Raw genomic sequence first — 56,212 nt, 5'->3', positions numbered from 1 at the left:
GAGCCCCACCAGCACGCGCACGCGCTCGGAGCGCACGTCGTGCCCGTAGACCAGGGCCACGGCTGCGGCAAGTCTCGCCTGGTAGGCGAAGGAGGCGTAAGCGCCCAGCGGGATGGCCACCGGAAGCGTTGCCAGGCCGCCCACGTTGCTCACGGCCGAGAGGAAGGCGTTCTTGGCCGATTCGCGGCGGATCAACGCCTCCACGCGGGCGTGGTTGTCCGCGAAGCTCTGGTCGGACAGGTAGCGCACGGCAAGCTCCCACGAGGACACCAGGGGCGGCAGCCCATGGATGCCCCGGTCCACCACGGAGTCGAAGGCCTGGCGAGCTTGTCCGGAAGGGGGACTCATGACTCCATTCTAACCGCTTGGTCCGCGAATGCAACCGTCAGGACGCTTTTTGCCGCTCTCCTCCGGGTCAGCGCAGCCCAGGAGTATGTCCCTTCGGCGCATGAACCCGCGCCGCCCGAACCAGAGGCCCACGGCGAACAGGGCCAGCAGGACAAGGGCCGCCTCCTCCCAGCGCCGGGCATCCTCCAGGATCAGGTTCAGGGCGTGCCCGAACACGTAGCCCGCCCCGGACACGAGCAGCGCCCAGACGGCCGCTCCCAGCAGGTTGAAAGCCGCGAACGTGCCCAACGGCGTGTCGCCCATGCCCAGGGCCACCGGGCCGGCCACGCGCAGGCCGTAGAGGAAGCGCACCATCACGATCACCCCGGCGCGGTAGCGCGCCACGAGGCGGTCCACCGTGGCGGCGTGGACCTTGAGCCTGGGAAACCGATCCAGCATGGCCTGCCCGTAGCGTCTGCCCAGAAGAAAGAAGGCCTGATCGCCCAGGGAGCCGCCCAGGCAGGCCAGGGCGGCCACGGCCCAGAAGTCCAGGTAGCCCTGGTGCGCGGCGAAGCCTGCCAGCAGGAGGATGGATTCGCCTTCCACGACGCTGCCCAGGAACACCGCCAGGTAGCCGTATTGCGCAAGCAGTTGCGAGGGGGAAAGGCTCAAGGGGGCTCCTTCGGCGGGCTTTCCGAGTCCATACGTCGTGCGGGGGGTTTCGCGCAAGGGCCAGCCTCCCGGCGGACGCCCCTGGCGGGACGGGACAAGCGCGGAGAATGCTGATAGCCTTTTGCGCCGGTTCGCACCGTATCGTGAGCGGACCGCACTCCGGACCGCTACGAGGCGTACATGAGCGAGCGATTCACCGGCTTCCCCCCCGAGGGACTGGCTTTTCTGGCAGAACTGGCCCGGCTGCAGGGCGAGCACGATTTCGCCGGGGCGCGCGAACTCTACCAGCGCGACAAGGCACTCTACGAACGCTCCCTGCGCGCCCCCCTTGGCGCGCTGGCCGGAGCCGTCTCCGCCCGCGTCCGGGAGTTGGGCCTGCCCCTGCAGGGCGACGCACGCACCGCGCTCTTCCGCATCAACCGCGACGTGCGCTTCTCCCCGGACAAAAGCCCCTACAAGACCCACGCCGGGGCCGTGATCACGCGCTCCGGCTCCCGCAAGGAGCAGGGGCTCTTCTACATCCACATCGCCCCGGACGGCTGTTTTGCCGCCGCCGGATTCTACCAGCCCGCTCCCGCCCAGCTGGCCGCCCTGCGCGAGGCCATGCGCTCGAAAACAGCGGGATTCCCCGGCGTGCTGGCCGCCCTGGCCGCCCACGGCCTGCACCTGGACGAGCGCGAGAGCCTCAAGCGCCTGCCGCGGGGTTTCGAGGACGTCGCGGACCCGGAGCTGGCCCGCGCCGTGAAGCTCAAGCACCTCACCGTGTCCTGGCCCCTGGATTTCGCCCTGACGCGCTCTCCGGAGCTTCCGGAGCTGCTGGCGGACTACGCCCTCCAGGCGGCCCCCCTGCTCCGCTTCGGCTGGGCGGCCCTGGACGCCATGGAAGCCGCCGAGATTCCCCGATGACCGGCCGGAGCGCGTTGCTCCCGACGCTGCTGCTCCTGTGGCTGCTGGCGTGCGGCACGGCCCGGGCGCACGGCGTGGGGTTGCGCATCCTGAGCTGCCCGGCTACCGACGGCCAGCCCATGCAGGCGGCGGTGTTCTACCTGGCGCAGGCCCCTGCCGACGGCTTCACCTCCTTCGGCCCAGTGCGGGCGGCGGCCGTGCGCGAGGCCCCGCCCCTGCCGGGACGCAGGCCCCTTGTCGGCCTTTCCCACGGCAACGCCGGGAGCATGCTCTCCCACCACGACACGGCCTCTGCCCTTGCCCGGGCGGGCTTTCTGGTGGTGTGCCCCATGCACCCGGGCGACAACTTCCGCGACCAGTCCCGCCTGGGCAGCCCGGCGCTTTTCCTGAACCGGCCCGGCGAGGTCTCGGCCGCCCTGGACGCCGTGATGCGCGATCCGCTTTTCGCGTCCCTGGCGGACCCGGAGCGCCTGGGCGCGGCGGGCTTCTCCATGGGCGGCTACGACGTGCTCGTGCTGGCCGGGGCCAGGCCAGACTTCCAACTGGCGGACGCCTACTGCGAGCGACCCGGGGCCCTGGGCTTCTGCGCCAACCGCCGGGCCATCGCGGCCACGGAGCTGCCTCCGGGAGGACTGGCGGATCCGCGACTCCGCGCCGTGGCGGCCATGGCCCCCATGGACGCCTTCTTCTCCGGCCGCTCCCTGTCCACGCTGGGCTGCCCGGTGCTGCTCTTCGCCGCCGAAAGGGACGAGGCCGTGCGTCCCGCCGGGGAGTTGGAACGGCTGCTGCCTTCGTTCCCCCCGGGCACGCGGCTGCACGCCGTGGCCGGGGCCGGGCACTTCGTCTTCCTGGCCCCCTGCGGCCCCGAGCAGGCCAAGGCCGTTCCCCGTCTCTGCCAGGACCCCGAGGGAGTGGACCGCCAGGCCGTGCACGAGGCCCTCCACGCGGAACTCATCGATTTCTTCACCCGCCACCTGGGCGCGCCCGAGCCGACGCCCTAGTGTCGCGATTTTGAAGAACATGAAGATGTTTTCAAAACTTAACTCAATGGTTTTGCTTACTTGCTTTAACAATCCGCATGGGCGGATTATTGAAGACGCAACGCGAGTGACGCTGCCGCGAGCAACCGCGACGACGCCCTCTCCTTCGACCGGCCTGAAGTGTCGGCTTCCTCGGCAAACAGCAGGCCCTGGTCTTCGAGGAGGTGACGCAAGCGCGGGAGCATGACGCCGCCTCCAGGGCCGTCCGTTCCGACAGCCCGGACGCCCCGGGCGGCGGCGTCATGGAGTCACGCGGGCCCGGTGCCTCGATCCGCCAGGACCAGCAGCCGCGCGACGGCGTTCGGTCGGTCCGGCGTCCTCGTTTCATGACCCGTGCCTCGGGCATGCTTCACGCAAACGTTCCAGGCGGGCTCCAAAAAGAACGGCGGGCGCGCCCCATGGCATGCCCGCCGTCGAAAAGCCTCAATGGTCGGCGGCAATCTTTAAAGGAAGTCCGGGTCGATGCCCGCGCGGCCGTTGGCGGTCATGATTTTCAGGAAGCGCACGAGCTTTTCGTCCGCGGGCACCACGGGGAAACGCTGGTGGCAGGCGTCGCATTGGGCCATGGTGGGCTTGGTGGGCGCGATGAGCGGCACCTCGCGCACGCAGAAAGGGCAGGGATAGAGATAGACCAGCTCCAGGCCGCTGGGCTTCACGGGGGTGACGGGCTTCTTCCTCTCGGACATGCGGGCTAGCCTCTCAGAAGCGACGTGCCGGTCATGGCGGCGGGTTTGGGGAGCCCGGCCATTTCCAGGATGGTGGGGGCCACGTCGGCCAGGCGGCCGTCGGCCAGCTTGGCTCCTGGACGGGACGGATCCACCAGGATCACCGGGACCTCGTTGAGGGTGTGGGCTGTCATGGGGCCGCCCGAGGCGTCGATCATCTCCTCGGCGTTGCCGTGGTCCGCCGTGACCAGGGCGCGGCCTCCGCGCGCCAGCACGGCCGCCAGGATGCGCTCCACGCAGCCGTCCACCGTGCGACAGGCCTCCACGGCCGCCTCCAACACCCCGGTGTGGCCCACCATGTCCAGGTTGGCCAGGTTGCACACCACCAGCCCGTAGCCCTTGTCCAGGGCGGCGACGAGGGCGTCGGTCACCTCCGGGGCGCTCATGCGGGGCTTGAGGTCGTAGGTGGCCACCTCGCGGGGCGAGGGCACGAGGAGGCGCTCTTCGCCGGGGAAGGGCTCCTCGCGGCCTCCGTTGAGGAAGTAGGTGACGTGGGCGTATTTTTCGGTCTCGGCGATGCGCAACTGCTTCATGCCCGCCTCGGAGAAGACCTGACCCAGGGTCTGGGTGATCTCCTCGGGGCCGAAGGCGCAGGGCAGGCCGAAGGAGGCGTCGTATTCGGTCATGGTGGCGAACCCGGCCAGCTGAGGAACCTTGGCGCGGGGGAAGGCGTCGAAGGCCGGGTCGGTGAAGGCCCGGGTGATCTCCCGGGCGCGGTCGGCCCGGAAGTTGAAAAAGAACACCGCGTCGCCGTCGCCGATCAGCCCCTGGGGCCTGCCGTCAGGACCGGCCATGAGCCGGGGTTTGACGAACTCATCGGTCTGGCCCTCGGCGTAGGCCTGGCGCACGGCCTCCACGGGGTCGGCGGCCAGGATGCCCTGCCCGGAGGTGAGCGCGGCGTAGGCCTCGGCCACACGTTCCCAGCGCTTGTCGCGGTCCATGGCGTAGAAGCGCCCGGTCACGGAGGCCACGGCCCCGCAGCCGATACGCTCCATGGCTTTGGTCAGCGCCTGCACGTAGCCCGCCCCGGAACTGGGCGGCGTATCGCGTCCGTCCAGGAAGCAGTGCACGTAAACCTTTGAAACACCTAGAGCTTGAAACGTTTCTAGTAACGCTTCAAGATGCTTCAGGTGGCTGTGCACGCCCCCGTCCGAGACCAGCCCCATCAGCTGCAGGCTCCCGCCTGAGGCCTTCACGGCCGAGGCCAGATCCTTGAGCACGGGGTTGGCGCGCAGGGCGCCCTCCTCGATGGCCACGTCGATGCGGGTCATGTCCTGATACACCACGCGGCCCGCGCCGATGTTCATGTGCCCCACCTCGGAGTTGCCCATGAAGCCGTCGGGCAGGCCCACGGAGCGGCCCGAGCACTTCAGGCGCGCCGTGGGGCGGCTGGCGGCGAGGCCCTCCAGACAGGCGGGGTGGGCCAGGGTCACGGCGTTGCCTGGCCCGGCTGGGGCCAGGCCCCAGCCGTCCAGGATGAGCAACAGGGTGGGGCCGGGATTCATAGCGGCGTTCCGGCGGGGACCTTGGCGGCATCGGGCAACGCGATGGGCGCGCCCTCGGCCCAGAGGCCTTCGATGTTGTAGAACTGGCGAGCGTCTTCCTGGAAGATGTGCACAAGCACGTCGTTCAGATCAACGAGGATCCACTGGCCGGTCTTGAAGCCGTCCATGCCCAGGAAGGGGACCTGCTCCTCGCCGCAGCGGGCGAGGACGTGGTCGGCCAGGGCCTGGGCCTGGCGGACGTTGGCGGCGGTGGCCACGATCATGGCCTCGGTGACGGTGCACAGCCTGGAGACGTCGAAGGCCACGAGGTCGGCGGCCTTTTTTTCCAGGAGCCATTCGGCCACGAGGCGGACCTTGTCGACAGTAGGGATGCCGGGGGCTTTTTTCTTGATGGTCATGTCCTTTTTTCCGTGGCCCCTTCGTACAGACTTTGCCCCCGGGCCGCAACGCAATCCGCCCAGGTTATTGACTGGCGAGCGCGGAATCGGGCAGGAATCGTTGGACGCGCATTCAACGGAGGTGACGCCCCCATGATCTACGACGTGGACCTGGAAACCCTGCCCAGGGAAGACCTTGAAGCCCTGCAACTTTCCCGCCTGAAGTCCCTGGTGGGACGAGTCCACGCCAACGTGGGCTTTTACCGCCAGAAGTTCGACGAGATGGGGGTGAAACCCTCGGACATCCGCTCCCTGAGCGACCTGAAGCTCCTGCCTTTCACCGAGAAGCAGGACCTGCGCAATCATTATCCCTTCGGGCTCTTCGCCGTGCCCAAGGAGAACGTGGTGCGCATCCACGCCTCTTCGGGCACCACGGGCAAGTCCACGGTGGTGGGCTATACCCACCGCGACGTGCGCAACTGGGCCAGGCTCATGGCGCGCTGCTTCGTGGCCTCGGGCGCCTCGGCCCTGGACATCATCCACAACGCCTACGGCTACGGCCTGTTCACGGGCGGCCTGGGCGCGCACTACGGTGCCGAAGAACTGGGGGCCATCATCGTGCCCGTCTCGGGTGGAGGCACCAAGCGCCAGGTGATGCTCCTCAAGGATTTCGGCCCCACGGTGATCTGCTCCACGCCCTCCTACGCCCTGGTGCTCCACGAGGCCGCCCTGGAGGCGGGCGTGCGCATCAAGGACCTGCCGCTGCGCATCGGCATCTTCGGGGCCGAGCCCTGGACCGAGGAGATGCGCCGCGACATCGAGGAGAAGATGGGCATCACCGCCATCGACATCTACGGCCTCTCGGAGATCATGGGGCCGGGCGTTGGCATCGAATGCTGCGTGGCCCAGAAGGGCCTGCACATCATGGAAGACCATTTCCTGGTGGAGATCATCGATCCCGACACCCTGGAAGTGCTCCCCCCGGGCGAGGTGGGCGAGCTGGTGATCACCACGCTCACCAAGGAGGCCCAGCCCCTCATCCGCTACCGCACCCGCGACATCACCAAGCTCGACATCACCCCCTGCCGTTGCGGACGCACCTTCGCCCGCGTGCACCGCATGATGGGCCGCTCCGACGACATGCTCATCATCCGCGGGGTGAACGTGTTCCCCAGCCAGATCGAGTCCATCCTCCTGGAGACCGAGGGCGTGGCCCCCCACTACCTTCTGGTGGTCAAGCGCGAGGGCAACCTGGACACCCTGGAGGTGCAGGTTGAAGTGGACGAGAAGCTCTTCTCGGACGAGATCAAGAACCTTCAGCGCACCGAACTGAAGATCGTCAAGAACATCAAGGACTACCTGGGCGTGACGGCCCAGGTGAAGCTCGTGGAGCCCAGGAGCATCCAGCGCTCCGAGGGCAAGGCCAAGCGCATCCTCGACCTGCGCAAGCAGGCCTAGGCCGGAGCCGGATCGCACGACGCCGCCGCGTCCCCGGGACGCGGCGCGCAAACCATTCGCCCGCGCGGGCGGGGGGCCGCAAGGCCCCGGCCCGCGCGACACCGGGGGAAGTCCATGAAAGTCGAGCAGATCTCCATCTTCCTGGAAAACCGGGCCGGACGCCTGGAGGAAGTTACCCGCATTCTGGCCGAGACCGGCGTGAGCATCCGCGCCCTTTCCCTGGCCGACACCTCCGACTTCGGCATCCTGCGCCTCATCGTCTCCGACCACGAGAAGGCCAAGAAAGCCCTCAAGGAGCACGGCTTCACCGTGGGCCGCACCTCCGTGGTGGCCGTGGAGGTGGACGACAGGCCCGGCGGGCTCAACGCCATCCTGCAGGTGCTCTCGGCCGGGGGCGTCAACGTGGAATACATGTACGCCTTCGTGCAGCAGAGCTCCAAGACGGCCATCATCGTCTTCCGCTTCGACAAGACCGACCAGGCCATCGAACTGCTGGGCCAGAAGGGAATCCGGGTGATTCCCGGCGACGTGCTCTACAACCTCTAGCCCCGGCGAGCCCTCACGCCCCGGCCGAGCCGGGCGCGACATCGCGGCGGCGGTCCGTCCCGGAAGGGGCGGGCCGCCGTCTTTGCGTGGAGGCTCAGGAGGGTTTCTGATCCTCACGCAGCCTGGCGATTTCCTCGCGGATGCGTTCGATGCGCTTGTCGTCGGTGGGGTGGGTGGAGAGGAAGGCGAACACCCGCGAGGCCTGGGGGTTCTTCTTCATGTTCTCCCAGAAGGCCAGCGCGGCGTTCATGTCGTAACCCGCCTGCCGCATGAGCCGAAGCCCGATGGCGTCGGCCTCCAGCTCCTGCTTGCGGCTGTAGGGGAGCATCATGCCCAGGCTGGCCCCGTAGCCCCAGACCTTGCTGGCAAGCTGGCCCAGGCGCGGGTCCTCCTCGCTCAGGAACATGTCCAGGAGCATGGCCCCGAACTGGGTGGCCATCTCCAGGGTCGCGCGCTCCGCGCCGTGGCGCGCCAGGGCGTGGGCCACCTCGTGGGCCATCACCGTGGCCAGCTGGTCCTCGTTCTGTACGTATTTGAACAGGCCCGTGTAGACGAAAATGGCCCCGCCGGGCAGGCAGAAGGCGTTGGGCACGGTGTCGTTTTCCAGCACGTGGAAGGCCCAGTCCAGGTCCGGCCGCCCGCTTACGGCGGCGATGCGCTTGCCCGCGCGGGTCACGGCGTCGACGAGCTTGGGGTTGCGGCTCTGGCGCTCGGTCTGGAGGATGTCGCGCGCGGCGCGCGCCCCCATGGCCCGCTCCTGGTTCTCGGGGATGACGATGAGCTGCCTGCGCTCCGTGTAGGGCGCGGAGTCGCAGCCCGCCAGGGGCGAGAAGGCCGCCAGGGACAAAAGCAGGATCGGAATCAGCCAGGGAAGGCGCACGAAAGCCTCCTCAGGCGGGGGCCTTGCGCTCGAAACGCAGGCGCAGGGCGTCGCCCACGGTCTCCTCGGACAAGGCCCACTGCCCGAACGTGGCCGCCAGCTCCCGGAAGACGGAAGCCTGCGACGGATTGGCCCACACGTCAACCACGCGGGCCTGGACGAACCGGAGGTGCCACCCGACCTCCGCGCCCACCCCTCAACACTTGCCGCGAACGTCCAGGACGATCTGTTCAGCTTGCACGGGCTCTCTCCTTGACGGCCGGGGGATCGCTCCACCAGGCCGGGGTTGTCCATTTGCCGGGCTCCGCCCGCACGGAGGCCGCGCGCCGGACCAGGGCCGTGAAATCGCGCCGGGGAATCTCCACGGCGCCGAAGCGCATCACGTGGGGCGTGGCCTGCTGGCAGTCCATGAACAGGAAGCCCAGGTCCGCCAGATGCCAGACCAGGTGCGCGAAGGCCACCTTGGAGGCGTGGGAGCACGTGTGGAACATGGACTCCCCGAAAAAGGCGCGCCCCACGGCCACGCCGTATATCCCCCCCGCGAGGCGTCCGTCCAGACGGCATTCCACGCAGTGGGCGTGCCCGGCGTGGTGCAGGCGCGCGTAGGCGCGGATCATGTCCGCGGTGAGCCACGTCCCGGCCTGGCCGGGGCGCTCGGCCACGGCGCAGGCGCTGATCACGGCCTGGAAGTCCCGGTCGGCCTCCACCTGGAAGGGGTGCGAGCCCAGATACCGGCGGAGGCGGCGGGCCAGGCGCAGCCTGCGCGGCAGGAGCACGGGCCGGGGATCGGGCGACCACCAGAGAATGGGGTGCTCGTCGTTGTACCAGGGAAAGATGCCCTCGGAATAGGCCTTGAGCAGGCGCGGGACGCCCAGGTCCCCGCCCACGGCAAGCAGTCCGTCGGGGCCGGCCGATTCGGGGTCGGGAAAGGCGATCTCGGGCGTGAGCAGGGTGATCACGGCCAGGGATGCGCGAGGCGCGGCGGCACGGGGAGCGCCTGCCTAGTAGATGTTCGCCATGTCTTCGGAATGGTAGAAGAATTCCACACGGCGGTTGATGCTCCGGTTCTGGTCGGAGGTGTTTGGAGCGATGGGCATGCTGTCGGCGTAGGCAGCGGCCTTGACGCGCGTGGCCGCGATGCCCCCTTTTTCGATGATGTAGCGCACGCAGGTGGCGGCGCGCAGGGCCGAGAGCTCGAACTTGGAGACGTTGCTGTTCTTTCCGGCCTCGATGTCGTCGGTGTGGCCGCGCACCACGAGGTTGACCTTTATCTTTTTCAGCGTGCCCACCACGTCGTCCAGGAGCTTCATGGCCTCGGGCTTGAGGGCGGGTGAGCCGGGCTGAAACATAACGGAGGAGTTCACGTGCAGGAGCACGCCCACCTTCTGGGAACTGACGCCGGAGTTCTTCTGGAGGTTGGGGTTGTTCTCCATGAGTTGCTTGATCATCAGGGCCACTTCGTACTTGAACTGCTCTTCCTGGGAGAGCTTGAACTGCGGGGTGCCCTGCTGAGCGTCCTTGGCGATGTAGGTGGGCATCACCACGGTTTCCTCGGGCTTCTCACGTTTGGGCAGTTCCTGGTCCTGGAAAAAGGCCGAGAGCTGCACCTTCTGCTGGGGCTTGAGCGCCATGGTGAGCCACAAGAGCAGGAAAAGGGCCATCATGGCCGTGACGAAGTCCGCGTAGGCAACCTTCCAGCTGCCGCCGTGGTGTCCGCCGTGGCCGCCCTCTTCCTTCTTGACGATGATAGGCGCGGGTTTGTTCTTGGACATGACCGAAGCCTCGCGGGCGCCGGGAAAGCGCCCCCTCTCGCCGCCTGACGGCCTTTTGCACGTTGGGGGAAACGGATGGACTCAGCCTGGAAACTGTGGACAGAATGACCCTAATGAAAAAAAATGGCAAGAATTGGTTGATGCGCCGGAGCGCACCACCCTTCCGCCGCGCCGTTCCCGCAGACCTTGCCCCCCTGCCGGGCCTGCATTTTTGCCGGGCTCGACACCCGGACCTGGCTGGGCGCCCTACCCCTTCTTGCCGACCTTGCCGCCTTTTCCCGCTGCGCCGGTGCTGCCGGGCTCGACAATCCGGCCCGGATTGCCGGACTTTTCGACCTCCCCCGCCTCGCCGACAGGGGCAGGTTTGCGGGCCTTGGCCGCCCTGCCCGTCTTGCCCGTCGCGACGCCCTTTGCGGTATCGGCGCGCGCGAGGGTTTCGCCCGCACTGGCGTCCTTGCCGTGCCCTTCCGCCTCTCCGGTCCCGGACCTGGGATGGGCCTTGTCGTAGGCGCGGGTGATCTGGTCCAGGTTCAGGTGGGTGTAGCGCTGGGTGGTGGAGAGCCGCGAATGGCCCAGCAACTCCTGCACTGCGCGCATGTCCGCCCCGGACTGGAGCATGTGGCTGGCGAAACTGTGACGCAGGGCGTGGGGGTTCACGCTCACGGGCAGCCCGGCCTGAAGGCTCAGGCCCTCCAGGATACGGTTGGCCTGTCTGCGCTGCAAGGGCTTGCCCTTGAGCCCGAGGAATAGCGACTGCTCCGAGGGCAGGGGCGAGAAGGCGTGGCGCAGGGCCATGTAGGCCGCAAGGGCCTGGCGGCAGGTGTCCGAGAGGGGGGCCAGGCGCTCCTTGGAGCCCTTGCCGGTTACCCGTGCCAGCCCGCCGTTCGCGTCCACGTCGTTCAGCTTGAGGCCCAGGGCCTCGGAGACGCGCAGCCCCGAGCCGTAGAGCAGTTCTGCCAGGGCCTTGTCCCGGGCCTGCACGGGGTCGCCGCCCTGGGGAGCCGAGTCCAGCAGGGCGAAGGCCTGGTCCACGTTGAGGCTCTTGGGGTTGGTGCGGGGCAGCTTGGGGTTGGCCAGGCCGTCCAGGGGGCTTTTGGCCAGCGCGCCCCGGCGGATGAGGTGCTTGAAGAATCCGCGCAGGCAGGAGAGCCTGCGCCCCATGCTGGAGCGGGCCTGACGCAGCCGGTGCTGCTCGGCCAGAAAGCCCTGCATCTCGCGCCGTCCGATGGCCTTGGGCTCGGCCGTGCTCAGCCCCCGCCCGGCCAGAAAGCGCTCGAAGGCCACAAGGTCGTCGCGGTAGGCCTCCAGGGTGGCGTTGGCGTAGCCTTTCTCCACGGCCAACCAGGCCAGGAACCCCTCGGCGTTCTCGGGCAGTTGCGGCGTCTCGTCAGGCCTGGCGTTTGTCGAGCACATAGTTGCTCTTGGGATTTTCCTTGGCCTTCTTCTTGAGGGTCATGGCGATCTGGGAGGCCTCGCCATAGTGCTTGAGGCGGCCCCCGATGTTGAAGACCACGGCGATGGAGATGGCCATGAGCGGGAAGGTGCGCATGTTGCCCTCGCGGTCCGTGGACTGGATGTAGCCCTTGGCGCGGTCGTCCTCGTCGTAGAAATGCGGGACGATGGAGTCGAAGTTCTCCACGATGCGCTGGCAGGCCAATTCCACCTTGTCGGGCGGCAGGATGAACACGAAGTCGTCGCCGCCCACGTGGCCCACGAAGGAGCGCACGCCCGTGAAGCCCCGGATGGTGTTGACGATGATGCGCGCGCTCATCATGAGCACCTCGTCGCCGCGCGAGAAGCCGTATTTGTCGTTGAAGCTTTTGAAGTAGTCCAGGTCGGCGTAGGCCAGGGCGAAATCCTCCCGGCGGTCGATCATCTCCTGGATGCGCTGGATGATGGAGGTGTTGCCGGGCAGTTTGGAAAGGGGGTTGGCGTCGAAGGCGCGCGATGCCCGGGCGATGGTCAGGTAGACGCGGGCCTTGAGCCGAGCCGGGGTGGAGGGCCAGACGATGAGGTCGTCCACCTCGGCGGAGCACCAGTCCGCGCCGGTGAGCAGGCTCTCCTCGCGGATCACAAGGATCACGGGGAGCTGGCGGTAGACGTTCTCGCTTTTGACGAGGTTCACCAGATCCAGGCCCGGCATGTCTGGGAGATCGTGATCCACGATGAGCAGGTCGGGCAGCTCGTTGAAGAGCACCTCGATGGCCCCCCTGCCCCGCTCGAAGCAGGTGAGGCGCAACTGGCCGTCATCCCAGAGCCCAGTCAGGATGTTCTTGAGTTCCTGATCCGCCGAGAGCAGGTAGACGTTCTGAGGGCGGGGGAGGCGGCAGGCGTCCTGGGCGCTCATGCTCAGACGAAGGAGAGGTCGGCGATTTCCAGGAACTGTTCGGCCAGCAGGTCCAGGATCTTTTCCAGGTCCGCGGGCTTGAGCTTGAGCTTCTTGAGCACGTCGGGTTCCAGGTAGAGAACGCTGTCGTCGCCGCCGGAGCCGTACTCGAAGAGGCGCACCATGAAGTCGCCAAGGTGCACGCAGCAGGCGACATCGGGGTAGAGCCGCGCCAGCTGGGGCTTGTGGTGGTAGCTGATGCCTTCCTTGATGGCCGGGGGCAGCTTCCAGTGGTCGGCGATCCAGGCGTTGACGCGGTCGTGCCCGAAGCCCATCACGGCCTTCTCGGCGTCGATGTAGGTCACATCCTGGGCCTTGACCATGGCCTCGATGCTCGTCTTCATCTCGGGCAGCTGCACGGCGCAGACCACCTTGCCCAGGTCGTGCAGGAGCCCGGCCACGGACACGTCCTCCACGTCCTTGAGGCCCACGTGGCGGGCCACGGTGGCGCTGGCCAGGGCGCAGCCCACGGAGTGCTCCCACAGGCCCACCATGTTCTGGAGCATGATGTCCATCACCGACGTGGACACAATCACCCCCCGCAGCACGTTGAACCCCAGGAGCACCAGGGCGTGGTGGATGGAGCTGATGCGCCCGGGGAAGCCGTAGATGGGCGAGTTGACCATCTTGAGCACCTTGGCCGAGAGCACCTGATCCATGGCGATGAGCTTGGCGATCTGCTCGGTGGAGGAATCCGGGTCCCGGACCAGCCGCGAGACCTCGTCCAGGACCTTGGGCAGGGTGGGCAGGTCCTTGACCGCAAGGATTTGGTTCTTGCGTTCGAGCTTGAGGTCTTCGGCCATGGATTCCCCCGCTAACCGGCCTTGGAGGCGATTTTCAGCTTGAAGTAGTGGGTGACGAGGGACTTCACTTGGTTCATCCAGGGGTCCTGCGCGTGATGACGGAAAAGATGGTCCAGGCGTTTGAGGCGTTCGTCGTAGTTGGTGCCGGAGGCCACGCCTTCGGTCTGCACGGGTTCGCCCTCCACCACCACGTGTTCCACGCCCATCATGTCGAACTTGTCCAGCAGGGAGTCGGTGAGCTCCGCCCCCTGGGGGGCCACCACCATGCCGTCGGCCCGGGCAACGGGCTTGGCCAGCACGTAGCCCGCCTTGGCGAGGTTCAGGGGGATCTTCTGCATGCCGGCTGTCGCTCCTTTCCTGGTTCAGGCCGTGAGATAGTACCCGCCGGGCAGCCTGCGCACAACCCCTTTCAGCTCCAGAACCACCAGGGTGCGGCTTAAATCCTTCGCGTCCCTGCCGAAGATGCGGCAGAGGGCGTCGATGTGCGTGGCCCCGGCGGCGGCCAGGTGCCCGGCAAGGTTCGCCTCCAGGCCGCCGTCGGCCCCGGCGTCCAGGACGGGATCGTGCGCGGGGGGCACGCCCGGCGCATCAGGCCTGGCGATGGCGAAAGCGGCGGCGGCCCCCCGGCTGGACGCCCTCCGGCCCTGGCGAGGAGCGCGCTGGCCTGGCGCGCCGCGCCCGGCAGGCGCGGCGACGCCCGGTCCGGAAGCGCCCGGGCCTGAACGCATGGCGTCGGGCTGGCCGCTGGCGATCGGGCCGCCCGCGAAGGCCTTGTCCGGGCCGGAAGGCTCCGCCCCCTTGCGCGCCGCGCCGCGCCCCGTGCGGACGGGCGGCGCGGGAGCGGCCTGGGGCAGGAGGCTCCCACGGACGGCCGCGCAGCGGGGACGCGGCGGTCTGGCCGGGACGCCCTTTTCCGTAAGGTAGGCCTCCAACTGGGGCTTGAGCTCCTCCAGGATGTCCTGGGCGCAGTGCACGAGCCTGGCTCCACGGTTGATGATCTCGTGGCAGCCCCTGTAGCTGGGCAGCGACACCGGCCCCGGCACGGCGAAGACATCCCTGCCCTGCTCCATGGCCAACCGCGCCGTGATGAGCGATCCCGAGCGCGTGCTGGCCTCCACCACCAGCACTCCGAGCGAGAGCCCGCTGATGATGCGGTTGCGCAGGGGGAAATTGCCCGCCAGGGGCTTGGTCCCGGGCGGAAACTCCGAGAGAATGAGCCCCCCTTCGGCCAGGGACCGCCAAACGTCGCGGTTGGCCGAGGGATAGATGAGGTCCGGCCCGGTGCCCATCACGGCCACGGAGCCGCCAGGTCCTTCCAGGCCGCCCAGGTGGGCTTCCCGGTCGATGCCCTGGGCCAGGCCCGAGACCACCGTGACTCCCTGCCCGGACAATTCCCGGGCGATGCGCCGGGCCAGGTCCACGCCGTAGCGCGAGCAGTCGCGAGAGCCCACCACGGCCACGGCCGGGGCGTCCAGCAGTTCCACGTTGCCCGACCAGTAGAGGAACAGGGGCGGATCGGGGATCTCGCGCAGACGCCGGGGATAACGCGCATCGGCCCAGCCAAGGACCTGGAGTGCCTTGCCCTCGGCCGCGCGCAGCTCCTTTTCGGCGTCCTCCCGCCAGGATTCCAGTGTGAAGGCCTGGCACTGCTGGGCCGTGGCGAGCCCGGCGTCGTACCAGGCCCGGGCCTGGTCCACGGCCCGTGCGGCGCAGCCGAAATGCTCCAGAATGCGCCGGGCCGTACGCGGCCCAAGCCCCGGCGAATGCCGCAGGCACAGGCTGGCCCAGAACTCCTGGCACTCCTGGTCGGTCACGTCGCTACTGGCCCAGTTGTTTGAGCTTCTGCCTGGCCTTTCCTGCCACGTCCGAGTTGGGGTGCTCGTCCACGATGAGCTTGAGGTTGAAGGCGGCGTTGGCCTTGTCGCCCAGCCGCTCATAGGCTTCCGCCGTGCGGTAGACGGCCTCGACGGCCTTGGGGTCGCCGGGGAAGCGCGCGGAGACGTCCTTGAAGGAGAGAATGGCCTGGTTGTAGCTCTTGTCGCCCATGTAGCTCTCGCCGATCCAGAAGAGCACCTCGGGATTCTTGGCGGAACTGGGGAACTTGGCCTGGAATTCGTTGAAGCGCTTGCGGGCCTCGTCGTTGCGGTTGGCGGAGACGGCGCGCAGGGCCTCGGTGTAGAGGCGCTGCTCCTCCACGCTCACCTGGGGGCCGGGGGCCGGGGCGGGCACTGCCGGAGCGGGCGGAGCAGGCACTGCGGGAACGGGCGGAGCAGGCACGGCGGGCGGCGTGGGCTGGGTCTGCACCGCCGGAGCCGGAAGCGGAGCGGGAGCGGCCACGGGCTGAGGCTCGCGGGTTTTGGAGCGCTTGCCGCGTGGCGCTTCGGCCGGAGCGGGCTGACGCTGCTCGTAGGCGGCTGGTGCGGGCATGAGCGCGGGAATGGGTGCGGGTGCGGCAGCCGGATCCGGCCCAGCCAGGGAGGCATAAGGAATCACCTGCCCTGCCACGATGCGCCGCCCCCCCGAGGCCGGGGCCTGGGCGTGGCGGGCCGGGGCTGCCTCCCTGACGGCCTTCTTGCCGGGGGCCTTGCCCCCCGCCAGGGCGTCCAGGCGCGCGGCGATCTCGCGCAGCTTGAATTCCATGTCGGCGTCGCGCGCCCGCTGCTGCTCCTGGAACTTGGCGAAGCCGGATTCCAGATTGTTCAGGCGCGCGGCGTCCCGGGAGGGCTGCTTCTGAGCGCAGCCGCCTGCAACAAGGCCCATGGCCAGAACGATCAAGCCGAATCGACGCACCAGTGCCTCCGATTTTTCTCATGCGATAATCGAGTGTTGCCATGATGGCAAGGGCCGGACCGAAATTGGCTCCCCAACGTGCGCAAGCGCGTTGCATCCCAGGCCCTTTTGGTGCAGAAAAGCCCGGCCCACTTCGGTCCAACGATCAGAAGGAGTCCGTCCCAGCGTGAACGAGCATCTTCTCCATGCGGCCGTCACGGCCCTCGCGTGCCTGCCCCTTGCCCTGGCCCTGGCGGCTTCCGGTCTGCCCATGGCCAGCGCCGTCCTGCTCTTCAACCCGCCCAAGCGGGTCAAGGTCTTCAGGGACAAGTTCGGCCAGCAGACGGCCACCTGCGCCCTCCTCACCGGGCTGATCGCCCTGTTGGGCCTGACCGGGGGGGCGTTTGCGCTCCACAGGCTCTTCCCGGCGGCGTCGTCCTTCTGGCTTGGCTGGCCCCTGCCGCTTGGCCCGCTGGCCGGCGGCGCGGCGTTGTGCGCCGTGCTTGCGGCGGTGTACCGCGCCACATGGCAGGCCATGAAGGACCAGCGCGCCCTGCACGCCGGCATCGGCTCTGCGGCCAGCCTGGCGGGCTTCGGCCTGGGTTACCTTTTTCTCTCCTTCTTCCGCCACTTCGCCGTGTCGCCCCTGGAGGCCTCAGCGGATCCGGCGCTCTTCCTGCCGCCCACGGCCTCCACGGCCTGGATCATCCTGCCCGGCATGCTGGCCATGGCCTTCTGCCTGGCTGGAGCCACAGGCTCGCTCTACCTGATCCACCGGCGCGACAAGGACGACTTCGGACGCGACTACTACGTCTATTCCCTGAAGATGGCCTGCAAATGGGCGCTTTTCGCCGCCCTGGCGGCCCTGGCAGCCCAGGGGGGGCTTTTCGCCGCCCTGTGGCCCTCCGTGCGCGACCTGCCGTTGCGCCCCGTCTTTTTCTGGGGCGAGGCAGGCGGCGCGCTGGCGCTTCTGATGGCCTGCCTGCTCTGGGGCATGGTGACGCGCAACCAGAACCCCATGCGCCTGAAGCTGCACTGCGTGGCCGGAGCGATCCTGGCCTGGCTGGGCCTCACCGGCCAGATGGCGGCCTGCGCGCGCTTCTTCCTGGGCTGAGGGCGCGCGGCGCTCCCGCCTCCCCTGCCCCGCCGCAACGTGCCGGGGCGATCCCCAGCGGCACGGAACTCGATCCGACGCAAAACGGCGGCCCCTCGCGGGGCCGCCGTCTTTTTTTCAGGGACTCCCGAGCGCCTCAGCGCTGGGAGGTGGACATCAGGTAGATCTCGTGGGGGTCCAGGATGAGCACCACGGAGCCGTCGCCCATGATGGTGGCCCCGGAAAGCCCGCGCATGTCGAACTCCGAAAGGTAGCTGCCCAGGGGCTTGATCACCACCTCCTGGCGTTCCAGGAGCTTGTCCACGATCACGCCCAGGCGGCGGTCGTTGTCCTGGAGGATGACCATGGAGACGATCTCCTTGCCCTCGTCCTCCGACGGGGGCAGTTCCAGGACCTCGCGCAGTTCGATGATGCCCAGCACCTCGCCGCGCAAGGTGACGGCCTTGCGCTTGTTGACCTCGGTCATGCGCTTGACCTCGATCTTGGTGGTCTCGGACACGGCGTCCAGGGGGATGGCGTAGGTCTGGTCGCCCACCATGACCATCAGGGCGTCGATGATGGCCAGGGTGAGAGGCAGGGCCATGGTGAACTTGGTGCCCTTGCTCACCTCGCTGGTCACGTTGACGGTGCCCTTGAGGTTCTTGATGTTGGTGCGCACCACGTCCATGCCCACGCCGCGCCCGGAGATGTCGGTGATGGTCTCGGCCGAGGAGAAGCCGGGCATGAAGATGATCTCCAGGGCGTCGCGGTCGTCGATGTTCTTGGCCTCCTCGGGGGTCATGATGCCCTTGCGGATGGCGACCTCGCGCATCTTGGCCGGATCGATGCCCTTGCCGTCGTCCTCCACCTCGATGGCCACGGAATTGCCCCGGTGGTAGGCGCGCAGCCACACGCGGCCCACGGCCGACTTGCCCGCCGCCAGGCGCACGTCCTCGGTCTCCAGGCCGTGGTCCACGCTGTTGCGGATCAGGTGCACCAGCGGGTCGCCGATGACCTCCACCACGGACTTGTCCAGTTCGGTCTCCTCGCCCTCGGTGATGAGTTCCACTTCCTTGCCGGACTTGCGCGAGAGATCGCGCACAAGGCGCGGGAAGCGCGAGAACACCGACGACACAGGCACCATGCGCACCTTCATGATGGTGTCCTGAAGATCGTCGGAGAGCCGGGCCATGGCGTAGGTGGTCTCGGTGAGTTGCTGGGCGATGGCCTGCACGTCGAGCTTGCCTTCCTCCAGGGAACGGGCCAGCAGGGCGTAACGGTTGCGGTTGATGATCAACTCGCCGATGAGGTTCATGAGGTGGTCAAGCTTTTCATGGTCCACCCGGATGGTGGAGGACGCCTTGGGCCCGCTCTGGGCCTGGGCCACGGCTGGAGGCGCGGCGTCGGGCTTCGGCGCGGGAGCCGGGGCGGCGGGCTTCGGAGCTGGCTTGGGCGCTGGCGCGACGGTCGGCTTGGGCTCCGGCTTGGGCTCCGGCTTGGGCTCCGGCTTGGGCTCCGGCTTGGGCTCCGGCTTGGGCTCCGGCTTGGGCTCCGGCTTGGGCGCGGACTCCGGCTCTGCATCGGAAGCGTCGCCACCGCCAGGAGCGATGCCCATCCCTTCCATGACCTTGTGGAGCATGTCTTCCAGGATGGAGCACTCCTGGCGCAGGATGTCGAGCATCAACTCGAAGTCGAGCCCGGACTTGCGGGCCTGGTCCACCATGCCGGCCGTGCGCTCGGCGTAGGTTTTGATGTCGCCTAAGCCCATGTATCCAGAGGAATTTCGCAGGCTGTCCAGGGAACGGTACAGCCCGTCCACGTATTCCTTGTTGGTGCCGTCCTTGGCCAGTTCGCTCAGCGCCAGATGGATGTTGACCAGTTGCTGGTCCACGGTTTCGCGGAAGATTTCCTTGTCTTCGTCGTCGATGTCTGGCGAGGCGGCCGCCGGCTGCGGTGCGGGGGCGGTTTTCGCTGCCGGGGCTTTTGCAGGCTCCGGCGCGGGCGTCGGCTCGGGAGCAGGCTCGGGAGCAGGCTCGGGGGTTGGTTCCGGCGCAGGTTCGGGAGCTTCGGCCGCCACGGCCTGTTCACCGAAATCCACGTCGCCGGTGGCCACGGCCTGCTGGAGTTTCTCCACCAGGAAGCCGATGTCCAGGGGGACGGCCTGATTGTGCTTGGGATCGATGCGCGAAACCAGCGTTTCCATCATGTCGACGGTGCCCAGGAGCAGGTCGATCATGCGGGAGGTGGCGGACATTTCGCCCTTGCGCACCTTGTTGAGCAGGGTTTCGGCCTCGTGGGTGAGGGAATTGATCTCCTTGTGCCCGATGATGCCGGAGTTGCCCTTGAGGTTGTGGAAATAGCGGAAGGTGTCGTTGACAAGCTCCCCGCCCGCGCCGGGATCCTTTTCAAGTTCGAGCAGCGAGGCGTTGAGGTTCTCGATGATCTCCTGGGCCTCTTCCAGGAAGTCGGTGAGGTGTCCCTCCCCGATGGCCTGCAGGGCATACGGGGGTCCTGTTTCCGTCACCTCCGGCATGATGAACCCGCGGCTCTCGCCCCCGGACGGCGTATCCGGCCTGCCCATGGGTTCCTCCTGGGATGCGGTTTCGGGGGACTCTTCATCTGCGGTCTGCTCGCCGACGGGAGCCGTCACGGCCGGAGACTCGTCCTCGCCGGCGAGGATGGCCTCGATGCGCGTGATGATGGGCGCGGTGTCCAGTTCGCCCTCGTAGCCCTGGGCTTCGAGGCTGTCGATCATGGTGCGCAGGGCGTCGGTCGCGGCCAGGATCACGTCCATGATGTTGGCGGTTACGGCGATGTTGCCCTTGCGCAACTCGTCCAGGATGTTTTCCGCCTTGTGGGCCAGACCGTTGATCTGGTTGAGCCCCAGAAAGCCAGACGCGCCCTTGAGCGAGTGCATGGGCCGGAAAATTTCGTTGAGCAGGCCAAGGTTGGCCGGGTTCTTTTCCAGTTCCAGGAGGTTGGGCTCGATGGTCTCGAGGTGTTCTTTCGCTTCGACGATAAAATCGGCGAAGAGTTCCGGATCCATGAAATCCTGGTTCATGCATGACCTCGCAAGGACGTCCCCTCCCGGTTGGCGCCTCGGCCGGGACACTGTCCCTGCCTGCTGTTTCGCGGCGCACGAAGACCAGCGGCTGATAAGTCGTAAGGCATGGCGACGTGTCCCTGTCCGTGCCCTTAGCCGAGGAGCATCTTGACGTTCTTGAGCATTTTCTCCGGCTGGGCCGGCTTGACCATATACATGTTCGCGCCGATGGAGAGGCCGGCCTGGATGTCCTTCTCCTGGCCTTCGGTGGAGAGAACCACGATGGGTATGTCGCGGTAGGCCTCCTGCTCGCGAACGCTCTTGATGAACGTGAAGCCGTCCATGCGAGGCATGTTGATGTCTGAGATGATCAGATCGATGCGATCGGCCGAATAGAGCCGCTCCAGCCCGTCGAGGCCGTCCTCGGCCGTGACCACCTTGAAGCCTTCTTTCTTCATGATGAAGGCCACAAGGTTGCGCACCGTTTTCGAATCATCCACGATGAGGATCGTCTTGGACATTGTCGGCTCCTAGCTCTTGAGCACTTTCTGGAACAAACGGCTGATGGACAGGATCTGGATCAGCCGGTCGCCGGACTTGTAGAGCCCGGCCATGAGCCCCGCGCTGACCCCAAGCTGGGACTCGATGCCCCATTCGATGTCCGCGCGGGGGGCGCGGTACATGGTGTCGATGGCCCGCACGAGCAGGCCGATCTGCATGCCGTGCAGGCGGCACACGATGAGAAAGTTGTCGGGTTGTCCGCCTTCCGCGCGAAGCCCCAGCAGACAGGCCAGGTCCACCAGGGGGGTGACCTTCCCGCGCAGGTTGGTGACGCCCGCCAGGTGGGGAGGCGCGGCCGGAAGCTTCGTGGCGGGCACGGCCCGCAGCACCTCCTGCACCAGCATGATGGGCACGGCGAACACCTCGGACTGCACGTGGAAGCTCACCAGACGCAGTTCTTCCTCGGCCATCAGGCTCGATTCAAGGTCGTCCCCTTCCGGGACATCCTGGCGGTCCGGCGGTGGAGCCATCACCTGCTCGGCCTGCACCGGCACGGCCAGGGCCTTGCCCTGGGGGGTGTTCTCCCAGCCCATGCCCACGTATTTTTCCAGGAATTCCCTTTCGACCCCGTTAAGGTCCTTGGGTCCCTCCTGGTCGGGCAGGGCCACGCTCTGGGCGAAGTAGTCTTCCAGTGTCTTCACGACGTCACGATTTCCTTGGCCAGGGCCATGTATTCCCTCGCCCCTCGCGAATCCGGGGCGATGTCGTAGATCACGCCTCCCGAGGCGCTGGCCTCTCGGAACTGGGTGTCCATGTCGATGACGGTCTCGAACAGCTTGGGGCCGAGTTTGCCGCGCAGCAGGTGCAGCACCCTGCGGCAGGCGCCGGCGCGCCGGTCGAACATCGTGGCCAGGGCGCGCCAGGCCACGGGCCTGGGCAGCACCTTGTTGAGCAGCCGGATGGAGTCGAAGATGAGCCTCAACCCGTGCAGGGCCAGAAAATCCGTCTGGATCGGGATGATCAGAAGGTTCGAGGCCACCATCGCGTTCACCAGCAACACTCCCATGTTCGGCGGGCAGTCCAGGATGACGAAATCGTAGTCACTGGCGGCCTCGCCCAAAAGTTTCTTCAGCAAAAGCCCTTTGTTCTCGCGACCCTTCAGGTCGATGTCCAGCTCGGAGAGGCGCACGTTGCTGGCCACCATGTCCATGCGGCCCTCAGCGCCCCGGATGAGCGCCCTGCCCCACAGCCCCGCGTCGAAGCCCTCGGTCAGGAGCAGATCGTAGGCGGACACGGGCACGTTCTCCGGGAAGTGCCCCAAATGGACCGAGGCGCACCCGTGGGGGTCAAGGTCCATGACGAGGGTCCTCCTGCCCATACGGGTAAGCGCGGCCCCCAGCGTGAGCGCGGTGGTGGTCTTGCCCACCCCGCCTTTCTGATTGGCCACCGCCAGTACGGAACAACCCACTTCGTCTCCGGTGCACGAGGACGGCATGCGCCGCCTCTCACGAGTTATTGTCGGACAACCTCCGGATTACTTTATCCTTCCTTGAGATAGACGATCGCTCCCGGATAATGCTTGGGCTTGAACGCCCGCGAGATATTGTGCAACGACTCTGAATGCCCGATAAGCAGATAACCGCCCGGCAGCAGATTGTCGTAGAATGAACTGATGACGTTCTTTTTCATCTCGTCATCGAAGTAAATGATAACATTGCGACAAAAGACGATCTGGGAACGGTCAACCCGTTTGAGCATGGTCTTGTCGCTCAGGTTGATCTGTCCGAACGTCACCAGGCGTTTCACTTCGGGCTTGATGGTGAATTTGCCGTCCTCGGCGATGAAGTACCGTGCCACGATCTCTTTGGGCGTGGTGCGCAGGGTGTAGTCGTTGTAGACGCCGCGCCTGGCCGAGGCCAGCACGCCTTCGGAAAGGTCGTTGGCCGTGATGCGAATGTCCCAACTGGCGATCTCCGACTTGAGCACCTCGTGCAGGATGATCGCCAAGGTGTAGGGTTCCTCACCGGTGGAGCACCCGGCCGACCAGATGCGCAACTTGCGCTGCCCCGACTTGCGCTGGCGGTCCAGCACCTCGGAGAGAACGTTGTTCTGGAACACCGCAAGCTGCGGGGGGTTGCGGTAGAAGCTCGTTTCGTTGGTGGTCACCACTTCGAACAGACGGTTGAGCTCCAGGCGCTTGCCCGGATCGTACTGCAGGAAATGGTAATATTCCGCGAAGCTCTTGAGGTTGAGCTCCTTCAGGCGGTTGGCCAGCCTGTTCTCCAGGAGGTATTTCCTGTTGTCGGCAATGTAGATGCCGGACTGCTGGTAGATGTAATCCCTGAGCTGCACGAACTCCGAGTCCGCGATCTTGAGCTCCTTGCGCAGGGAGATGGTTTTGGAGAAAAGTGAGGACATTTAGCGATCCTCTCCCTGCTCGTCCTGGATTTTCGAGATGGCGTTCTCGGCGGCTTCCGACAGTTCCTGGTCCTGCGAGCCTACCACATCCAGGAGGGCCCGGAAGGCCGCCTTTCCTCCGATCTCGCCCAGGGTTTCGATGACCTTGAGCGCCAGGAGTTTGTTGGGGCTTTCCAGCAGCTCCACCAGCCGGGGCACCGCCTCTTCGGCGCAGCGGATGCCCAGGGCCTCCATGGCCCGGATGCGCACCCAGTCGTCCGGGTCGTCCAGGGCCTGCACGAGGTACTCGTTGCCTTCCTTGAGCGAGCAGTTGCCGATCTGCTCCACCACGGCCAGGCGCACCTCGCGCGATTCGTCCATGAGCCGCGACACCAGAAGGTTCAGGCCGTCGGATTCCGGCCCGCAGAGCTGGGCCACCGCTTCCAGGGCCACCTTGCGGATGTCGGGCACCTCGTCTTCCAGGGCGGCGCGCAGGGCCTCGATATTCTTCTCAAGATCGATGCGGCCGAGGGCGTAGACCGCCATGAGCCGCTCCAGGGGTTCGGGGGAACCGGCCATCGCCAGGAAACGGTCGTTCATTTCCTCGCCGCCCAGGGCCACGCAGGCCTCCAGGGCGGCTTCCTTCACGTCGTCGTAGGGGTGGCCCAGCAGGGAGAAGATGCGCTCCGCGGCCTTGTCCACGCGCATCTTCTGGCCCAGGAAGGCGATGGCTCCCTTGAGCACCGTTCCGTCGGCGTGCCGCTCCAGAGCGTCCAGGAAGAAGTCCACGGCCTCTGCCCCGGCGACTTGGAGCAGGGCCCCGGCGATGGCGCGCTGCACGTCGCGGTCGCGCTTCCAGAAAGTGTCCATGAAGAGTCTGGAGACCTGCTCGCCGCCGATGCGCGAGAGGGCCTCGACGGCCACGAGGGCTTCGGGGGCCGGCCCGAACGCCAGAGACTCTTCCAGCGCCCGGCTGAGCCCCATGGTGGCCAGGGATGCAACGCAAAGCTCAATGCGCTCCTGGGCCCTGTCCTGGTCCAGGCCGCCCGCCAGCGCCAGAACGGCCCGGGCGGGCTTCTCGCCGCCCACGAAAGCAAGCCCGTGCACGGCGGCGTCCTGGATTTCCTCGTCCTCGTCCTGGAGGGCCGCCACCAGGTATTCCCGGAACTTCTCCCGTTCGTGCTCGGAGAGCAGCGTGAGCGATTTGCCGCCCAGGATGTTCACCACGGCCTTGCAGATCTTGTTGCGAAGCGCCGCTGGCGAGTCGTCCAGGCGCTTGATGAGCATGGTCACGGCCTTGATGTTGCCGATCTCGCCCAGGGCGTCCACGATCATGGAAGCCACAAGGTCCGTGGACTTGCCCAGCGCGCCCACCAGGGCGCTCACGGAGGATTCGTCGCGGATCTTGGCCAGGGATTCGATGACGGCGAACTGCACCCATTCGTCGTCGGCCAGGGCCTTGTTCAGGCACTTGGCGGCCTCGGGCTTGCCCAGCACGCCGAGGCTCACGGCGGCCTGGTAGCGCACGTTGACCTCTGGGTCCTTGAGCAGGGCCTCGCACAGGGGGGCCACGGCCTGCACGGTGTTGGTGGAGCCCATGATGTCCGTGGCGAAGATGCGCATGTCGGGATCGTCGTCGTGCAGAAGCGCCACGAGGGTGGGGAAGTCCTGGTCGCCCACCTCGCGCATGACGTCCATGGCGATGTTGCGGGCGGGCGGGTCGTCGGAGCGCAGGAGCGGGGCGATGGCCTGCACCACGGCAGGGCCGCCGATCAGGCGCAGGGCGCGGTCCGCGGCCTCCTGCACCCCGAGATTCTGGCTTTGCACCAGCGTGACGAGCAGCGGCACGGCCTCGAGAATCTTGCCGTCGCCCGCCGCGAACGCGGCTTCGCGCTCCAGTTCGACATCGCCGGATCGAAGCTGGCCCAACAGTTCGTCATGCTCGCCCATAGTGTCCCCGGCGCCGCGACGGTGGCGGCGCGTTGGTCTATTTGTACAGGTTGCTCATGATGGCGTGCGCCATCTCGTCGATGTCCACGATCTCGTCGGCAAGCCCGGCGTCCACGATGGCCTTGGGCATGCCGTAGACCACGCAGGTGGAATCGGACTGGGCCAGGGCGCGTCCGCCCTTCTGCTTGAGGACTTTCACGCCCTCCAGGCCGTCGGACCCCATGCCCGTGAGGATCACGCCCAGGGCGCGCTTGCCCACGGCCTCGGCGGCCGAGGCCACCAGCACGTTGGCCGAAGGCTTGTAGAGCGCCTCGGCGGGTTCGCCCGTGATCTCGATCTCCACGCGGCTCACCTTCTGGTGGAGCTTCAGGTGCTTCCCTCCCGGGGCGATGAACACCTGGCCCGGGGCAAGCCTGTCTCCGGTTTCGGCCTCCTTGACGCTCACCTGGCAGATGCCGTCCAGGCGCTTTGCGAAGGGGCCGGTGAAGGCCGCCGGCATGTGCTGGGCGATGATGATGGCCGCCGGGAAGTCCTTGGGGAGGGCCGAGAGCACGTTTTGCACGGCAGGCGGGCCGCCCGTGGAGACGCCGATGGCCACAACGTCGCGCAGCACCGAACCCGAGGGCCTCGTCACGTCCCTGCGGGGTTCCGCGGCCGACGCGGAGTGGGCAGGGGCGCAGGGGACGCTTCCGGCCGGGGGGCAGGGCCTGCGCAGGGACAGGGGCGGACGCAGCTTGCGCCGCGCCACCTGCTTGACCTTGGCCTGCAGGTCCTCCTCGATCTTCACGATATCCAGGGACACCTTGGAAAGCTGCTTGGGGATGAAGTCCACCGCGCCCAGTTCCATGGCCTTGAGCGTGGCCTCGGCGCCCTCCACCGTGAGGGAGCTGACCATGAGCACGGGCTTGGGCATTTCCATCATGATGTGGCGCAGGGCCGTAAGCCCGTCCATGCGCGGCATTTCGATGTCGAGGGTGATGACGTCGGGATTGTGCTTGCGGATGACCTCCAGGCCCTCCTGGCCATCTCGGGCCGTGGCGACGACCCGGATCTCCGGGTCCTTTTCGAGCATGGAGGCCAGGGCCTTCCGCATGAAGGCCGAATCGTCGACCACGACAACGCTGATCACGATCACATCCTTTGCTTGCTGCGTGACGGCCGACTTGCGGCCGGAATGAGCGATCCCAGAACAGGGTGACTACACGGCATGTCACGTCATTTGTACTAGATAGTGAGCCACGTTGACAACATGAAATCGTGCTTGCCAAACCTGCCGCTCTCGTTTAGATAGCCCTCCTCGCCGCTACGGGATGTAGCTCAGCTTGGCTAGAGCGCTGCGTTCGGGACGCAGAGGCCGGAGGTTCGAATCCTCTCATCCCGACCAAGAATCATGGGCACTTGGACGAAAGTCCAAGTGCCCTTTTCTCTTCGGCGTCAACATCCAGCGGGGCTCAGAGCTTCCTGAACCAGACCATGGAGAGCGCCCCGACCTCCAGCCGTTCCGGCCGCCCCGCCAGGAACTCGTCCACGGCGCGCTGCACGCCCATGGACGAGGCGCATCCGTAGTCGTCCACGATCACCACCCCTCCCGGGGACATGAGATCGTAAAATGTTTCCAGGGCCTGCATGGTTCCCGCGTATTGGTCCGGGTCCACGATCGCCAGCGAATAGCGGCGACCCTCCCGGGCCAGGCTCGGGAGCACGTCCGCGAAATAGCCCTTGATGAACCGTACGCGGTCCTCCAGGTGGAGCACCCGGGCCAGCAGGCTGGTATACTGATAGGAGGAGCCCTCCCTGAACATGCCCTCGTGGAAACGGGCGACTCCGGAGTCGTCCGCGTCCTGGTCCACGGGTTCCGGCATGCCCTCGAAGGAATCCACCCCGACGATGACGCGCCCCGAGGAAATGGCCTTGAGCATCCTCGCCATGAGGAAGGTGCCCCCGCCCTGGAACACCCCCAACTCCAGGATGTTCCCGGGCACGGACTCGGTGCGCAGCACCATGTCCAGCACGAAGCGCACCTTGGCCGGTTCCCACATGGTGCGGGGTTCGCAGGAATCCGCCAGGGGGGAGGCAGCCAGATAGGCCATCTGAGCGGCAAGATAGGCGCTCCTGGCGTTGCGGCGACTCGCCAGGTACAGCCTGGCGAGGGCTTCGCGCTCCTCGTCGCTGATCATGACAGGCCCCCCGCGGGCATCCCCGGCCGGACTGGATTCATCGGGGCTTCGGGTCTTCGGGTATGTCGCAGGCCACCACCCGGCAGGGGTCTTCGATCACCTGGATGAGCACGCAGTCCTCGCGGAAGGCGCAGTGATACTGCCCGCAGGTGTCCCAGCAGCCGCAGCCGTAGCAGGCCTCGAAGCCCTCCGCCCGCTGGATGGCGCGGACGGCCTCGGTCTTGTCCAGCCCTTCCACGTTGGTCCCGGCCGTCCAGGCCCGGGCGAGGATCTCCAGCCTGTCCATCGGATCGCCTCGTGTTGCTTCGCCGCCCGCCGTTGCTGGCTCGGGGCGCTTTTCGGTTGCACCCTAGCGCACTTGAGCCGGGGAATCACCAACAATTGCGCGCCGGATGAAGAAAAGCCCGCACGGCCGCTACACCATGGACTCCTCGACCATGCGCTTGACCTCCACCACGTCGGCGATCTTGCGCAGATGGTCCAGGGCCCGGTAGAGATGGCTCGAATCCTTGACTTCCACGGTCATCACGATCTCGGTGCGGCCGTCCACCTTGGAGTTGAACGTGCCCGAGTCGATGTTCACGCCGTCGTCGCAGAGCACGGCGGAAATCTTGGCCAGCACGCCCTTGCGGTTGTGCGCAAGGATGGAGATCTTGGCCGGATAGGGCTTGTCCTCCTCGCCCTCCCAGGAGACCTGCATGAGCCGTTCGGGTTCCAGGCGCATGAGGTTGGGGCAGTCGTGGGTGTGCACGATCACGCCGCGCCCCCGGCTGATGTAGCCCACCACCGGCTCGCCCGGCAGGGGGTTGCAGCACCCGGCGTAACTGACGAGCACGTTGTCCACGCCCTTGATGCGGATGCCCTCCCCCGGCTTGCCCTTGCCCGGCTCGGCCTGGGACTGCTCCGGGGCGGACTCGGGCTTGGCGGGCGTTTCGGGCTTGGGCAGGAAGGAGCGCAGCACGCGCCGGGGCGTGAGCTTGGAGTAGCCCACGGCCACGTAGAGGTCGTCCACCCCGCCGAAGTTGTATTCGGCCAGCACCGGCCCCAGGGCGTCCTCCTTCACGAGGCGCTGCACGTTGACGCCCAGCTTTCGCCCTTCCTTCTCCAGCACTTCCTTGCCCAGGACGATGGCCTCGGCGCGCTCCTGGGTCTTCACCCAGTGTTTGATGCGCGTCCTGGCCTTGGCGGTCTTGACGAACTTGAGCCAGTCCTTGCTGGGCTTGCGGTTCTTGTCGGTGATGATCTCCACGGTGTCGCCGTTCTTGAGCGGCGTGGAGAGCGGGACCAGGCGGCCGTTGACCTTGGCCCCGGTGCAGTGGCTGCCCACTTCGGTGTGGATGGCGTAGGCGAAGTCCACGGGGGTTGCGCCTTCGGGCATCTCCTTCACGTCGCCCTTGGGCGTGAAGATGTAGACCTCCTCCTGGAAGAGGTCGAAACGCAAGGTCTGCATGAACTCCTTGGAGTCCGTGGCCTCGCGCTGCCAGTCCATGATGTGGCGCAGCCAGGTGAAGCGCTCGGCGTCGCGGGCGGCCATCTTCCCGGCCTTGCCGCGCTCCTTGTAGGCCCAGTGGGCGGCCACGCCGTATTCGGCCAGTTGGTTCATCTCCTCGGTGCGGATCTGGATCTCGATGCGCTCGCCGTCGGGCCCGATCACGGTGGTGTGCAGGCTCTGGTACATGTTGGCCTTGGGCATGGAGATGTAATCCTTGAAACGCCCGTGCACCGGTTTCCAGAGCGAATGGACCAGACCCAGCACGGCGTAGCAGTCCTTGAGGCTGCTCACGATCACGCGGAAGGCCACGATGTCGTGCACCTGGTCCAGGTCCAGCCCCTGGGCCTTCATCTTGTTGTGCACGCTCCAGAGGTGCTTCTTGCGCCCGAGCACCCGGCCCTTGATGGCGTTTTCCTCCATGAGGCCCCGGATCACGGAGATCACCTTGTCGATGTAGCCCTGGTCGAGCACCTCGTGTTCGTCCACGCCCTTCTTGAGCTGCTCGTAGATGTCGGGCTTGAGGTGCTTGAAGGAGAGGTCCTCCAACTCCACCTTGATCCTGTGCAGGCCCAGGCGGTTGGCCAGGGGGGCGTAGATGTCCATGGTCTCCTGGCTGATGAGCTGGCGCTTCAGGGGCTTCTGGAAATCCAGGGTGCGCATGTTGTGCAGCCTGTCGGCCAGTTTCACCAGGATCACGCGGATGTCCTCGGCCATGGCCAGGACCATCTTGCGGATGTTCTCGGCCTGGGCCTCCTCCTTGGTCTCGAAAGACATGAGGCTGATCTTGGTGACGCCGTCCACCACGTCGGCCACTTCCTCGCCGAACTGCTCCTCGATCTCGTCCACGGTGGCGTAGGTGTCCTCCACGGTGTCGTGGAGCAGGCCGGCGGAGACGCTGGCGGCGTCCAGGCGCATCTCGGCCAGGATGTTGGCCACTTCCAGGGGGTGCGAGAGATAGGGCTCGCCAGAGAGCCGGGTCTGCCCGGCATGGGCTGCGGCCGAATAGACGTAGGCTTTGGTGATGAGGTCCTGCCCTGCCTGGTCCATGTAGGGGGCGACCTTGTCCATGATTTCATTGATGCGGATCATTGGGAGAGCCGGGCCTTTTGCTGGGATCTGGGGATCCACCAGCGGGTGAAGTTCCATGAAATGCCCGCGGGCGCAGGGTCCACGCCGTGGATGCGCGCGGTGAGGATGGGCAGGGCGTAGGGCGTGAAGAGGAAACAATAGGGTTGGTCCTCGTGGACCACTACCTGGAAGCGGTCGTAGACGGGCTTGCGCAGGGCGGGTTCGAGCATGGCCCTGCCCTCTTCCAGGAGGCTGTCGGCCTCGGGGTTGGCGTAACCCACGAAGTTGAGCCCCGGGGCCTTGATTTTCGAGGAGTGCCAGACATCGAAGGCGTCCGGGTCCTGCGGGATGGACCAGGCCAGGAGCACGGCCTCGAAGCGGCGCTGGTTCACGAATTCCTTGATGAAGGTGGCCCACTCGATGGTGCGCACCTTCACCTGGATGCCGATGCGCGCCAGCTGGTTCTGGATGATGGCGCAGGCCTTGATGCGCTGCTCGTTGCCCTGGTTGGTGATGATGGTGAAGGCGAAGGGCCTGCCGTCCTTCTCCAGGGGGCCGGTGGGGGTGCGCCGGGTCCAGCCCTGGGAGGCCAGAAGCATGAGGGCGCGGCCGGGATCGTATGCGTAGTCCTTGATGTCGCGGTTGTAGGCCCAGGAATCGGGCTTGAAGTGGCCGATGGTGGGCTCGCCCAGGCCCATGAGCGCGCCCTTGATGATCTCCTGCTTGGAGATGGCGTGGGCCATGGCCTGGCGCACGGCCTTCTCGCGGAACAGGGGGTGTTCCAGGTTCCAGGCCACGTAGGCGTAGGACGAGGCCAGATACTTGTATTTACGGTACTTGTCGTCCCAGTCCGGGCCGGAGGTCTGGAAGAGGTACTGGGGCGGGGTGAGGCCAACGTAGTCCAGGTTTCCGGCCTTGAGTTCCAGGAACTGGGTGGTCTGGTCGGTCACGGAGCGGTAGACCACCTCGTCGATGAAGGGTTTTCCCTCGAAATAGTCCGGGTTGGCCTCGAGCACCACGCGCTGGTTCTCCACCCACTGCTTGAGCTTGTAGGGTCCGGCCCCCATGGGGTCGCGGGCGAGGCGGGTGTTGGCCGGGTCCTCCCCTTCCAGGGCGTGCCTGGGCAGGATATCTTGCGCCCAGGTGGCCACGGCGCGCGCAAAGGGCTTTTCATACCATACCTCGAAAGTGTACTTGCCCGTGCGGCGAAACTCCTTGATGGCCAGGAAGTCGCCCGCGTAGGCCGTGGGCGTCTTGGGGTCGATCATGAAGCGGTAGGTGAACTCCACGTCCTCGGCGGTGAGGGGCGTGCCGTCGAACCAGCGGATGTCGTCTCGCAATTCGAACCGGAAGTGGCGGCCTCCGTCGAGGATCTCGAAGGATTTCGCCGCGTAGGGCTCTATCTGGATGTTCTTGTCGTAGCGCAGCGGCGACACGTACATCAGCGAGGCCACCTCGTGGGAGGCCGAATCCGTGGAGAGCGGCGGGATGAGGTTGGTGGGTTCGCCCAGGGTGGCCATGACGATGCGGCCCCCGTGTTCGGGGCTTGCGCTTTGCGCGTCGCCTCGGGTATTGGGCTGCCCTTTGTCCGTGCCGGACCCCTCGCACGCCGCGAGAAAGGCCAGCAGCGCCAGGGCGGCGAGCCACACCGGGAGCCCCTTCCCCGCTGAGGGGGGGAAAAGCTTGATTTGCGGATGAAAATGCATAGAGTGTCGGATTAGTCCGTAGGCATCGTGTTCGTTAACCATTCAATCCAGTCGGAATACGGAGCACCAAGCCCCATGGCCCTCACCAGCGAGGAGAGCAAAGCCAAGCAGCTCCTCCAGGAGTTCATCCGGGAGACGATCCCGGAATATATCATTGAAGGCGCGCATTCAATCGTCGCCCAGGACGGCGTCCAGAAAATCGACGTCAAGAAGCGCGACCAGTACTGGGACGTGGAAGGCCATGTCCAGGGGGAGGACTTCCAGGTGTACGCCTCGGAACTGGGCCTCAACCTGGAGGAAGAGACCGTCACGTTCTTCTGCAACTGCCCCGAGTCCTTCTCCGGGGTGTGCCGCCATGTGGGCGCCACGGCGCTCAAGTACGTGAAGTCCCTGGAAGGCCGCAAGTCCGGAGACGGGCAAGGCGCGGCGCTCCAGAACACCGAGTGGCGCCAGAGCTTCCGCCATTTCTTCGCCACTGCCTTCGAGCCCGAGGCGGGCAAGCATTATGTGATCTACCGCTTCTTCCCCGAGCCGGGGCGGCTCCAGGTGGCTTTCTACCGCGCCCGCCAGAACAAGTCCGGGCTCTCCCAGGTGCACCAGGAAATCACCCTTGAGCAGATCATCCAGAACCCCGACTGGTGCGACTCCTCGCCCTCGCTGCCCCTGGTGGCCGAGCAGGTCGGCCACTTCCTCGACTACCGGGGCCACCGCGTGGACATCCCCGCCGGCCTCATCTCGTGGTTCCTCTGGGCCATCAGCAAGGAGTATTACCTCTACTGGCAGGACTCGGAGAACCCCGTGCGCATCGAGCGCTCCACCATGCGCCTGCAGCTGCGCCCCGTCATGGACGACGCCCTGGGACTGCGCTTCGACATCTACCTGGCGCGCCCCGGCAAGGCCCCCTTCTCCATCCAGGGCCAGGAGACCTATTTCTACGGCCAGCTGCCCCTGTGGGTCTGCTGGAACAAGAGCTTCTACCCCGTGCAGACCGGCCTGCCCGCCCCTTTCATCCGGGACATGGTGGAGAACCCCCCGGTGATCCCCCCGGCGGACGTCTCCGAATTCCTCGACCGCGTCTGGACCAAGTTCCCCGCCTCGGACCTGCACGGCCAGCAGGAATTCCTGGAGCGCATGCGCCCCAACTTCCTGCCCGCCACCTACAGCCCCAAGCTCTACCTGGACGAGGAAGGCAGCCTGCTCACCCTGGCGGTGCAGAACGTCTACGTCACCGAGCACGGCGAGGTGTTCCAGGAAGGCCCCAACCCCGAGCTGCAGACCGGCTCCTACCAGTACGAGGGCCGCAGTTTCCTCATGGCCCGCGAGCAGGAGGCCGAGGCCGCCCTCATCGCCGTGCTTCAGGAGATGGGCTTCCAGCCGCGCAACAACGCCAACTGGTTCCTCGAACCCGAGGAGGCCATCGTCTTCCTCCTGGACGCCTACCCCAGGCTGGTGGAAAAATACCGCGTCTTCGGCGAGAAGAACCTCACGCGCTACAAGGTGCGCCTCTCCCAGCCCGTGATCGTGGCCGAGGTGGAGAGCGACGAGAAGGAAAAGTGGTTCGACCTGGACCTGGCCGTGCAATACGACGACCAGCGCGTGCCCATCGACAAGATCTGGAAGGCCTGGACCCAGGGCAAGCGCTACGTGCAGTTGAAAGACGGCTCCTACACGAGCCTCCCCGAGAGCTGGCTCAAGCGCCTGGGCCACAAGCTGCGCGCCCTGGGCTACGACCCGGACAAGCCGCCCCAGAAGCGCTTCAAGCAGTTCGAGGCGCCCATCCTGGACAAGATCCTGGAGGACCTGCCCGAGGCCCACACCGATTCCTTCTGGAACAACCTGCGCGAGAAGATCCACAGCTTCAAGGAGATCACGCCGCTCAAGGCTCCGACGCACCTGAACGCCAGCCTGCGCCCTTATCAGCTGCAGGGCTTAAGCTACCTCAACTTCCTGCGAGAGTACGGTTTCGGCGGCATCCTGGCCGACGAGATGGGCCTGGGCAAGACCGTGCAGACCCTCTCCTTCGTGCAGCACCTGGTGGAGCGCGGCCACAGGGACCCCAACCTCATCGTGGTGCCCACCTCGGTGCTCCCCAACTGGGACCGCGAGGCCGAGAAGTTCGTGCCGCAACTCAAGCGCGTGATCGTCTACGGCGCAAAGCGCGAGGGCCTGTTCAAGCAGATCGCGGAATCGCAGCTGGTGATCACCACCTACGCCCTGTTACGGCGCGACCTGGACGAGCTATTGAACTTCGAGTTCAACTCCATCATCCTGGACGAAGCCCAGAACATCAAGAACCCCAACACCATCACGGCTCGTTCGGTGCGCCGCCTGCGGGGCAAGATGCGCCTGTGCCTCTCGGGCACGCCCATCGAGAACAACCTTTTCGAGTTGTGGAGCCTCTTCGAGTTCCTCATGCCCGGCTTCCTGGGCAGCCAGAACTCGTTCCAGCGCGGCATCGTCAAGCCCATCAAGGACGGCGACGAGGAGACCCTGGACTACCTGCGCGGCCGCGTGAAGCCGTTCATCCTGCGGCGCACCAAGTCCGAGGTGGCCAAGGACCTGCCGCCCAAGATCGAGAACGTGCAGTACTGCGCGCTCATTGACGAACAGGCGGAGCTGTACTCCCAGCTGGCCAAGAAGCTGCGCGACCAGGTGCTGCGCGACGTGGACGAGAAGGGCATGGCCAAGTCGCAGATGTCGATCCTGGACGCGCTGTTGAAGCTGCGCCAGATCTGCTGCCACCCGAGGCTTCTCAAGCTGGACATGCCCGGCGTGAACACCAACCTGCCCTCCGGCAAGTTCGACACCTTCAAGGACCTGGTGACGGACATCGTGGAGGAAGGGCACAAAGTGCTGGTGTTCTCGCAGTTCGTGCAGATGCTGCACATCATCCGCAGCTGGCTGCAGTTGGAGCAGATGCCCTTCGCCTACCTGGACGGCTCCAGCAAGGACCGCTTCGAGCAGGTGGACCTGTTCAACAACACGCCGGAGATTCCGATCTTCCTGATTTCCCTGAAGGCGGGCGGCACGGGCCTGAACCTGACCAGCGCCGACTACGTGATCCACTACGACCCGTGGTGGAACCCCGCCGTGGAAAACCAGGCCACGGACCGCACGCACCGCATCGGCCAGAAGCGCCAGGTGTTCGCGTACAAGTTGATCTGTTCCAACACCGTGGAAGAGAAGATCCTGAAGCTCCAGGACATGAAAAAGGGCGTGGCGGAAGCTATTATTCCCGGGCAGGACGCCTGGAAGAGCTTGACGCGGAACGATCTGGAGATGTTGTTTGAGGTGTAGGCCATCACAATGGACTACCTCACAGCAACTCAACAATCAGGCTAGTTTCTCTTCTCTTTCTTCAGTTTTGACAACAATCTGCGATGACGGAGAATCCTTGCATACTCATCACACCTAAATCCTATCTCACTCTTCGCCAATCCCACCACAACCGATGCTGAGGCCACAGAAACAAGCACGGAGTATGTTATATTTGCTTTCGTCTCGACATTATTTTCAACTAGGCGTACCGACACAAATGACACAACAAAGACTAGGACCCAATAAAGCATAACATTCTTCACCAACTGAAAACCAGACAAGCCGTCAAGTTCTTTTGATATTTCTTTCTCATGATCTCCGCATACCATACGACACAACCTCAATATCCTGGCCGATCGTTGTCCACAATAGCCTGCAGATACTCCTGGAGTTCAGGCAAACTCCTGGTTATCGTGCGCCAACACAACTCAATATCCACTTCAAAATAATCATGAACCATCCGGTTGCGCATACCTGCAATCGCTGCCCACGGTATTCTCGGATGTTTTCTTGAAAATCGCGCGGCATCTTGGCCGCAGCCTCGCCTATGACCTCGAGACAGCGAACAGTGGCAAGTTGGGTTTATTCATCGGCTTCATACAGTGCCCAGTCCATACCTTCAACTAAGACCAACGCCTTGCTGGCGTGATCGAGCATATCCCTCAGCAACAGTGGAACCGCGCGCCGCGCCTTATCCATAGATACGCACCTGCTCCGCCATCACCTGCGGGCGGATCATCTTCTTCAGTCCGCGCGGTGTCACCACGTCCACTTCCCGACCCAATTCACGGCACAGTTCGGCCTCCAGGCCTGCGAGGGTGAGAAGGGTCGCGTTCGCGTCGAATTCCACCAGCAGGTCCACGTCGCTTTCCGGGCGCTCCTCGCCGCGCGCGAGCGAGCCGAACACCGAAGCCGAAACGACGCCGTAGCGCTCCAGCACCGGCCTGATTTGGGTGGCCAGGGCCTCAAGCCCTGCCGGGGGATGTTTCGTTTGCGTGGTAGCTGTCATGTGCTGCTCACGTCGGAAGTTTTGTCAGATCTATAGTTCGCTTGGCGGCATCGGTCAAAGGGCGTTCCACAATCTCCCCATGCCGCTCCACCGCGCGCCTCAGGGCCGCAACGGGCTCAGGCGGGTTCGCCAGCGCCTCGGCGACCCGTAGCTGGTCCTCAATGGACAAAACGATTATCTCCCCTTCCACGTCAGCCTCCTGCCGCCCTCAGCCGCCCCCCACTCCCTCACACCAGCCGCTCGTACACCGAGAAGTCCGCGCCGCCCGCGTCCTCGGCCGCCAGGGCCTGGGCGCAATCCCGGTCCAGGGCGTGCAGGAGGGCGTCGTCCACCTGGGCGTCCCAGGCGTTCACGGTGGCCAGGCCCAGGGGCTCGGGGTGGTCCTGGGGCTCGGGTGCGCCCAGTTCGCGCAGGTCCGAGAGCAGGAGCGGCCCCAGGCGCTCCAGGCCTCGCACGCGCCGCGTCAGTTCCCAGCGAAGGCGCGCCGCGAAGCCCGCGTCGAAGCTGCGCGCCAGGGCGCAGGCCCCGAAGACCATCAGCAGCAGCTCGTAGTAGCCAAGGCAGACCTCCTGGCGCAGCAGCTCACCCAGCCGCGCGAAGCACGGCGCGTGGAACACGTAGAGCACCTTGTCCACCGGCTCGCCCCGGGCGATGGCCTGGAAATACTGGCTCGACTGCCAGAAGAATTTGCGACGCACCGCCGCGACCCGCGAAAGCCTGCGCACCTCGTGGGCCTCCACCTCGGGATTGAGCAGCATCCGGAAGCCCCGTTCCGCCAGCCGCGCGCAGAGGAACGAATCCTCCCCCGTGCGTTCCTCATAGCCGGAATAGCCACCCACGGACTCGAACACGTCGCGGCGCATCAGGAACACGCCGCCCTGCACGAACCCCGTCTCCCCGCCCTGCGGCCCCACCCCATAGAGCAGGTCCACGTAGCGGTTGGTCAGGGACGAGCTGCCCGTGCAGCGAAGCCTCGACGAAACCATCCCCACGCCCGTGCGCTCGGCCAGGGGCAGGCACAGACGCACCCAGTCGCGCGGGAGGCGGATGTCGCAGTCGATGGAGAGAAGATAACGCCCCGAGGCCGCACCCATGCCCGCCGTGTGGGCCAGGGCCGCCCCCCGGTTGGGCGCAAGGCGCAGCACGCGCAGGTTGTCGGCTGGATGCGCGGGCTTGTACGGCTCGGCCGAGCCGTCGTCCACCACGATCACCTCGCGCGGGACCACGGACCACCCCGCCACCGAATCCACAAGGCCGTCGGCCAAGGCGTGGTCGTTGAAGCAGTAGGTCACGACGCTCAGGTTGATCCGGTTGAACGCGCCGAACGACATGGAAGCCCCCGGGGTCGGCAGAATAGCCACCAGTACCCCGCATCGCCCCGCCCCACAAGCGCGGGCTCAGCTCAGGCGCAGGGACACCTCCACGAGCGCGCCGTCCAGGCTCGCGCAGCGCATCTCTCCGCCCAGCTGCCCGGCCAGGCTGCGCACCAGCGTGAGCCCCAGCGACGAGGCGCTCTCCGGGCAGCCGTCTCCCGGAAAGCCCCGGCCGTTGTCGCGCACGCTCACCAGGGCGATGCCCCGCACGGCGGAGTCGAAGCGCACTTCGATGCGCGGCTCCTCCGCGCCGTCGAAGGCGTGCTTGACGGCGTTGGTCACCAGTTCGGTGACGATGAGCCCCACGTAGACGGCCTTGGCCAGTGGGATTTCCGATCCGTCGGTGTCCACCGCCCAGGTCACCGGACGCTCGGCCACCCGATACCCCTGGAGCACGTTGCCCACAAGGCCGTGCAGATAGTCGCTCACGCCGATGCTGGCCAGGTTGTCGCGCCGGTAGACCTGCTCGTGGGCCAGGGCGATGGCCAGGATGCGATCCTTGCAGGCGGCTGCCAGAGCCGTGAACTCGGGGTTGTCCACGCCGGAGTTCTGGAGGTCCAGGAGGCTGATGATGATCTGAAGGTTGTTCTTCACCCGGTGGTGCACCTCCTTGATCAGCAGCCCGCGCTCCAGCAGACGGGCTTCCAGCTCCGCGTTGGCGCGCTCCAGTTCGCGGGACTGGGCCACGATGTGCGAGCGCCCCTGCAACACCAGCAGCACCAGCCAGCCCCCCACGCCCGAGGCCGCCAGCACGAAGAGCTCGCCGACGCGAATAAACCGCATGTCCGGCGCGCCCAGGGGCGAAAGGGTCAGCAGCCACTGGCCCCCGGGCACCGTGAGCGGGCGCGTGACTCCAAATTCCGGCAACACCTCCGTCTCGGAGCGCGCGATGACCACGGGTTCGGGGTCCGTGGCCAGCTTGCGCTCCAGGCGCAGGGCATAGCCGCCATCGAGAATGGCGCGGAATTCGGCCGAATCCAACACCGTTTCCCAGCGGATGAGCGACACCACCAGACCCCAGAAGACGCGTCGCCCCCCTTCCTCCCAAAACACGGGCTTGCGCGCGAAGAGCCCCATCCCGCCCTGGCGCATGGCCACCGGCCCGGCCAGCACGGTGGAATTGGTGGCGATGGCCTCCTCCACCTCGGCCTTGCGCTGGGGGTCCTTGAGCAGTTCGTGCCCGAGGGCCGCCTCGTTGCCCGCCAGGGGCACGGCCACGCGCACCACGCCGTCGGGACAGAGGAAAAGCCCCGCCACGCCGGGGTTGCTCTCCAGAAGATGCCGTGCATAGGCGTCGAAATCCTTGAACTCGCCCCGGTTCACCACCAGGACGTCGGCCAGTGTGGCCAGAGGCGCCTGGGCCTTGAAAAGCAGGTTCTGCAGCGCCTGAACGCGCCCGGCCACGCTCTGGACAAGTGCAAGGCGCGCCTCGGCCTCCCGCTCGTTCTGGGCCGCGTCCAGGTAGGCCAGCCCCATGACCGCCATGAGGCAAAACACCAGGGCGGAGACCGCCCAGGCGGCCCAGGGCCTGTCCAGGAGGGAATCATGCGCAGCGTCTGGCATGTTGATCCTTCGGCCCGGAGGCCTTGGGCCGACCTTCCCGAAAAGCGCCGCACGGGACGATCGGGTTCGCGACCGGCACGGAGCCGATCCTTCACCAGAAACTATCGCAAAGATGCAGGTCCCTGGCAAGCGGACCGGCGCTTTATTCGATGTCGCGGTCGCGGAAGCCCAGCAGATAGAGCACGGCGTCCAGGCCCAGGGTGGAGATGGCGTGGCCCGCTCCCTCCTTGACCACGGGTTTGGCCCGGAAGGCGATGCCCAGGCCCGCCAGGTTGAGCATGGGCAGGTCGTTGGCGCCGTCGCCCACGGCGATGGTCTGCATGAGCGAGATGCCTTCGGTGTCCGCGATGGAGCGCAGCAACTCGGCCTTGCGCTGGGCGTCCACCACCTGGCCCTCCACCTCGCCCGTGAGCGCGCCGTCGGCCATGGCCAGCACGTTGGCGTGCACGTGGTCGATGCCCAGACGCTGGCGCAGGCGTTCCCCGAAGAAGGTGAAGCCGCCGGAGATCACGGCGGTGCGGTAGCCGAAGCGCTTGAGGTTTCGCACGAGCTTCTCGGCCCCGTCGTTGAGCGGGATGTGCTCGGCCACCCGGGCCAGGGTCTCCGCGGGCATCCCCTTGAGCAGGCTCAGGCGTTTCTTCAGGCTCTGGCGGAAGTCCAGCTCGCCGCGCATGGCCGACTCGGTGATGGCCGCCACCTGCTCGCCCACGCCCCAGGCCCGGGCCAGTTCGTCGATGACCTCCACGCGGATCAGGGTGGAGTCCATGTCGAAGGCCACCAGCCTGCGGTTGCGGCGGAAGGCGTTGTCCTCCTGGAGGGCGATGTCCACGCCCATCTCGGCGGCGATGGCCAGGAAGTCCTTGCGCATGGCCTTCACGTCGCCGGGCTGGCCGCGCACGGAGAATTCGATGCAGGCCGGACGCTGCGCGGCCTCCTCGTCCAGGGAGGGACGCCCGGTGAGGCGGTTCACGGACTGGATGTTCAGCCCGTTGGCCGTGATCACGCGGGTCACGGCGGCCACCTGGGCGGCGCTCACTGTGAGGCCCAGGAGCGACACGATCCAGCGGGGCTTGCCCGCGGCCTCCACCCACTGGCTGTACTGGGCCGGGGTGATGGGGCTGAACTTGCAGGTCACGCCCAGCTCGTGGGCCTCGTAGAGCAGGTCCTTGACCGTGGCGGCGGCCTGCGCGCCCTCGGGGATGCGCATGAGGATGCCCAGGGAGAGGTCGTCGTGGATCACGGACTGGCCCATGTCCAGAATGTCCACCCCGTACTGGGCCAGCAGGTTGGAGACGGAAGCGGCGATGCCGGGGCGGTCGGCCCCGAAAATGTGCACGAGCAGGATGTCGTTCATGATCTTTCCTTGATGCGCCAAAGTCGGCGGATGTTTCCACAAAACCGGCCCGGGGTAAATGCCCTGCCGGGCCTCCCGCGCCGCTTGGCCTCGGCCGCCGCATGGGCTAGAAGGGACCATTCCATCCAGGAGACCGACCATGCCGACCAAGACCATCGTCGAGACCGCCAACGCCCCGGCCGCCATCGGCCCCTATTCCCAGGCCGTGTGGGCCGGGGACCTCCTCTTCTGCTCCGGCCAGATCCCCTTCGATCCGGCCACGGGCCAGGTGATCACCGGAGGCCCCGTGGACCAGGCCCGTCAGTGCCTGACCAACGTGAAGGCCGTGCTGGAAGCCGCCGGACTGACCCTGGACAACGTGGTGAAGGCCACGGTCTTCATCAAGGACATGAACGATTTCCAGGCCATCAACGAGGTCTACGCCTCGTTCTTCAAGGCCCCCTACCCCGCCCGTTCCTGCGTGGAGGTGGCCAGGCTGCCCCGCGACGTGCTCGTGGAGGTGGAGGTGGTGGCCAGCCGCTAGGCGCGCATGCCCCCGCGACGCCCCGGCCGGAAGACGCCTCCGGCCGGGCGCTCAGGCCTGGCCGAAAAGGGCTTTCTGAAAGTCCTTGAGGGTGGCGATTCCACGGCCCTCGGCAGGCGGGTGGAAGATGGGCTCGTAGCCGAGCCTCCTGGCCTGCTTGAGCCGCGCATCCAGGCCCGCGACGGGGCGGATGCGACCGCTCAGGTCCACCTCGCCCCAGAACACGGCGCGCGGCGGGGGCGGCCTGTCGTAGAAGGAGGAGAGCACGGCGGCCACCAGCCCCAGGTCCAGCCCGGGATCGGTGAGCTTGAGGCCCCCGCCGGTCTTGGCGTAGATGTCTGATTGCCCCAGGGCCAGGCCCAGGCGCTTCTCAAGCACGGCCAGCATCAGGTTCAGACGGTTCAGGTCCACGCCCAGGGCCGTGCGCCGGGGCACTGCCAGGTAGGAACGGCTGGCCAGCGCCTGCACCTCCACGGCGAAGGGGCGCTTGCCCTCCAAGGCCAGCACCACGGCCGATCCGCTGGCGGACTCGTCGCGCTCGCCCAGGAAATAGGTGGAGGGATCGGGCACGGGCGAGAGGCCGTCGCCCTGCATCTCCAGCACCATGAGTTCATCGGTGGGCCCGAAGCGGTTCTTGAACACCCGCAGGATGCGATAGAAGTGCTGCCGGTCGCCCTCCAGGTAGAGCACGGTGTCCACCATGTGCTCCAGGATCTTCGGCCCGGCGATGAGGCCCTCTTTGGTCACGTGGCCCACCAGGATCAGCGTGGCGGGGCCTTTCTTCACGGCCTCCACCAGCTCCGAGGCCACGGCGCGCACCTGGGCCGGGGAGCCCGGCACGCCGTCGGCCAGGGACGAGGCCATGGTCTGCACCGAGTCCACCACCACCAGAGCCGGGGCGTCGCCGACGCCGAGGATGTCCACCGCGCCCGCCGCCGAGGTGGTGGAGAGGGCGAGGAGGTCGGGGCTCGAAAGCCCCAGGCGCGCCGCCCGGGCGGCCAGCTGGCCCAGGGACTCCTCCCCCGAGACGTAGACCGCCCGGCGGCCCGAGGCCGCCACCTGTCCGGCCAGTTGGAGGAGAAGCGTGGATTTTCCTATGCCCGGCTCGCCGCCCAGGAGCACGGCCGCTCCGGGCAGCAGGCCCTGGCCCAGCACGCGGTCCAGTTCGGGGATGCCGCTGGGCGAGGGGGGGAGCTGTTCCTGGGAGTACCCGGCAAGGGGCACGGGGCCGGTTTCGCCCAGAATCCGGGCGCTCCTGCCCGGCGCGGCGCGAGGGGCCTCGCGTTGCTCCAGGGTGTTCCACGCGCCGCAGCCCTCGCACTGGCCGCGCCAGCGGGGACTCACGGCCCCGCAGGCCGAGCAGACGTGGACGCTCCTGGCCTTGGCCACTGCCTATTGCTTCTGGCCCGCGGGCTGCTGCTGGGCCGGGTCGGCCACCTGGAGGTAGTCCTTGAGCTTGAGGGAGAAGTTGCGCACGTTCTCGGGCATGTTGGCGAAGGCCACCATGAAGGGCACCTCCTCGCCGGGTTTGACCATGCGGTTGTAGAGCATGATCTCTTCCTTGGAGGAGAGGCGGTTCTCCAGGTCTTCCTTGCCTAGCAGGCGCAGCTCGGAGATGTTGGCCTTGGGTCCGGCCTTGAAGACCTTGGTGACCACGGGTGCGTCCTTGGCGTCCAGCAGGGTGGCCTCCACCTCGATCTGGCCCACGGTGACCGGAGAGCGGTTCACGAGCTTGCCGTCTATGACGAAGAGGCGTCCGGCCTTTTCGTTGTCCACGAAGTAGTTGCTGAAGCCGTCGAAGAGGATCTGCCCGGTGTAGTCGGCCGGCGGCGGCGCGGGCGGGGCCGGGGGGGCGGCCGGGGCATTTTCCATCACGGAGGGCTTGGCGGGGGCCTCGGCGGTGACCGCCGTTTTTTTGGCGAAGGGCCAGAACTCGAAGAAATAGGCCGCCGCGCCGCCGACGCCCGCCAGGAGCACCACGCCCAGGGCGGCCAGGATCGCGATCTTCTTGCCTTTCGAGGTGGTGGTCGTTTTCTCGGGTTTGCCGAAGTCGATGGACCCGAAGTCGCTGGAAGAGACCCCGCCGGCTTCGAAGGGGTCTTTCTTGCGTTGCGCGTCGAGGTGGGCGGCGAAATCGTCGCCTGGCGTTTCATCCTCGCCCGAGACGGGCCAGATTCCTGCGTCGGTGGAGTCTCCCGAGTCGCCGAAGCCGGGGAAATCATCCGGGGCGGCGGGCTCCACCTTGAAGACGTGTCGGCACACGCTGCACCGCACGGTCGCGCCTTCGGGGCCGACCTTGTCGTCGGGCAGGTTGTACTTGGTCTGGCAGTTCGGGCATTCGACGATCATGGTGTCAGGGACCTTCTTGCTGGATCAGTTCGTAGACGCCGGGAAGACAACGGTAGTCTTCTGCAAAGTCCAGGCCGTATCCCACCAGGAATCCCTTTGCCAGTCGAAATCCAGGAAAGTCAACCGTTACTTGCGTTTTACGCCGCTCCACCTTGTCGATGAGCGCGCAAAGGCGCACCGAGGCCGCCCCCCTCTGGGAGAGCTCGGCCAGCAGCATGGACATGGAGTTGCCCGTATCCACGATGTCTTCCACCACGAGTACGTGGCGACCCTTGCAGGGGGAGTCCAGGTCCTGCACGAATTTGAGTTCGCCCGGCTTCACGTCGGCGCCGTAGCTGGAGACGCGCACGAAATCCACGTGGGCCGGGATGGAGATGTGCCGCACGAGGTCCGCCAGGAACATGAACGCGCCCTTGAGCACGCCCACCACCAGGAGGTCCTGCCCCCGGTAGCGTTCGGAAATCTCCGCCCCCAGCTGGGCCGTGCGCCGCGCCAGTTCCTCCGCCGTGATCACAGGTTCCAGTAGGCCGGACATGCTACATCTCCATGACCATGGCGATCTCGTCGCATTCGGGGAATTTGGGGCAGTGGATGCAGTCCGCCCACACCTTCTGGGGCAGCTTCTCCTTGGTGACCTCCTCGAAGCCGATCTTGGCGAAGAAGTCGCGCTGGTAGGTGAGCGTGAAGACCTTGTACACGCCCAGGGTCACGGCCTCGGAGAGGCAGGCCTCAACGAGCTTGCGGCCCCAGCCCTGCCTCTGGAGGTCCGGGTGCACCACCAGGGAGCGTATCTCGGCCAGGCCCTCCCAGCAGATGGAGAGGGCGCAGCAGCCCTTCACCTCGCCGCCCTCGTGGGAGGCGAGCACGTAGAAGTCGCGCAGGTGAGAGTAGAGCTGGTTGAACGAGCGCGGCAGCAGCAGCTCGCCCTTGGCGCACTCCATGAGCAGCGCGTGGATGGCCTTCACGTCCTGGATGCGCGACTTGCGCAGGTAGAATCCGGTCACTTGCTAGGCCCCCAGATGCTTCTGGATGATGCGTTCAAGCTGTGCGCCTGGCATGTAGCCCTCCTGGGAGTGCACCAGTTCGCCCTTGGGCGAGTAGACCACCGTGCGCGGGATGGAGCGGATGGAGTAGGCCTGGGCCACGTCGGGCTTGGTGAGGTGCACGGGGTAGTTGAATTTGGCCCGGGCGATGAAGTTCTGGTATTGGGAGGGGTCCTGGTCCAGGCTCAGGCCCAGGATGAGCACCTTGTCCGGGGAGAGGCGTTTGCGCAGGTCGATGAGTTCGGGCACTTCCTGACGGCAGGGGCCGCACCAGCTGGCCCAGAAGTTGATGACCACCACCTTGCCCCGGGCCTGGCTCACGAGGCGCAGCACCTCCTGGCTGGAGAGGGGCTGGTCCCCGGTCTGGGCCAGGGTGGCGGGGACGATGGAGACGGTCAGAAGCGCAGCCAGAAAGGCCGAACGGAAAAGCTTGGTCATGCGGTCACCGGGTGGGTTGGGGTTTCGGGTTCAAGTCCCTATAATCAGCTTTGGGCTAGGCGTCCATGAGCCGTTTGACGAGCCGCACCGCCTCCACGGCGTCCGCCGCGTGGCCGTCGGCGCCGATGGAACGGGCGAAGGCGTCGGTGACCACCGCCCCGCCCACCATGACCTTCTGGGACATGCCGCGCTCGCGCAGCAGGCGCACGGTGTCCTCCATGCGCACCATGGTGGTGGTCATGAGGGCGGACAGCCCGATGACGGGCGCTCCGCTCTCCCGGGCCGCCTCCACGATGCGCTCGGCGCTCACGTCCTTGCCCAGGTCGATCACCTCGAAGCCGTGGTTGCGCAGCATGAGGCCCACGATGTTCTTGCCGATGTCGTGGATGTCGCCTTCCACGGTGGCCAGGACGATTTTCGGCCTGGCCTGGGCCTCCTGGCCCTCTTCCAGCAGGGGCTTCAGGCGGTCGAACCCGGCCTGCATGGTCTCGGCCGAGAGCAGGAGCTGGGGCAGGAAGTATTCCTTGCGCTCGTAAAGCACGCCCACGTCCATGATGCCGGGCACCAGGTCCTCGGAGAGGATGGCCTGGGCCTTGCGGCCCTGGGCCAGGGCCTCCTCCACCATGGGCAGCAGGGCCTCGCGGCGTCCGGCCACCACGGCCTCGCGCAGGGTGGTCACGACGCGGGCCTGGGCCTTGGGTGCGGCGGGGCCTTCGCCGCCGCCGTACTTCCAGGCCGAGAGGTTCTCGATGAAGCGTCCGGCCTGGGGGTCGCGCGCCAGGAGCACCTCGGAGGCCAGCCCCACCTCGCGCGGCAGCGGCGTGGAGGGGTTGGAGATGTGCGCGGCCATGCCCGCGCCCAGGCACATGGAGAGGAAGGTGGCGTTCAGGAGTTCGCGCGCGGGCAGCCCGAAGGAGATGTTGGAGAGCCCCAGCGTGGTGGGCAGCCCCCACACGGCGGCGCAGTGCCGGATGGTCTCCAGGCAGTGGCGCGCGGCCTCGGGCTTGGAGGACACCGTGAGCGCCAGGGCGTCCACCAGGATGAGCCGCCGGGGGATGCCCAGGGACTCGGCCTTCACGAGCAGGGCCTCGATGGCCGCGATGCGCTCCGTGGCCGTTACGGGCAGCTTCTTGCCCGCCAGGGGCAGCAGGATGAAGGGCGCGCCGTGGAGCTTGCACAGGGGGCCAAGCTCCTCCATGCGTCCGGGTTCGCCGCTGATGGAGTTCACCAGGGCCGAGCCGGGCACGGCCCAGAGGGCCTCCTCGATGGCCTTGGGGTTGGTGGAGTCCAGGCACAGGGGGCACAGGAAGCGCGCGGTGAGCTCCTTGGCCAGGCCAGGCAGGAGCGCCGCCTCGTCCACCATGGGCGCGCCCACGTTCACGTCCAGCACCGCGGCCCCGGCCTGGACCTGCTCTTCGGCCAGGCGCAGGGCCTCGCCGAACTGTCCGGCCTGAAGTTCCGCCGTGAGGGCCTTCTTGCCCGTGGGGTTGATGCGCTCTCCGATGACCACGGCGGGCAGCCCCACGCCGATGGACACGGAACGCGCGCGCGAAGTGAGCACGAGGGGACGTCCCTCGGCGGGCTGGGGCTTCGTCCAGACGCGTCCCTCGGCCCTGGCGGCCAGGGCGGCGATGTGCGCCGGCGTGGTGCCGCAGCAGCCCGAGACGCACTTGGCCCCCATCTCCAGGAAGGGGACCATGGCCTCGCCGAAGGCCTCCGGCCCCATGGGGAACACCGTGACGCCGTTCTCCAGCCTGGGCAGGCCCGCGTTGGGCTTGATGAAGAAGGGCGTGTCGATGCGGGGCATGAAGTCCCGGGCCAGGTCGAGCATCTGCTCGGGGCCGAGGCCGCAGTTGATGCCCAAAAGGTCCACGCCCAGGTTCTGCATGGTGTCGGCGAAGGTGGCGGGCGAGGTGCCGGTGAGCGATCCGCCGGGCTCGAAGGTCATGAGCACGGCCACGGGCAGGTCGCAGACCTGGCGGGCGGCCAGGACCATGGCCTTGGCCTCGGCCAGGTCGAAATGGGTCTCGGCGATGATCAGGTCCGCGCCGCCATCCACCAGGCCCTCGATCTGCCGGGCGAAGGCGTCCACCAGTTCGCGCATGGTGAGCGTGCCCAGGGGCTCCACGAAGTGTCCGGTGGGTCCCACGCTGCCCGCCACGAAGGCGTTCTCCCCGGCGGCCTGCCGGGCCACGCGCGTCAGGCCGGCGTTGAGGGCGCGGATGTCGGTCCCTGCCGGGAGCTTGAAGCGCGTGCCGCCGAAGGTGTTGGTGGTCACCACGCGCGCGCCGGCGCGCAGGTAGTCTTCATGCACCTGGCGCACGGGGTCGGGATTGGCCAGTCCCCAGAGTTCGGGAGAAGCTCCGGCGGGGAGCCCCCGTGCCTGGAGAAGGGTCCCCATGGCCCCGTCGAAAACGATGATGGAATTGCCCGCCAGGGCTTTGCGAAACTGAGTCACCGCGATTCCTCCTTGGCTGGAAAGCCCTTGCGTCCTACTGAAAAACGTTGAATCCGGCAAATGAAAAGCGTATGAAGGAATGCTTCGGGCGCTGTGCGCCGAAGGACACACGCATCATGAGCATCCACAAAGACTCTCCCGAGGAAAACCTCCTCGACAATCCGGAAGCGCCCGAGGCCGAAGAAGAGCCCGACGGCTCCGAGGCAATCTCCGGCGAAAGCCCCGAGGCGGACCCCGACAGCTCCGGCGACGACGAGGGCCTTGCCGCCCTTCCCGTGCCCAAGCTCTCGGCCGCGCTGGCCTCCGGGCGCGACAACCTGCACGTCTACCTGCGCGAGGTGAGCAAGTTCCCGCTGCTCGCGCCCGACGAAGAATTCGAACTGGCCCGCCAGGTGCGAGACCACGGCGACCAGCGCGCCGCGTTCCGTCTGGTCACCTCCCACCTGCGCCTGGTGGTGAAGATCGCCATGGACTTCCAGCGCCGCTGGGCCCAGAACGTGGCCGACCTCATCCAGGAAGGCAACGTGGGTCTCATGCGCGCCGTGAAGAAGTACGACCCCGAGAAGGGCATCAAGTTCTCCTACTACGCGGCCTACTGGATCAAGGCCTACATCCTCAAGTACATCATGGACAACTGGCGTCTGGTGAGGATCGGCACCACCCAGGCCCAGCGCACCCTCTTCTACAACCTCAACAAGGAGCGCCAGCGGCTCACCTCCCTGGGGTTCGACCCGTCGGTCTCCAACATCTCCAAGAACCTCAAGGTCTCCGAGTCCGACGTGCTGGAGATGGACCAGCGCATGGCCCGGGGCGACCTCTCCCTGGACATCTCCCTGGGCGACGACTCCACCTCCACCCGGCTGGACTACCTTCCCGCCCTCACCCCGGGCATCGAGGACATGCTGGCCAAGGACGAAATCTCCGAACTGGTGGAAAAACACCTCCAGACCATCATGCCCGCCCTCTCCGACAAGGAGCGCGACCTTCTGGAACAGCGCATCCTCTCGGACTCCCCCATGACCCTGCGGGAGATCGGCGCGAAATACGGCATCACCCGCGAGCGGGTCCGCCAGATCGAAACCCGGCTCCTGGACAAGATCCGCGACCACTTCACCAAGCGCATCGGCGACTTCTCCTCGGAGTGGATCCGCAAGGACGAATGATACATGCAAAGGCCCATCCAGACCCTGATACTCCTCGCCGCCTGCGCCGCCCTGCTGGGCGCGTGCGCCTCCCGAAAGTCCGCCCCGGCGGACCTGAGCGCCCGGGGCCTCACCGCCCCCGCCTCGGCGGACTACTATTTCCTGCTCTACCAGGAACTCTCCCGCCAGGGGCAGGCCCGGCAGGCCGCCGAGGTGCTGCAAAAGCTCATCGCCGTGGCGCCGACCCCCGAACTCTACCGCGACCTGGCCAACATCCACTGGGGCCTGGGCGAACAGGACAAGACCCGCGAAGTGCTCGAGCACGGCATCGCCGCCTTCCCAGATGAGAAGGTCCTGCGCTTCTACCTGGCCAACTCCTACCTGCTCCAGCGCCGCTTCGACGACGCCGCCCAGGTGCTGGCCAACTACCTCTCCCAACACCCCAAGGACCAGTCCGGCCTGCAGGAACTGGCCGCCGTGCTCGTGGAGGCAGGGCGCTTCCAGCAGGCGCTGGATTTCCTGGCCCAGGTCCCGCGCGACAGGCGCACCCCGGCCATGTCCTACTACGAGTCCAAGGCCCTCTCCGGGCTCGGCAAGCGCAAGCAGGCCATGGAGAAGCTCCGCCAGGCCCTGCGCGAAGACCCCAACCTCCTTGCCGCCTGGTCCGAACTGGCCTTCTACTACGAGCAGAACAACGACTTCCGGCAGGCCGAGGAGGCCTACCGCCGCATCCTCGACCTGGGCGAAGACGGCCCCGAGTTGTGGCTGCGCCTCATCCGCCTGGCCCTCAAACAGAAGAACGAGGCCAAGGCCGTCCAGTTCCTGGAGAAGGCGCCTGTGGACCGCGCCTTCCTCTTCGAGGTGATGAGCCTCTTCGTGGAGGAAGGCTTCCAGGAGGGCGCGGCCAAGGTCATGGAGCGTCTCGCCCAGGATCAGCCCGGCAACCCCGACGTGATCTTCCTCCAGGCCATGATGGCCGTGGAGCGCGAACGCGACCTGGACAAGGCCCTGGCCCTGCTCTCCCAGATCCCCAAGACCCACAAGTTCTACGACAAGGCCCTTTCCACGCGCATCCAGCTGGCCCTGGACGCCGGACGTTTCGATCTGGCCGCCCCGCTCGTCTCCGAAGCGCGCGGCCTCCTCCCGGACCGCATCGAGTTTTTGTTCCTCGAAGCCGTCCTGAACGACAAGCAGGGCAACCTGGAACGCACCGTGGCCCTCTACCGCGAGGCCGTCGCCCGCTGGCCCGACAGCGCCGAGGCCCTCTACCGCCTGGCCGTTTCCCTGGAACGATCCAAGCAGCGCGCCGAGGCCATGCGCATCATGGAAGACGTGCTCCTCAAGGACCCCGCCAACCCCGACGCCCTCAACTTCGTGGGCTACGGCCTCGCTGAAGAGGAGCGCGACCTCGACCGCGCCCTGGAGCTGGTCACCCGCGCCCTCCAGGCCAATCCCACCAGCCCTTACTACCTCGACTCCCTGGCCTGGGTGCACTTCAAGCGCAAGGACCTCAAGGCCGCCTGGCAGGACATCCAGCGCGCCGTCGCGGGAAACGTGGACGACCCCGCCATCTGGGAGCACTACGGCGACATCGCCAAGGCCATGGGCAACCGCAAGGAAGCCGCGAAGGGCTACAGCAAGGCCCTGGAAATGAAGGCCGTCAACGCGCCGGAAATCCAGAAGAAACTGGAGAGCCTGAAGTGATCGCGCGCCTCGCGCCCGTGTTGCTGCTCCTGGCCAGCCTGGCCGCCTGCGCCCCAAAGGGCGGCACGGGGCCGGGCGAGGCCAAGGCCCTTTGGGAGGGCTTCGTCAACACCCCGGCGGGAACGGCCCAGAGCCTCGCGCTCTCGGCAAGCCTCTCCCTGCAGGCCCCCCAGAAATCCGCGCGGCTCCTGGCCACCTTCCGGGGCGACCTGAATCTCCCCCTGCGCCTGGACCTCTCCACCGGCATGGGCCAGACCTTCGCCCTCTGGCGCGAGGACTCACTGGGCTGGATGGCCGTCTACCCCCTCTCCAACCAGGTGTTCACCCACCGGGACACCAAGGCCGCCCTCGCAAAGCTGGGCATCCCCTTCCCCTTCACCCTCAAGGACCTGGCCGCCCTCACCGCCGGACGCCACGCGCTGATCACGGGAGCGTCCTTCGTCTCTGCCCGCAAGACCCCCAAAGGCTACGAATTCGCCCTGCCCGCCTCCCAGGCTCTGGGCAGCGTCACCCTTGACTTCGAGGGCAATCCCATTCATCTCTCGGGGCGCGGCGTGGAGCCCTGGAGCGTGGAACTGGGCGACTACGCGCCGCCCGAAAGCGGCGGCGGGCCCCTTCCCAGGTTGATCAAGGTCACGTCCCCCGGCGGCCTCACGGCCGTGCTGCGGGTGAAGAGGCTGGAGCTCTCCGACCAGCGCGCCGAGGCCCAAGCCCTGGATCTGGCCGTGCCCCCCAAGGCCCAGCACATCCCCCTGGACCGACCGGGCGACTTCCGGCCGCCGGACCTGCCGTAGACAACGTTTCAAGTATCGCCGGACCATGTCCGGCGTAGTTATTACGACACATTCCGACCGTATCTAGAAACAACCAGCAACGCAGCGCAGCGGGGGATTCGCCATGAACACCACCGTCGTCATCGGTTCCGACCACGCGGGCTTCGCCCTCAAGGAGCAGCTCAAACGCTTCATCACGGGCATGGGCCGCGAGGTCGTGGACGTGGGCGCCGACACCTTGGCCAGCTGCGACTACCCGGTCTACGCCTTCAAACTCTGCGACCTCGTGCTGGAAAAGGACTGCCTGGGCATCCTCATCTGCGGCTCGGGCGTGGGCATGTCCATGGCGGCCAACCGCCGCAAGGGCATCCGCGCCGCCCTGTGCGCCAACGAATGGCTCGCGCGCGCCACCCGCATGCACAACGACGCCAACGTCCTCTGCCTGGGCGAACGCTGGATCGGGGCCGGGCTGGCCGAGGCCATCACCCACGTGTTCCTGACCACCGATTTCGAGGGCGGACGCCACCAGCGCCGCATCGACCTCATCGACTCCAACCTCTAGAAGGAACATCCCATGTCCGCTCCCAACATGGACCGCATGGCGGTCAACGTGATCAAGGGCCTCGTCATGGACGGCACCCGCAAGGCCAACTCCGGCCACCCGGGGGGGCCCATGTCCTCGGCGGACTTCGCCTATATCCTTTACAAGGAATTCCTGAACCACTCCCCCGACGACGCCCAATGGTTCAACCGCGACCGCTTCGTGCTCTCCGCCGGGCACGAATCCATGCTGCTTTACGCCCTGCTGGCCTTCCAGGGCCGCATCACCGTGGACGATCTCAAGGCCTTCCGCCAGTGGAAGTCCCGCACGCCGGGACACCCCGAGGTGCACGTCACCCCCGGCGTGGAGGCCACCACCGGCCCCCTCGGCCAGGGCTTCTCCATGTCCGTGGGCATGGCCGTGGCCGAATGCATGCTGCGCGCCCGCCTGGGCGACGACGTGTGCAGCCACTTCACCTACGCCCTCTCCTCCGACGGCGACCTCCAGGAGCCCGTCTGCCTGGGCAGCGCCGCCCTGGCCGGACACTGGGGCCTGGGCCGCCTCATCGTGTTCTACGATTCAAACCACATCCAGCTCTCCGGCCCCACCAAACGCAGCGACACCACCAACTACAAGACGGTGTTCGAGGGCTTCGGCTGGCACGTGCTGGAGATCGACGGGCACGACCACGACGCCATCCGCCAGGCCATCCGCCAGGCCCAGGCCGAAACCTCGCGCCCCAGCCTGATCATCGGGCACACCACCATCGCCAAAGGCACCGCCACCCGTGAGGGCGACTTCGAGACCCACGGCTCGCCCCTGCCCGCCGACGAGATCGCCGCCAGCAAGAAGAAGATGGGCCTGCCCGAGGACCAGTTCTTCTACATGCCCCAGGACGTGCTGGAGCACTTCCGCGTACGCCACGCCGAACTGCGCGCCGCCGCCGCCCGCTGGACCCGCGCCTTCGAGGAAAAGCTCGAAAAGGACGCCGCCTTCCAGGAGCTCTGGCGCGTCACCAAGCGCGCCCCCGGCAACCGCTCCTTCGCCTGGCCCCGCTTCGAGCCCGGTTCCAAGATCGCCACGCGCTCAGCCTGGGGCAAGTGCCTGGAATCCCTCGTGGACAGCCTGCCCATCCTGGTTGGCGGCTCGGCGGACCTGGACCCCTCCAACATGACCGTGAAATTCCGCGAGGCCGTGGGCAACTTCTCCGCCCACGAGCCCCTGGGGCGCAACCTGGCCTTCGGCGTGCGCGAGTTCCCCATGGGCGCCATCTGCAACGGCATCGCCCTGCACGGCGGACTCGTGCCCTTCGGCGCCACCTTCCTCACCTTCGCCGACTACGAGCGCAACGCCCTGCGCATGTCCGCGCTCCAGCACCTGCCCGTGCTGCACGTCTTCACCCACGATTCCTTCCACCTGGGCGAAGACGGTCCCACCCACCAGCCCGTGGAGCACATCTGCTCCCTGCGCCTGATCCCCAACATGCTCGTCATGCGCCCCGCCGACGGCAACGAGACCGCCCTGTGCCTGGAGACGGCCCTCAAGCAGACCTCCCGGCCAACCTGCCTCATGTTCTCGCGCCAGAACCTGCCCGTCATGGACCCTGCCGCCTACCCCGCCGTGCTCGACGGCGCGGCCAAGGGCGGCTACGTGCTGCGCGACGCCCCCGGCGGCAAGCCCGACCTGATCATCCTGGCCTCCGGCTCCGAAGTGCCCCTGGCCCTGGCCGCCGCCGACCTGCTCCCCGAGCGCAAGGTGCGCGTGGTGAACATGGTCTGCATGGAGCTCTTCGACGAGCAGCCCCAGCTCTACAGGGACGAGGTGCTGCCGCCCTCCTGCTGCTGCCGCGCCGCCGTGGAAGCCGGACGCACCGAGCTGTGGTACAAGTACGTGGGCCTGGGCAACCCGGTCCTTGGCCTGAACCACTTCGGCGACTCGGCCCCTCCCGACCTGCTGGCCGAAAAATACGGCTTCACCGCCGAGAACCTCGCCCGCATGATCCGCGAGCGCCTGGCCCTAGCCTAGGCGTTGAGACGCCCGAAGCACCTTAAGCCCCCGCCCCGCGGGGGCTTTTTCATGGCGGCCGGGCATGGGCGGCAAGTGGGCCTCGCCCCAAATCGCTCGCAATGTAAAATATTACGTTGGCGATGCACTTGCCGCCAGAGAATCCGCGGGATGCCCCGAGGCGAACAGTTCTGTTTTTCCGGACCGGCGTAAACCGCTCCAATCCTTCCCTTCAGACTGTTGCGTCGCCTGGATGCGTCCGCTGGCCATCGTCTCCCTGCGTCCGCCGTCCTGTTTTCCGTACGCATTCGCGTTGACTGAACAGCCCAGCAAGCCCCCCCACCAGACTATCCGCTCGAAATAAAGAGTTATTTACAAATACGTCAAGCTGGCATGCCTGTTGCTTTGCACCGGCCCCCACGGTCTGGAGCCGCCTGGTCGTGTGCCATCCGCCTCTTCGAGCGCCCGCACCGAGTCCCGGAAGCCATCCGACCGATCCCGGCAGAACCGAGCATACGGCGATCTGCCGGACTGGCCATCGTTTCGCGACGGGCCGCGTCCGCACGGCGCGGCTCAATAACCGTGCAAAGGATTGTGATCATGAGATTTGCTGCTGTTGATTCCTGCATGCCGGAGCGCCGCTTCCGGCCGCATCGCCTCGTCAGCGCGCCGCGTGGCGTGTGCCGTATCGCCTGCCTCCTGCTCCTGATGCTCATAGCATGCGTCCCGCCGGTGTCCGCGCAGGACGAGGCCCGGACGCCCTCCGCTCCCGAAGTCATGGAGGCCCCCGACTACCGGGAGGAAGTTGTCGCCCTGGTGGAGCGGGCCGCCGCATACATCAAGGAAAACGGCAAGGAGAAGGCCCTGGCCGCCTTCAACGACCCGGAAGGCCCGTTCGTGAAAAACGGCCTGTACGTTTTCGCCTACGACTTCTTCGGTGTGAACAAGGCCCTCGCCACCAATCCCGCCCTTGTGGGCAGGAACCTCATCGACATGCGGGACGCCGACGGCAAGGACATGATCAGGGACCTGATCAAGGTCGCGCAGGGCGGGGGCGGCTGGTACGAATACAAGTGGGAAGGCCACGACAAGCTTTCTTATGTCGTGAAGGTGGACGACACCCTCTGGATCGGCAGCGGAGACTACAAAAGCGAAGTGGTCTCCCTGGTGGAGAAGGCTCTTGCCTACATCAAAAGGCACGGAAAGGAAATGGCCATCGCTGAATTCAACAATCCGCGCGGCCAGTTCGTGGATCGCAGCCTGTACATCTTCGCCTACGACTTCAACGGCGTGAACAAGGCGCTGACCACGCATCCATCCCTTGTCGGCAAGAACCTTCTCGACATGAAAGACGCAGACGGCAAGGAATTCATCAAGGACATGATCGCCGTGGTCAAGAAGGGAGGCGGCTGGTACGACTATGAATGGCAAGGCAGGGAGAAGACGTCCTACGTCGTGAAGGTGGACGACACCCTCTGGATAGGCTGCGGCGAGTACAACGAAAGCGCCTCCCGCACATACTACCTCTTCGCCATGGCGCTGATCCCCATTGCCTGGCTCATGGTCTCCCTGGGCGTGCTGAAGATGCCCGCCCAGAAGGCCACGGCCATCGGCCTGGCGGCGACCGCCCTGCTGGCCTTCTTCGTGTTCAAGATGCCGCTGCTGCTGGTCTCCTCCGCCGCGCTTGAAGGCGTGGCCCTGGGCCTGTGGCCCATCATGATCGTCATCGTCGCGGCGATCTTCACCTACAACATGGCCCTGCACACCCGGAGCATGGACACCATCAAGACCATGCTTGCCGACATCACCACCGACAGGCGCATCCAGGTGCTGATTCTGGCCTGGGGCTTCGGCGGCTTCCTGGAAGCCGTGGCCGGCTACGGCACGGCCGTGGCCATCCCGGCCAGCATCCTGGCCGCCCTTGGCTGCCCGCCGCTTTTCGCGGCCCTCATCTGCCTGACGGCCAACACGGTGCCCACCGCCTTCGGAGCCATCGGAATCCCGGTGCTGACGCTGGCCCAGATCGCAAACCTGGACGTGAACGTCCTGAGCTACCAGATCGCCCTGCAACTGACGCTCTTCATCGTCGTCATCCCGTCGCTGCTGGTGGTGCTCACCACCCGCAGCTTCAAGGGTCTCAAGGGCGTGATGGGCATCTCCCTGGCTTCGGGGGCGGCCTTCGCCGTGCCGGAACTCCTGTGCGCCAAATACCTGGGCGCGGAACTGCCTGCCCTGGCGGGCAGCATCTGCAGCATGGCCGTGACCATCCTCATCGCCAAGCTCTTCTACAAGGAACAGCGCGCCGAGTCCGACGACCGGGCGCGCATCGGCCTCAAACAGGGCATCCTGGCCTGGCTTCCGTACATCCTGGTCCTGGTGTTCATCGTGGGCACAAGCCCCGTCGTCGCGCCCGTCCACGCGGCACTCTCCACGATCAAGACGTCTGTCTTCATCTACCAGGGCAAGGACGCCGCGCCCTTCGTGTTCAAGTGGATCGCCACGCCCGGCACCCTGATCGTCCTGGCCACGCTGGTCGGGGGCCTGATCCAGGGCGCGAGGCCTGGGGAAATCGCCAGGGTCTTCGGCTACACGGTGAAGAAACTGAGCCTCTCGGCCGCCACCGTGCTGTGCATCGTGTCCATGTCCAAGGTGATGGCCTACAGCGGCATGATCTCGGCCATTGCCGTGGTGCTCGTCAAAACCACGGGGCAGTACTTCTCCCTCATCTCCCCGCTCATCGGCGCCCTGGGAACCTTCGTGACCGGCAGCGACACGTCTGCCAACGTCCTCTTCGGCAAACTCCAGGTGGAAGTGGCCTCCAAGACGGGCATCGACCCTTACTGGCTGGCGGCGGCCAACACGGCCGGAGCCACGGGCGGAAAGATGATCTCTCCCCAGTCCATCGCCGTGGCGACGGCAGCCACGGGCCTCGTGGGCTCGGAGGGCAGGCTCCTGAACCAGACGCTGACGTATTGCTTCTTCTACGTGGCCTTCCTGGGCGTCTTCGTCTACCTGGGCAGCCTGTAC

The 56,212-nt window shown here is 66.5% G+C and carries 51 protein-coding genes and 1 tRNA gene (1 of these 52 cut by a window edge); 14 read left to right on the top strand and 38 right to left on the bottom strand.

What is annotated here, in order from left to right:
- Together NNJEOMEG_RS17100 and NNJEOMEG_RS17095 are read right to left on the bottom strand one after the other, a co-directional pair.
- Positions 1–348, bottom strand: partial view of a hypothetical protein gene (locus tag NNJEOMEG_RS17100; protein ID WP_173086643.1) — the 5' portion only. Its footprint begins 279 nt before the window's first position; only the first 348 of its 627 coding nucleotides appear in the window; the start codon lies at positions 346–348; its stop codon lies beyond the left edge, outside the window.
- 9 nt (positions 349–357) lie between these two features.
- The gene (locus NNJEOMEG_RS17095; protein WP_173086641.1) at positions 358–999 is read right to left on the bottom strand and encodes a DedA family protein; all 642 of its coding nucleotides are present in this window, start codon (positions 997–999) and stop codon (positions 358–360) included.
- Positions 1,000–1,179: 180 nt separating this feature from the next.
- Here NNJEOMEG_RS17095 and NNJEOMEG_RS17090 point away from each other — a divergent pair, with 180 nt between their 5' ends.
- Positions 1,180–1,905: a DUF2461 domain-containing protein gene (locus NNJEOMEG_RS17090; RefSeq protein WP_173086639.1), complete on the top strand. Its 726-nt coding sequence runs from the start codon at positions 1,180–1,182 to the stop codon at positions 1,903–1,905.
- A complete protein-coding gene (locus tag NNJEOMEG_RS17085; protein ID WP_173086637.1) occupies positions 1,902–2,906 on the top strand; it encodes an alpha/beta hydrolase family protein in 1,005 nt (334 codons plus the stop codon). The genes NNJEOMEG_RS17090 and NNJEOMEG_RS17085 overlap by 4 nt, the downstream gene beginning before the upstream one ends.
- A 482-nt stretch (positions 2,907–3,388) precedes the next feature.
- Here the strand turns inward: NNJEOMEG_RS17085 and NNJEOMEG_RS17080 are convergent, their stop codons facing one another.
- Genes NNJEOMEG_RS17080 through rsfS form a run of 3 tightly spaced genes read right to left on the bottom strand, consistent with a single transcriptional unit; the run spans position 3,389 to position 5,573 of the window.
- Positions 3,389–3,631, bottom strand: a complete 243-nt coding sequence (locus NNJEOMEG_RS17080; protein ID WP_173086635.1) for a hypothetical protein — start codon at positions 3,629–3,631, stop codon at positions 3,389–3,391.
- 5 nt (positions 3,632–3,636) lie between these two features.
- On the bottom strand, positions 3,637–5,175 hold the full coding sequence (gene gpmI / locus NNJEOMEG_RS17075) for a 2,3-bisphosphoglycerate-independent phosphoglycerate mutase (protein ID WP_173086633.1): 1,539 nt from the start codon (positions 5,173–5,175) through the stop codon (positions 3,637–3,639).
- The gene (gene rsfS, locus NNJEOMEG_RS17070) at positions 5,172–5,573 is read right to left on the bottom strand and encodes a ribosome silencing factor (protein WP_173086631.1); all 402 of its coding nucleotides are present in this window, start codon (positions 5,571–5,573) and stop codon (positions 5,172–5,174) included. Before rsfS ends, gpmI begins: the two co-directional genes overlap by 4 nt.
- 132 nt (positions 5,574–5,705) lie before the next feature.
- Here rsfS and NNJEOMEG_RS17065 point away from each other — a divergent pair, with 132 nt between their 5' ends.
- A complete protein-coding gene (locus NNJEOMEG_RS17065; protein WP_173086629.1) occupies positions 5,706–7,010 on the top strand; it encodes a phenylacetate--CoA ligase family protein in 1,305 nt (434 codons plus the stop codon).
- 114 nt (positions 7,011–7,124) lie between these two features.
- On the top strand, positions 7,125–7,556 hold the full coding sequence (locus NNJEOMEG_RS17060) for an ACT domain-containing protein (RefSeq protein WP_173086627.1): 432 nt from the start codon (positions 7,125–7,127) through the stop codon (positions 7,554–7,556).
- Positions 7,557–7,650: 94 nt separating this feature from the next.
- Here the strand turns inward: NNJEOMEG_RS17060 and NNJEOMEG_RS17055 are convergent, their stop codons facing one another.
- The 10 genes from NNJEOMEG_RS17055 to NNJEOMEG_RS17010 all read right to left on the bottom strand — a co-directional run bounded on the left by NNJEOMEG_RS17055 (position 7,651) and on the right by NNJEOMEG_RS17010 (position 16,187).
- Positions 7,651–8,436 (bottom strand): M48 family metallopeptidase, encoded by a 786-nt coding sequence (locus tag NNJEOMEG_RS17055; RefSeq protein ID WP_235957015.1) that lies wholly within the window; start codon positions 8,434–8,436, stop codon positions 7,651–7,653.
- 10 nt (positions 8,437–8,446) lie between these two features.
- Positions 8,447–8,584 (bottom strand): hypothetical protein, encoded by a 138-nt coding sequence (locus NNJEOMEG_RS17050; RefSeq protein WP_173086625.1) that lies wholly within the window; start codon positions 8,582–8,584, stop codon positions 8,447–8,449.
- An 82-nt stretch (positions 8,585–8,666) separates the two neighbouring features.
- Positions 8,667–9,395 carry a leucyl/phenylalanyl-tRNA--protein transferase gene (gene aat, locus NNJEOMEG_RS17045; protein WP_173086623.1) on the bottom strand — a complete coding sequence of 243 codons (729 nt, stop codon included), beginning with the start codon at positions 9,393–9,395 and terminating at the stop codon, positions 8,667–8,669.
- 42 nt (positions 9,396–9,437) lie between these two features.
- Positions 9,438–10,208 (bottom strand): OmpA/MotB family protein, encoded by a 771-nt coding sequence (locus NNJEOMEG_RS17040; protein ID WP_173086622.1) that lies wholly within the window; start codon positions 10,206–10,208, stop codon positions 9,438–9,440.
- A gap of 246 nt (positions 10,209–10,454) precedes the next feature.
- Positions 10,455–11,621 (bottom strand): tyrosine recombinase XerC, encoded by a 1,167-nt coding sequence (locus NNJEOMEG_RS17035; RefSeq protein WP_173086620.1) that lies wholly within the window; start codon positions 11,619–11,621, stop codon positions 10,455–10,457.
- Positions 11,596–12,555, bottom strand: a complete 960-nt coding sequence (locus NNJEOMEG_RS17030; protein WP_173086618.1) for a GGDEF domain-containing protein — start codon at positions 12,553–12,555, stop codon at positions 11,596–11,598. Before NNJEOMEG_RS17030 ends, NNJEOMEG_RS17035 begins: the two co-directional genes overlap by 26 nt.
- 2 nt (positions 12,556–12,557) lie before the next feature.
- Entirely contained in the window at positions 12,558–13,397 is an 840-nt protein-coding gene (locus tag NNJEOMEG_RS17025) for an HDOD domain-containing protein (RefSeq protein WP_173086616.1), read from the bottom strand.
- 11 nt (positions 13,398–13,408) lie between these two features.
- Positions 13,409–13,735 carry a hypothetical protein gene (locus tag NNJEOMEG_RS17020; RefSeq protein WP_173086614.1) on the bottom strand — a complete coding sequence of 109 codons (327 nt, stop codon included), beginning with the start codon at positions 13,733–13,735 and terminating at the stop codon, positions 13,409–13,411.
- A 24-nt stretch (positions 13,736–13,759) separates the two neighbouring features.
- Complete coding sequence (gene dprA, locus NNJEOMEG_RS17015; RefSeq protein WP_173086612.1) at positions 13,760–15,211, bottom strand: DNA-processing protein DprA; 1,452 nt, start codon at positions 15,209–15,211, stop codon at positions 13,760–13,762.
- A gap of 4 nt (positions 15,212–15,215) precedes the next feature.
- Positions 15,216–16,187, bottom strand: coding sequence for a tetratricopeptide repeat protein (locus NNJEOMEG_RS17010; RefSeq protein WP_173086610.1), 972 nt, complete (start codon positions 16,185–16,187; stop codon positions 15,216–15,218).
- Between the two features lie 166 nt (positions 16,188–16,353).
- Here NNJEOMEG_RS17010 and NNJEOMEG_RS17005 point away from each other — a divergent pair, with 166 nt between their 5' ends.
- The gene (locus NNJEOMEG_RS17005; RefSeq protein WP_173086609.1) at positions 16,354–17,280 is read left to right on the top strand and encodes a hypothetical protein; all 927 of its coding nucleotides are present in this window, start codon (positions 16,354–16,356) and stop codon (positions 17,278–17,280) included.
- 136 nt (positions 17,281–17,416) lie between these two features.
- On the opposite strand, the gene NNJEOMEG_RS17000 is transcribed toward NNJEOMEG_RS17005, so the two are convergent.
- The 7 genes from NNJEOMEG_RS17000 to NNJEOMEG_RS16970 form a co-directional block, all read right to left on the bottom strand.
- Complete coding sequence (locus tag NNJEOMEG_RS17000) at positions 17,417–20,320, bottom strand: chemotaxis protein CheA (protein WP_173086608.1); 2,904 nt, start codon at positions 20,318–20,320, stop codon at positions 17,417–17,419.
- A gap of 134 nt (positions 20,321–20,454) precedes the next feature.
- Positions 20,455–20,823, bottom strand: coding sequence for a response regulator (locus tag NNJEOMEG_RS16995; protein ID WP_173086606.1), 369 nt, complete (start codon positions 20,821–20,823; stop codon positions 20,455–20,457).
- Between the two features lie 9 nt (positions 20,824–20,832).
- On the bottom strand, positions 20,833–21,504 hold the full coding sequence (locus NNJEOMEG_RS16990) for a chemotaxis protein CheW (RefSeq protein WP_173086604.1): 672 nt from the start codon (positions 21,502–21,504) through the stop codon (positions 20,833–20,835).
- Positions 21,501–22,271, bottom strand: coding sequence for a ParA family protein (locus NNJEOMEG_RS16985; protein ID WP_173086602.1), 771 nt, complete (start codon positions 22,269–22,271; stop codon positions 21,501–21,503). The genes NNJEOMEG_RS16990 and NNJEOMEG_RS16985 overlap by 4 nt, the downstream gene beginning before the upstream one ends.
- Positions 22,272–22,342: 71 nt before the next feature.
- A complete protein-coding gene (locus tag NNJEOMEG_RS16980) occupies positions 22,343–23,221 on the bottom strand; it encodes a CheR family methyltransferase (RefSeq protein WP_173086600.1) in 879 nt (292 codons plus the stop codon).
- Positions 23,222–25,150, bottom strand: a complete 1,929-nt coding sequence (locus tag NNJEOMEG_RS16975; protein ID WP_173086598.1) for a HEAT repeat domain-containing protein — start codon at positions 25,148–25,150, stop codon at positions 23,222–23,224.
- Positions 25,151–25,187: 37 nt separating this feature from the next.
- Positions 25,188–26,279 carry a protein-glutamate methylesterase/protein-glutamine glutaminase gene (locus tag NNJEOMEG_RS16970; protein ID WP_173086596.1) on the bottom strand — a complete coding sequence of 364 codons (1,092 nt, stop codon included), beginning with the start codon at positions 26,277–26,279 and terminating at the stop codon, positions 25,188–25,190.
- Between the two features lie 177 nt (positions 26,280–26,456).
- Here NNJEOMEG_RS16970 and NNJEOMEG_RS16965 point away from each other — a divergent pair.
- A tRNA-Pro gene (locus tag NNJEOMEG_RS16965) sits at positions 26,457–26,534 on the top strand.
- Positions 26,535–26,601: 67 nt separating this feature from the next.
- On the opposite strand, the gene NNJEOMEG_RS16960 is transcribed toward NNJEOMEG_RS16965, so the two are convergent.
- The 4 genes from NNJEOMEG_RS16960 to NNJEOMEG_RS16945 all read right to left on the bottom strand — a co-directional run bounded on the left by NNJEOMEG_RS16960 (position 26,602) and on the right by NNJEOMEG_RS16945 (position 31,407).
- Positions 26,602–27,327, bottom strand: a complete 726-nt coding sequence (locus NNJEOMEG_RS16960) for a TylF/MycF/NovP-related O-methyltransferase (RefSeq protein WP_173086594.1) — start codon at positions 27,325–27,327, stop codon at positions 26,602–26,604.
- 37 nt (positions 27,328–27,364) lie between these two features.
- Positions 27,365–27,613, bottom strand: a complete 249-nt coding sequence (locus NNJEOMEG_RS16955; protein ID WP_173086592.1) for an SAP domain-containing protein — start codon at positions 27,611–27,613, stop codon at positions 27,365–27,367.
- 129 nt (positions 27,614–27,742) lie between these two features.
- Entirely contained in the window at positions 27,743–29,908 is a 2,166-nt protein-coding gene (locus NNJEOMEG_RS16950; protein ID WP_173086590.1) for a RelA/SpoT family protein, read from the bottom strand.
- The gene (locus tag NNJEOMEG_RS16945; RefSeq protein WP_235957018.1) at positions 29,905–31,407 is read right to left on the bottom strand and encodes a peptide-binding protein; all 1,503 of its coding nucleotides are present in this window, start codon (positions 31,405–31,407) and stop codon (positions 29,905–29,907) included. The genes NNJEOMEG_RS16950 and NNJEOMEG_RS16945 overlap by 4 nt, the downstream gene beginning before the upstream one ends.
- A gap of 261 nt (positions 31,408–31,668) precedes the next feature.
- Here NNJEOMEG_RS16945 and NNJEOMEG_RS16940 point away from each other — a divergent pair, with 261 nt between their 5' ends.
- Positions 31,669–34,890, top strand: coding sequence for a DEAD/DEAH box helicase (locus NNJEOMEG_RS16940; RefSeq protein WP_173086586.1), 3,222 nt, complete (start codon positions 31,669–31,671; stop codon positions 34,888–34,890).
- 361 nt (positions 34,891–35,251) lie between these two features.
- Here the strand turns inward: NNJEOMEG_RS16940 and NNJEOMEG_RS21175 are convergent, their stop codons facing one another.
- The 6 genes from NNJEOMEG_RS21175 to serB all read right to left on the bottom strand — a co-directional run bounded on the left by NNJEOMEG_RS21175 (position 35,252) and on the right by serB (position 40,210).
- A complete protein-coding gene (locus NNJEOMEG_RS21175) occupies positions 35,252–35,473 on the bottom strand; it encodes a HepT-like ribonuclease domain-containing protein (RefSeq protein ID WP_371865519.1) in 222 nt (73 codons plus the stop codon).
- 129 nt (positions 35,474–35,602) lie between these two features.
- Positions 35,603–35,920 (bottom strand): nucleotidyltransferase family protein, encoded by a 318-nt coding sequence (locus NNJEOMEG_RS16930; protein WP_173086584.1) that lies wholly within the window; start codon positions 35,918–35,920, stop codon positions 35,603–35,605.
- A gap of 7 nt (positions 35,921–35,927) precedes the next feature.
- Positions 35,928–36,110, bottom strand: a complete 183-nt coding sequence (locus tag NNJEOMEG_RS21170) for a type II toxin -antitoxin system TacA 1-like antitoxin (RefSeq protein ID WP_173086582.1) — start codon at positions 36,108–36,110, stop codon at positions 35,928–35,930.
- Positions 36,111–36,147: 37 nt separating this feature from the next.
- Complete coding sequence (locus NNJEOMEG_RS16920) at positions 36,148–37,251, bottom strand: glycosyltransferase family 2 protein (protein WP_173086580.1); 1,104 nt, start codon at positions 37,249–37,251, stop codon at positions 36,148–36,150.
- Positions 37,252–37,317: 66 nt separating this feature from the next.
- A complete protein-coding gene (locus tag NNJEOMEG_RS16915; protein WP_173086578.1) occupies positions 37,318–38,856 on the bottom strand; it encodes a sensor histidine kinase in 1,539 nt (512 codons plus the stop codon).
- A gap of 142 nt (positions 38,857–38,998) precedes the next feature.
- Positions 38,999–40,210 carry a phosphoserine phosphatase SerB gene (gene serB / locus NNJEOMEG_RS16910; RefSeq protein WP_173086576.1) on the bottom strand — a complete coding sequence of 404 codons (1,212 nt, stop codon included), beginning with the start codon at positions 40,208–40,210 and terminating at the stop codon, positions 38,999–39,001.
- A 139-nt stretch (positions 40,211–40,349) separates the two neighbouring features.
- Between serB and NNJEOMEG_RS16905 the strand changes: the two genes are divergently transcribed.
- Positions 40,350–40,733 carry a RidA family protein gene (locus NNJEOMEG_RS16905; protein ID WP_173086574.1) on the top strand — a complete coding sequence of 128 codons (384 nt, stop codon included), beginning with the start codon at positions 40,350–40,352 and terminating at the stop codon, positions 40,731–40,733.
- 51 nt (positions 40,734–40,784) lie between these two features.
- Here NNJEOMEG_RS16905 and radA read toward each other — a convergent pair whose 3' ends face one another.
- The 6 genes from radA to NNJEOMEG_RS16875 are packed head-to-tail and all read right to left on the bottom strand — an operon-like array spanning position 40,785 to position 47,021.
- Positions 40,785–42,122 (bottom strand): DNA repair protein RadA, encoded by a 1,338-nt coding sequence (gene radA, locus NNJEOMEG_RS16900; RefSeq protein WP_173086572.1) that lies wholly within the window; start codon positions 42,120–42,122, stop codon positions 40,785–40,787.
- Positions 42,123–42,125: 3 nt separating this feature from the next.
- Positions 42,126–43,082, bottom strand: a complete 957-nt coding sequence (locus NNJEOMEG_RS16895) for a DUF3426 domain-containing protein (RefSeq protein WP_173086570.1) — start codon at positions 43,080–43,082, stop codon at positions 42,126–42,128.
- Positions 43,083–43,086: 4 nt separating this feature from the next.
- Complete coding sequence (gene hpt, locus NNJEOMEG_RS16890) at positions 43,087–43,617, bottom strand: hypoxanthine phosphoribosyltransferase (protein WP_173086568.1); 531 nt, start codon at positions 43,615–43,617, stop codon at positions 43,087–43,089.
- Position 43,618: 1 nt separating this feature from the next.
- Positions 43,619–44,086, bottom strand: a complete 468-nt coding sequence (locus NNJEOMEG_RS16885; RefSeq protein ID WP_173086566.1) for an N-acetyltransferase — start codon at positions 44,084–44,086, stop codon at positions 43,619–43,621.
- A 3-nt stretch (positions 44,087–44,089) separates the two neighbouring features.
- Positions 44,090–44,563 (bottom strand): TlpA family protein disulfide reductase, encoded by a 474-nt coding sequence (locus NNJEOMEG_RS16880; protein ID WP_173086564.1) that lies wholly within the window; start codon positions 44,561–44,563, stop codon positions 44,090–44,092.
- 55 nt (positions 44,564–44,618) lie between these two features.
- Positions 44,619–47,021, bottom strand: a complete 2,403-nt coding sequence (locus NNJEOMEG_RS16875) for a homocysteine S-methyltransferase family protein (protein ID WP_173086562.1) — start codon at positions 47,019–47,021, stop codon at positions 44,619–44,621.
- Between the two features lie 116 nt (positions 47,022–47,137).
- Between NNJEOMEG_RS16875 and NNJEOMEG_RS16870 the strand changes: the two genes are divergently transcribed.
- From NNJEOMEG_RS16870 to NNJEOMEG_RS16845, 6 genes are all read left to right on the top strand, one after another.
- A complete protein-coding gene (locus tag NNJEOMEG_RS16870) occupies positions 47,138–48,184 on the top strand; it encodes a sigma-70 family RNA polymerase sigma factor (protein ID WP_173086560.1) in 1,047 nt (348 codons plus the stop codon).
- 3 nt (positions 48,185–48,187) lie between these two features.
- The gene (locus NNJEOMEG_RS16865) at positions 48,188–49,867 is read left to right on the top strand and encodes a tetratricopeptide repeat protein (protein ID WP_173086558.1); all 1,680 of its coding nucleotides are present in this window, start codon (positions 48,188–48,190) and stop codon (positions 49,865–49,867) included.
- Positions 49,864–50,661, top strand: a complete 798-nt coding sequence (locus tag NNJEOMEG_RS16860) for a hypothetical protein (protein ID WP_173086556.1) — start codon at positions 49,864–49,866, stop codon at positions 50,659–50,661. The genes NNJEOMEG_RS16865 and NNJEOMEG_RS16860 overlap by 4 nt, the downstream gene beginning before the upstream one ends.
- A gap of 103 nt (positions 50,662–50,764) precedes the next feature.
- A complete protein-coding gene (rpiB, locus tag NNJEOMEG_RS16855; protein WP_173086554.1) occupies positions 50,765–51,202 on the top strand; it encodes a ribose 5-phosphate isomerase B in 438 nt (145 codons plus the stop codon).
- A gap of 12 nt (positions 51,203–51,214) precedes the next feature.
- On the top strand, positions 51,215–53,206 hold the full coding sequence (gene tkt / locus NNJEOMEG_RS16850; RefSeq protein WP_235957014.1) for a transketolase: 1,992 nt from the start codon (positions 51,215–51,217) through the stop codon (positions 53,204–53,206).
- A gap of 579 nt (positions 53,207–53,785) precedes the next feature.
- Positions 53,786–56,212 (top strand): lactate permease LctP family transporter (locus NNJEOMEG_RS16845; protein WP_173086552.1); only part of this gene is annotated, 2,427 nt, incomplete at its 3' end.

Origin of the sequence: Fundidesulfovibrio magnetotacticus, assembly GCF_013019105.1 — a bacterium.
GTDB lineage: Bacteria > Desulfobacterota > Desulfovibrionia > Desulfovibrionales > Desulfovibrionaceae > Fundidesulfovibrio > Fundidesulfovibrio magnetotacticus.
The sequence above is the reverse complement of the archived record's forward strand: the minus strand, read 5'-3'. Positions and strand labels throughout refer to the sequence as shown.

Bases quoted from the DNA above. Each gene is read 5' to 3' on its own strand.
- NNJEOMEG_RS17090 (WP_173086639.1), top strand. From the start codon at position 1,180: ATGAGCGAGCGATTCACCGGCTTCCCCCCCGAGGGACTGGCTTTTCTG.
- NNJEOMEG_RS17085 (WP_173086637.1), top strand. From the start codon at position 1,902: ATGACCGGCCGGAGCGCGTTGCTCCCGACGCTGCTGCTCCTGTGGCTG.
- NNJEOMEG_RS17080 (WP_173086635.1), bottom strand. From the start codon at position 3,631: ATGTCCGAGAGGAAGAAGCCCGTCACCCCCGTGAAGCCCAGCGGCCTG.
- gpmI (WP_173086633.1), bottom strand. From the start codon at position 5,175: ATGAATCCCGGCCCCACCCTGTTGCTCATCCTGGACGGCTGGGGCCTG.
- rsfS (WP_173086631.1), bottom strand. From the start codon at position 5,573: ATGACCATCAAGAAAAAAGCCCCCGGCATCCCTACTGTCGACAAGGTC.
- NNJEOMEG_RS17065 (WP_173086629.1), top strand. From the start codon at position 5,706: ATGATCTACGACGTGGACCTGGAAACCCTGCCCAGGGAAGACCTTGAA.
- NNJEOMEG_RS17060 (WP_173086627.1), top strand. From the start codon at position 7,125: ATGAAAGTCGAGCAGATCTCCATCTTCCTGGAAAACCGGGCCGGACGC.
- NNJEOMEG_RS17040 (WP_173086622.1), bottom strand. From the start codon at position 10,208: ATGTCCAAGAACAAACCCGCGCCTATCATCGTCAAGAAGGAAGAGGGC.
- NNJEOMEG_RS17035 (WP_173086620.1), bottom strand. From the start codon at position 11,621: ATGTGCTCGACAAACGCCAGGCCTGACGAGACGCCGCAACTGCCCGAG.
- NNJEOMEG_RS17030 (WP_173086618.1), bottom strand. From the start codon at position 12,555: ATGAGCGCCCAGGACGCCTGCCGCCTCCCCCGCCCTCAGAACGTCTAC.
- NNJEOMEG_RS17025 (WP_173086616.1), bottom strand. From the start codon at position 13,397: ATGGCCGAAGACCTCAAGCTCGAACGCAAGAACCAAATCCTTGCGGTC.
- NNJEOMEG_RS17020 (WP_173086614.1), bottom strand. From the start codon at position 13,735: ATGCAGAAGATCCCCCTGAACCTCGCCAAGGCGGGCTACGTGCTGGCC.
- NNJEOMEG_RS17000 (WP_173086608.1), bottom strand. From the start codon at position 20,320: ATGAACCAGGATTTCATGGATCCGGAACTCTTCGCCGATTTTATCGTC.
- NNJEOMEG_RS16995 (WP_173086606.1), bottom strand. From the start codon at position 20,823: ATGTCCAAGACGATCCTCATCGTGGATGATTCGAAAACGGTGCGCAAC.
- NNJEOMEG_RS16980 (WP_173086600.1), bottom strand. From the start codon at position 23,221: ATGTCCTCACTTTTCTCCAAAACCATCTCCCTGCGCAAGGAGCTCAAG.
- NNJEOMEG_RS16975 (WP_173086598.1), bottom strand. From the start codon at position 25,150: ATGGGCGAGCATGACGAACTGTTGGGCCAGCTTCGATCCGGCGATGTC.
- NNJEOMEG_RS16960 (WP_173086594.1), bottom strand. From the start codon at position 27,327: ATGATCAGCGACGAGGAGCGCGAAGCCCTCGCCAGGCTGTACCTGGCG.
- NNJEOMEG_RS16955 (WP_173086592.1), bottom strand. From the start codon at position 27,613: ATGGACAGGCTGGAGATCCTCGCCCGGGCCTGGACGGCCGGGACCAAC.
- NNJEOMEG_RS16950 (WP_173086590.1), bottom strand. From the start codon at position 29,908: ATGATCCGCATCAATGAAATCATGGACAAGGTCGCCCCCTACATGGAC.
- NNJEOMEG_RS16945 (WP_235957018.1), bottom strand. From the start codon at position 31,407: ATGGCCACCCTGGGCGAACCCACCAACCTCATCCCGCCGCTCTCCACG.
- NNJEOMEG_RS16940 (WP_173086586.1), top strand. From the start codon at position 31,669: ATGGCCCTCACCAGCGAGGAGAGCAAAGCCAAGCAGCTCCTCCAGGAG.
- NNJEOMEG_RS16930 (WP_173086584.1), bottom strand. From the start codon at position 35,920: ATGACAGCTACCACGCAAACGAAACATCCCCCGGCAGGGCTTGAGGCC.
- NNJEOMEG_RS16920 (WP_173086580.1), bottom strand. From the start codon at position 37,251: ATGTCGTTCGGCGCGTTCAACCGGATCAACCTGAGCGTCGTGACCTAC.
- NNJEOMEG_RS16915 (WP_173086578.1), bottom strand. From the start codon at position 38,856: ATGCCAGACGCTGCGCATGATTCCCTCCTGGACAGGCCCTGGGCCGCC.
- serB (WP_173086576.1), bottom strand. From the start codon at position 40,210: ATGAACGACATCCTGCTCGTGCACATTTTCGGGGCCGACCGCCCCGGC.
- NNJEOMEG_RS16905 (WP_173086574.1), top strand. From the start codon at position 40,350: ATGCCGACCAAGACCATCGTCGAGACCGCCAACGCCCCGGCCGCCATC.
- NNJEOMEG_RS16895 (WP_173086570.1), bottom strand. From the start codon at position 43,082: ATGATCGTCGAATGCCCGAACTGCCAGACCAAGTACAACCTGCCCGAC.
- hpt (WP_173086568.1), bottom strand. From the start codon at position 43,617: ATGTCCGGCCTACTGGAACCTGTGATCACGGCGGAGGAACTGGCGCGG.
- NNJEOMEG_RS16880 (WP_173086564.1), bottom strand. From the start codon at position 44,563: ATGACCAAGCTTTTCCGTTCGGCCTTTCTGGCTGCGCTTCTGACCGTC.
- NNJEOMEG_RS16870 (WP_173086560.1), top strand. From the start codon at position 47,138: ATGAGCATCCACAAAGACTCTCCCGAGGAAAACCTCCTCGACAATCCG.
- NNJEOMEG_RS16865 (WP_173086558.1), top strand. From the start codon at position 48,188: ATGCAAAGGCCCATCCAGACCCTGATACTCCTCGCCGCCTGCGCCGCC.
- rpiB (WP_173086554.1), top strand. From the start codon at position 50,765: ATGAACACCACCGTCGTCATCGGTTCCGACCACGCGGGCTTCGCCCTC.
- tkt (WP_235957014.1), top strand. From the start codon at position 51,215: ATGTCCGCTCCCAACATGGACCGCATGGCGGTCAACGTGATCAAGGGC.